At 29.3% G+C, this 57,671-nt stretch carries 60 protein-coding genes (2 of these 60 only partly in view); 25 read left to right on the top strand and 35 right to left on the bottom strand.

Features of this window, described 5'->3' with window-relative positions; genetic code table 11:
• Nucleotides 1-116, bottom strand: partial view of a CoB--CoM heterodisulfide reductase subunit C gene (gene hdrC / locus MBBWO_RS04230; protein WP_116669633.1) — the 5' portion only. The gene continues 850 nt to the left of window position 1, outside the view; the window shows 116 of its 966 coding nt (coding positions 1-116); the start codon lies at nt 114-116; its stop codon lies off the left edge, out of view.
• 196 nt (nt 117-312) lie between these two features.
• Between hdrC and MBBWO_RS04225 the strand changes: the two genes are divergently transcribed.
• Nucleotides 313-1,056: a tRNA guanosine transglycosylase family protein gene (locus MBBWO_RS04225; RefSeq protein WP_116669632.1), complete on the top strand. Its 744-nt coding sequence runs from the start codon at nt 313-315 to the stop codon at nt 1,054-1,056.
• 27 nt (nt 1,057-1,083) lie between these two features.
• Here the strand turns inward: MBBWO_RS04225 and MBBWO_RS08120 are convergent, their stop codons facing one another.
• The 5 genes from MBBWO_RS08120 to dph5 all read right to left on the bottom strand — a co-directional run bounded on the left by MBBWO_RS08120 (nt 1,084) and on the right by dph5 (nt 4,268).
• Nucleotides 1,084-1,227, bottom strand: coding sequence for a hypothetical protein (locus tag MBBWO_RS08120; protein WP_165807926.1), 144 nt, complete (start codon nt 1,225-1,227; stop codon nt 1,084-1,086).
• Nucleotides 1,228-1,544: 317 nt separating this feature from the next.
• Nucleotides 1,545-1,979, bottom strand: coding sequence for a PsbP-related protein (locus MBBWO_RS04220; RefSeq protein ID WP_243408464.1), 435 nt, complete (start codon nt 1,977-1,979; stop codon nt 1,545-1,547).
• The gene (locus MBBWO_RS04215) at nt 1,972-2,874 is read right to left on the bottom strand and encodes a hypothetical protein (RefSeq protein WP_116669631.1); all 903 of its coding nucleotides are present in this window, start codon (nt 2,872-2,874) and stop codon (nt 1,972-1,974) included. The genes MBBWO_RS04220 and MBBWO_RS04215 overlap by 8 nt, the downstream gene beginning before the upstream one ends.
• A gap of 119 nt (nt 2,875-2,993) precedes the next feature.
• Nucleotides 2,994-3,152: a hypothetical protein gene (locus tag MBBWO_RS08115; protein WP_165807925.1), complete on the bottom strand. Its 159-nt coding sequence runs from the start codon at nt 3,150-3,152 to the stop codon at nt 2,994-2,996.
• A 324-nt stretch (nt 3,153-3,476) separates the two neighbouring features.
• On the bottom strand, nt 3,477-4,268 hold the full coding sequence (gene dph5, locus MBBWO_RS04210; protein ID WP_116669630.1) for a diphthine synthase: 792 nt from the start codon (nt 4,266-4,268) through the stop codon (nt 3,477-3,479).
• 106 nt (nt 4,269-4,374) lie between these two features.
• Between dph5 and MBBWO_RS04205 the strand changes: the two genes are divergently transcribed.
• Nucleotides 4,375-5,397 (top strand): class I SAM-dependent methyltransferase, encoded by a 1,023-nt coding sequence (locus tag MBBWO_RS04205; protein WP_116669629.1) that lies wholly within the window; start codon nt 4,375-4,377, stop codon nt 5,395-5,397.
• Between the two features lie 26 nt (nt 5,398-5,423).
• Here MBBWO_RS04205 and mtnA read toward each other — a convergent pair whose 3' ends face one another.
• From mtnA to MBBWO_RS04150, 11 genes are all read right to left on the bottom strand, one after another.
• Complete coding sequence (gene mtnA, locus MBBWO_RS04200; RefSeq protein WP_116669628.1) at nt 5,424-6,353, bottom strand: S-methyl-5-thioribose-1-phosphate isomerase; 930 nt, start codon at nt 6,351-6,353, stop codon at nt 5,424-5,426.
• A gap of 338 nt (nt 6,354-6,691) precedes the next feature.
• Nucleotides 6,692-7,969 (bottom strand): serine--tRNA ligase, encoded by a 1,278-nt coding sequence (gene serS / locus MBBWO_RS04195; RefSeq protein WP_116669627.1) that lies wholly within the window; start codon nt 7,967-7,969, stop codon nt 6,692-6,694.
• A gap of 304 nt (nt 7,970-8,273) precedes the next feature.
• Nucleotides 8,274-9,140: a radical SAM protein gene (locus MBBWO_RS04190; protein ID WP_116669626.1), complete on the bottom strand. Its 867-nt coding sequence runs from the start codon at nt 9,138-9,140 to the stop codon at nt 8,274-8,276.
• 55 nt (nt 9,141-9,195) lie between these two features.
• Nucleotides 9,196-9,744: a methanogenesis marker 17 protein gene (locus MBBWO_RS04185; protein ID WP_116669625.1), complete on the bottom strand. Its 549-nt coding sequence runs from the start codon at nt 9,742-9,744 to the stop codon at nt 9,196-9,198.
• Nucleotides 9,745-9,759: 15 nt separating this feature from the next.
• Entirely contained in the window at nt 9,760-11,001 is a 1,242-nt protein-coding gene (locus tag MBBWO_RS04180) for a methanogenesis marker 15 protein (RefSeq protein ID WP_116669624.1), read from the bottom strand.
• A 2-nt stretch (nt 11,002-11,003) separates the two neighbouring features.
• Nucleotides 11,004-11,456: a methanogenesis marker 5 protein gene (locus MBBWO_RS04175; protein ID WP_116669623.1), complete on the bottom strand. Its 453-nt coding sequence runs from the start codon at nt 11,454-11,456 to the stop codon at nt 11,004-11,006.
• Nucleotides 11,457-11,471: 15 nt separating this feature from the next.
• A complete protein-coding gene (locus tag MBBWO_RS04170) occupies nt 11,472-11,930 on the bottom strand; it encodes a methanogenesis marker 6 protein (RefSeq protein WP_116669622.1) in 459 nt (152 codons plus the stop codon).
• A complete protein-coding gene (gene mmp3 / locus MBBWO_RS04165) occupies nt 11,908-13,449 on the bottom strand; it encodes a methyl-coenzyme M reductase-associated protein Mmp3 (protein WP_116669621.1) in 1,542 nt (513 codons plus the stop codon). The genes MBBWO_RS04170 and mmp3 overlap by 23 nt, the downstream gene beginning before the upstream one ends.
• Before the next feature lie 50 nt (nt 13,450-13,499).
• Nucleotides 13,500-14,489, bottom strand: coding sequence for a methanogenesis marker 2 protein (locus MBBWO_RS04160; RefSeq protein ID WP_394340361.1), 990 nt, complete (start codon nt 14,487-14,489; stop codon nt 13,500-13,502).
• Between the two features lie 13 nt (nt 14,490-14,502).
• On the bottom strand, nt 14,503-15,636 hold the full coding sequence (locus MBBWO_RS04155) for a DUF2117 domain-containing protein (protein ID WP_116669619.1): 1,134 nt from the start codon (nt 15,634-15,636) through the stop codon (nt 14,503-14,505).
• A gap of 9 nt (nt 15,637-15,645) precedes the next feature.
• The gene (locus MBBWO_RS04150; RefSeq protein ID WP_116669618.1) at nt 15,646-16,146 is read right to left on the bottom strand and encodes a type II toxin-antitoxin system VapC family toxin; all 501 of its coding nucleotides are present in this window, start codon (nt 16,144-16,146) and stop codon (nt 15,646-15,648) included.
• A 215-nt stretch (nt 16,147-16,361) separates the two neighbouring features.
• Here MBBWO_RS04150 and MBBWO_RS08230 point away from each other — a divergent pair, with 215 nt between their 5' ends.
• From MBBWO_RS08230 to MBBWO_RS04130, 5 genes are read left to right on the top strand one after another with little or no spacing between them, the layout of a single operon-like run.
• On the top strand, nt 16,362-16,571 hold the full coding sequence (locus MBBWO_RS08230) for an ArsR family transcriptional regulator (protein WP_165807923.1): 210 nt from the start codon (nt 16,362-16,364) through the stop codon (nt 16,569-16,571).
• Nucleotides 16,565-17,176: a helix-turn-helix transcriptional regulator gene (locus MBBWO_RS08285; protein WP_455429687.1), complete on the top strand. Its 612-nt coding sequence runs from the start codon at nt 16,565-16,567 to the stop codon at nt 17,174-17,176. The genes MBBWO_RS08230 and MBBWO_RS08285 overlap by 7 nt, the downstream gene beginning before the upstream one ends.
• Before the next feature lie 4 nt (nt 17,177-17,180).
• Nucleotides 17,181-17,993, top strand: a complete 813-nt coding sequence (locus MBBWO_RS04140; protein WP_116669617.1) for a helix-turn-helix transcriptional regulator — start codon at nt 17,181-17,183, stop codon at nt 17,991-17,993.
• Between the two features lie 4 nt (nt 17,994-17,997).
• The gene (locus MBBWO_RS04135; protein WP_116669616.1) at nt 17,998-18,324 is read left to right on the top strand and encodes a winged helix-turn-helix domain-containing protein; all 327 of its coding nucleotides are present in this window, start codon (nt 17,998-18,000) and stop codon (nt 18,322-18,324) included.
• A gap of 14 nt (nt 18,325-18,338) precedes the next feature.
• Complete coding sequence (locus MBBWO_RS04130) at nt 18,339-18,842, top strand: MogA/MoaB family molybdenum cofactor biosynthesis protein (RefSeq protein WP_116669615.1); 504 nt, start codon at nt 18,339-18,341, stop codon at nt 18,840-18,842.
• A 14-nt stretch (nt 18,843-18,856) separates the two neighbouring features.
• On the opposite strand, the gene pyrE is transcribed toward MBBWO_RS04130, so the two are convergent.
• From pyrE to MBBWO_RS04105, 6 genes are all read right to left on the bottom strand, one after another.
• On the bottom strand, nt 18,857-19,390 hold the full coding sequence (gene pyrE / locus MBBWO_RS04125) for an orotate phosphoribosyltransferase (protein ID WP_116669614.1): 534 nt from the start codon (nt 19,388-19,390) through the stop codon (nt 18,857-18,859).
• An 18-nt stretch (nt 19,391-19,408) separates the two neighbouring features.
• The gene (locus MBBWO_RS04120; protein WP_116669613.1) at nt 19,409-19,642 is read right to left on the bottom strand and encodes a PRC-barrel domain-containing protein; all 234 of its coding nucleotides are present in this window, start codon (nt 19,640-19,642) and stop codon (nt 19,409-19,411) included.
• 93 nt (nt 19,643-19,735) lie between these two features.
• A complete protein-coding gene (locus MBBWO_RS04115; RefSeq protein WP_116669612.1) occupies nt 19,736-22,381 on the bottom strand; it encodes a PEP/pyruvate-binding domain-containing protein in 2,646 nt (881 codons plus the stop codon).
• A gap of 112 nt (nt 22,382-22,493) precedes the next feature.
• On the bottom strand, nt 22,494-23,084 hold the full coding sequence (locus MBBWO_RS04110; RefSeq protein ID WP_116669611.1) for a zinc-ribbon domain-containing protein: 591 nt from the start codon (nt 23,082-23,084) through the stop codon (nt 22,494-22,496).
• Nucleotides 23,085-23,230: 146 nt separating this feature from the next.
• The gene (locus MBBWO_RS08260) at nt 23,231-23,344 is read right to left on the bottom strand and encodes a symporter small accessory protein (protein WP_337956465.1); all 114 of its coding nucleotides are present in this window, start codon (nt 23,342-23,344) and stop codon (nt 23,231-23,233) included.
• A complete protein-coding gene (locus tag MBBWO_RS04105) occupies nt 23,341-24,957 on the bottom strand; it encodes a sodium:solute symporter family protein (RefSeq protein WP_116669610.1) in 1,617 nt (538 codons plus the stop codon). The genes MBBWO_RS08260 and MBBWO_RS04105 overlap by 4 nt, the downstream gene beginning before the upstream one ends.
• Before the next feature lie 124 nt (nt 24,958-25,081).
• Here MBBWO_RS04105 and MBBWO_RS04100 point away from each other — a divergent pair, with 124 nt between their 5' ends.
• A complete protein-coding gene (locus MBBWO_RS04100) occupies nt 25,082-26,383 on the top strand; it encodes a phenylacetate--CoA ligase family protein (protein WP_116669609.1) in 1,302 nt (433 codons plus the stop codon).
• A gap of 9 nt (nt 26,384-26,392) precedes the next feature.
• Complete coding sequence (locus MBBWO_RS04095) at nt 26,393-26,824, top strand: amino acid-binding protein (protein WP_116669608.1); 432 nt, start codon at nt 26,393-26,395, stop codon at nt 26,822-26,824.
• 136 nt (nt 26,825-26,960) lie between these two features.
• On the opposite strand, the gene MBBWO_RS04090 is transcribed toward MBBWO_RS04095, so the two are convergent.
• The 5 genes from MBBWO_RS04090 to iorA form a co-directional block, all read right to left on the bottom strand.
• Nucleotides 26,961-27,701, bottom strand: coding sequence for an SDR family NAD(P)-dependent oxidoreductase (locus MBBWO_RS04090; protein WP_116669607.1), 741 nt, complete (start codon nt 27,699-27,701; stop codon nt 26,961-26,963).
• A 215-nt stretch (nt 27,702-27,916) separates the two neighbouring features.
• The gene (locus MBBWO_RS04085) at nt 27,917-28,246 is read right to left on the bottom strand and encodes a hypothetical protein (protein WP_116669606.1); all 330 of its coding nucleotides are present in this window, start codon (nt 28,244-28,246) and stop codon (nt 27,917-27,919) included.
• A 12-nt stretch (nt 28,247-28,258) separates the two neighbouring features.
• A complete protein-coding gene (locus MBBWO_RS04080) occupies nt 28,259-28,537 on the bottom strand; it encodes a hypothetical protein (RefSeq protein WP_116669605.1) in 279 nt (92 codons plus the stop codon).
• Nucleotides 28,538-28,597: 60 nt separating this feature from the next.
• Nucleotides 28,598-29,188: an indolepyruvate oxidoreductase subunit beta gene (locus MBBWO_RS04075; protein WP_116669604.1), complete on the bottom strand. Its 591-nt coding sequence runs from the start codon at nt 29,186-29,188 to the stop codon at nt 28,598-28,600.
• 4 nt (nt 29,189-29,192) lie between these two features.
• The gene (iorA, locus tag MBBWO_RS04070) at nt 29,193-31,088 is read right to left on the bottom strand and encodes an indolepyruvate ferredoxin oxidoreductase subunit alpha (RefSeq protein ID WP_116669603.1); all 1,896 of its coding nucleotides are present in this window, start codon (nt 31,086-31,088) and stop codon (nt 29,193-29,195) included.
• 161 nt (nt 31,089-31,249) lie between these two features.
• On the opposite strand from iorA, the gene tfrB reads away from it, so the two are divergent.
• From tfrB to glyS, 5 genes are read left to right on the top strand one after another with little or no spacing between them, the layout of a single operon-like run.
• Nucleotides 31,250-32,728 carry a fumarate reductase (CoM/CoB) subunit TfrB gene (tfrB, locus tag MBBWO_RS04065; protein WP_116669602.1) on the top strand — a complete coding sequence of 493 codons (1,479 nt, stop codon included), beginning with the start codon at nt 31,250-31,252 and terminating at the stop codon, nt 32,726-32,728.
• A 12-nt stretch (nt 32,729-32,740) separates the two neighbouring features.
• Nucleotides 32,741-33,499 (top strand): TrmJ/YjtD family RNA methyltransferase, encoded by a 759-nt coding sequence (locus MBBWO_RS04060; protein ID WP_116669601.1) that lies wholly within the window; start codon nt 32,741-32,743, stop codon nt 33,497-33,499.
• A 2-nt stretch (nt 33,500-33,501) separates the two neighbouring features.
• Complete coding sequence (locus tag MBBWO_RS04055) at nt 33,502-34,332, top strand: indolepyruvate ferredoxin oxidoreductase subunit alpha (RefSeq protein ID WP_116669600.1); 831 nt, start codon at nt 33,502-33,504, stop codon at nt 34,330-34,332.
• 49 nt (nt 34,333-34,381) lie between these two features.
• Entirely contained in the window at nt 34,382-34,966 is a 585-nt protein-coding gene (gene dcd / locus MBBWO_RS04050) for a dCTP deaminase (protein ID WP_116669599.1), read from the top strand.
• A gap of 15 nt (nt 34,967-34,981) precedes the next feature.
• Nucleotides 34,982-36,685 carry a glycine--tRNA ligase gene (gene glyS / locus MBBWO_RS04045; RefSeq protein WP_116669598.1) on the top strand — a complete coding sequence of 568 codons (1,704 nt, stop codon included), beginning with the start codon at nt 34,982-34,984 and terminating at the stop codon, nt 36,683-36,685.
• A 6-nt stretch (nt 36,686-36,691) separates the two neighbouring features.
• Here the strand turns inward: glyS and MBBWO_RS04040 are convergent, their stop codons facing one another.
• Nucleotides 36,692-37,483: a helix-turn-helix transcriptional regulator gene (locus tag MBBWO_RS04040; RefSeq protein WP_116669597.1), complete on the bottom strand. Its 792-nt coding sequence runs from the start codon at nt 37,481-37,483 to the stop codon at nt 36,692-36,694.
• A 162-nt stretch (nt 37,484-37,645) separates the two neighbouring features.
• Between MBBWO_RS04040 and MBBWO_RS04035 the strand changes: the two genes are divergently transcribed.
• Nucleotides 37,646-38,401 (top strand): TatD family hydrolase, encoded by a 756-nt coding sequence (locus tag MBBWO_RS04035; protein ID WP_116669596.1) that lies wholly within the window; start codon nt 37,646-37,648, stop codon nt 38,399-38,401.
• Here MBBWO_RS04035 and MBBWO_RS04030 read toward each other — a convergent pair whose 3' ends face one another.
• Together MBBWO_RS04030 and MBBWO_RS04025 are read right to left on the bottom strand one after the other, a co-directional pair.
• Nucleotides 38,402-38,794: a cell division protein SepF gene (locus tag MBBWO_RS04030; RefSeq protein WP_116669595.1), complete on the bottom strand. Its 393-nt coding sequence runs from the start codon at nt 38,792-38,794 to the stop codon at nt 38,402-38,404.
• Complete coding sequence (locus tag MBBWO_RS04025; RefSeq protein WP_116669594.1) at nt 38,791-39,846, bottom strand: DUF1611 domain-containing protein; 1,056 nt, start codon at nt 39,844-39,846, stop codon at nt 38,791-38,793. The genes MBBWO_RS04030 and MBBWO_RS04025 overlap by 4 nt, the downstream gene beginning before the upstream one ends.
• Nucleotides 39,847-40,053: 207 nt before the next feature.
• Here MBBWO_RS04025 and MBBWO_RS04020 point away from each other — a divergent pair, with 207 nt between their 5' ends.
• Entirely contained in the window at nt 40,054-41,001 is a 948-nt protein-coding gene (locus tag MBBWO_RS04020; RefSeq protein WP_116669593.1) for a 3H domain-containing protein, read from the top strand.
• A gap of 1 nt (nt 41,002) precedes the next feature.
• Nucleotides 41,003-41,584, top strand: a complete 582-nt coding sequence (locus MBBWO_RS04015; protein WP_243408462.1) for a ZPR1 zinc finger domain-containing protein — start codon at nt 41,003-41,005, stop codon at nt 41,582-41,584.
• A gap of 1 nt (nt 41,585) precedes the next feature.
• On the opposite strand, the gene MBBWO_RS04010 is transcribed toward MBBWO_RS04015, so the two are convergent.
• Both MBBWO_RS04010 and MBBWO_RS04005 read right to left on the bottom strand, forming a co-directional pair.
• The gene (locus tag MBBWO_RS04010; protein ID WP_116669592.1) at nt 41,586-42,047 is read right to left on the bottom strand and encodes a hypothetical protein; all 462 of its coding nucleotides are present in this window, start codon (nt 42,045-42,047) and stop codon (nt 41,586-41,588) included.
• A 260-nt stretch (nt 42,048-42,307) separates the two neighbouring features.
• On the bottom strand, nt 42,308-46,549 hold the full coding sequence (locus tag MBBWO_RS04005; protein ID WP_116669591.1) for a DUF11 domain-containing protein: 4,242 nt from the start codon (nt 46,547-46,549) through the stop codon (nt 42,308-42,310).
• Between the two features lie 503 nt (nt 46,550-47,052).
• Here MBBWO_RS04005 and MBBWO_RS04000 point away from each other — a divergent pair.
• The 3 genes from MBBWO_RS04000 (at nt 47,053) to MBBWO_RS03990 (ending at nt 50,414) form a co-directional block, all read left to right on the top strand.
• The gene (locus MBBWO_RS04000; RefSeq protein WP_116669590.1) at nt 47,053-48,183 is read left to right on the top strand and encodes an adhesin; all 1,131 of its coding nucleotides are present in this window, start codon (nt 47,053-47,055) and stop codon (nt 48,181-48,183) included.
• Nucleotides 48,184-48,520: 337 nt separating this feature from the next.
• Entirely contained in the window at nt 48,521-49,018 is a 498-nt protein-coding gene (locus MBBWO_RS03995; protein WP_341476362.1) for a MarR family winged helix-turn-helix transcriptional regulator, read from the top strand.
• A complete protein-coding gene (locus tag MBBWO_RS03990) occupies nt 49,008-50,414 on the top strand; it encodes an MATE family efflux transporter (protein ID WP_116669588.1) in 1,407 nt (468 codons plus the stop codon). Before MBBWO_RS03995 ends, MBBWO_RS03990 begins: the two co-directional genes overlap by 11 nt.
• Before the next feature lie 65 nt (nt 50,415-50,479).
• Here MBBWO_RS03990 and speB read toward each other — a convergent pair whose 3' ends face one another.
• Both speB and MBBWO_RS03980 read right to left on the bottom strand, forming a co-directional pair.
• The gene (gene speB / locus MBBWO_RS03985) at nt 50,480-51,355 is read right to left on the bottom strand and encodes an agmatinase (RefSeq protein ID WP_116669587.1); all 876 of its coding nucleotides are present in this window, start codon (nt 51,353-51,355) and stop codon (nt 50,480-50,482) included.
• Between the two features lie 51 nt (nt 51,356-51,406).
• A complete protein-coding gene (locus tag MBBWO_RS03980) occupies nt 51,407-51,796 on the bottom strand; it encodes a translation initiation factor IF-5A (RefSeq protein WP_116669586.1) in 390 nt (129 codons plus the stop codon).
• A gap of 189 nt (nt 51,797-51,985) precedes the next feature.
• Here MBBWO_RS03980 and MBBWO_RS03975 point away from each other — a divergent pair, with 189 nt between their 5' ends.
• From MBBWO_RS03975 to MBBWO_RS03955, 5 genes are all read left to right on the top strand, one after another.
• The gene (locus MBBWO_RS03975; RefSeq protein WP_116669585.1) at nt 51,986-52,444 is read left to right on the top strand and encodes a pyruvoyl-dependent arginine decarboxylase; all 459 of its coding nucleotides are present in this window, start codon (nt 51,986-51,988) and stop codon (nt 52,442-52,444) included.
• An 11-nt stretch (nt 52,445-52,455) separates the two neighbouring features.
• Nucleotides 52,456-54,309: a bifunctional NADP phosphatase/NAD kinase gene (locus MBBWO_RS03970; protein ID WP_116669584.1), complete on the top strand. Its 1,854-nt coding sequence runs from the start codon at nt 52,456-52,458 to the stop codon at nt 54,307-54,309.
• Complete coding sequence (cfbE, locus tag MBBWO_RS03965; protein ID WP_116669583.1) at nt 54,309-55,757, top strand: coenzyme F430 synthase; 1,449 nt, start codon at nt 54,309-54,311, stop codon at nt 55,755-55,757. Before MBBWO_RS03970 ends, cfbE begins: the two co-directional genes overlap by 1 nt.
• Nucleotides 55,758-55,897: 140 nt before the next feature.
• Nucleotides 55,898-56,767 carry a hydroxymethylbilane synthase gene (hemC, locus tag MBBWO_RS03960; RefSeq protein ID WP_116669582.1) on the top strand — a complete coding sequence of 290 codons (870 nt, stop codon included), beginning with the start codon at nt 55,898-55,900 and terminating at the stop codon, nt 56,765-56,767.
• Nucleotides 56,768-56,782: 15 nt separating this feature from the next.
• Nucleotides 56,783-57,671: the 5' portion of a Gfo/Idh/MocA family protein gene (locus tag MBBWO_RS03955; protein ID WP_116669581.1), read on the top strand. 65 nt of this gene lie beyond the right edge of the window; 889 of the gene's 954 nt are visible here — the first part of the coding sequence; the start codon lies at nt 56,783-56,785; the stop codon falls past the right edge of the window.

Raw genomic sequence — 57,671 nt, 5'->3', positions numbered from 1 at the left:
ACATCATCCTCATTTTCTGAAGATTTAACATTAACGCGTACTTTTTCTTCCACGTTTGATTCTTTTTCAGAATTTTTGCCTGTTAATATCTCTTTAAGACGTTTTAAAATAGACATTGAAAACACACCATTTTTGGATAATCATAGGATCGGATTTCCTCAAATCCTAATAATAATTAAGAAAAGAAGCATATATAAAGGTTACTAAAATTTTCACTTGTGTAACCTAAAAGGTTACAGTATTTTGATAAATTTAAAATAAAAAGAATTAACATAATAAGTAATTGATAATAAAATAAATGAGAGTATATAAATGAATAGCAAATTCGAAATTAAATCACATGATGGCCCTGGAAGAATTGGAAAACTTGAAGATATACAAACACCCTGCATATTTCATGAAAAATCACTTAAAGTAGCTCCAAGTGAAGGATCTGCCTATAATGTTGACTATGAGATAGCTAAATGGAATGTTGAGCTTACCCTTAAAAAAGCAGAAGAATACAAAGATTCATGTAATATTGCAACAATACAAGGTTCCAAATATATTGATTTAAGAGTAGAATGTGGAAAAAGATTAGAAGAACTTGGATATAATGGTTTTTTAATTGCAAATTCTGATGACTTGCTCTTACATCCAAGAGATCTTGTTGATTTAATAGTTACTCTTAAAAAAGAATTAAAACCTACTAGCTATTTAATATTTACTTTTGCTGAACCTTCTTTCATGCCACTTCTATCATATATGGGAATTGATGGCTTTTTATCCAATTCAAGTGAATATTATAGCTATTTAAATGTTTTATTAACACCAACAAAAACTTATGAACTTGATACTTACCCTATTTATGAGGACATAAGTAGAGAAGAATTGGAAAAATATAATTTAAACACATTAAAATTTGTTATAAAAGAAATTCAAACACATATGAAAAATAAGTCTCTTAGAAATTTAGTTGAAGAAAGATCAAATACAAATCCTCAAAATATTTCAGCATTAAAAATTTTAGATAAAAAGTATATGGATTATCTATTAGAATATACTCAATTATATTAAATTGAGAAATATTCTAAATCCAATTGATTAAATTAAACTAAAGATATAAGCAAAACCACCTAAAAAGACACAAGTCAATATAAAAATAGATGCTTCAATGAAGTATTTTTTGTGTTCTTTAACATAGTCTCTTAAATTCTCTATATATCCATTAGTTGTATATGATTTCATTATTGTTTACCTCATTTTAAAAAAATAAAATTTTTCTCCATTATTCATTTTTCATTTAAAGTCTTCTTATCATTCATAGAATATTTTTTTTTACTTTTATATATAGTATTATATAATGCGAACTATATAAATATTGTCTTTTATTATTATAGAAATATTCTAAAACAATACAAAATTAAAATAAAAAAGTAAATGTTACAACAAACATGTCAATTTAAAATTGAACAAAAATATAATTTTTATTAAAGTAACTTAAATAAACTAAAAGAATTTTATAACAATTATTAACAAAGCCTGAAAAAAAATAGTGAAAAAAATTAGATAATTTCAAAAGAATTTATAAGATCATCATACTCTTTTAAAACATCATCAGAACTGTCAACAGTCCTAAGTTCAAAAATGTAGATATTGTTTTCTTCAATAAACACATATGTATAGATATCAAAATTAATTTGAGGAGTGTACATTACTGCATGAAGTTCAATAGCTTCTTTATTTGCTTTTAGGGCAAAATCAGAGCTGATAATAACCCCACCATCATCAGTGATTAAATCTTCCATCAAAGGTTTAAATTCTTCAATATCAGCCCTTGTTGGAAATTCAACAACATTTAAAAGATTTTCTTCACCTTTAGAAATAGTAGCTATACAATCAGGATTATTAGAAATATTAGCTTTTTCAACTTCCCAAGTAACTGGATATTTAAAAGAAACTTTACTGCTTTTAAAAGTTCTGAATTCTATTTTAATCACCTTTTTTATTTACATCAATAACCTCTTCAGCATCGGCTTCTTCAAGAGTGTCAATATATTTTGAAAATGGTTCTGGAAGTTTAGGCATTACTTCTTTTAAAATTTCAGCAGCATCAAGTTCTAAAGCTTGTCCTGATAATAATTGATTAGTATCAATATCAAACTCAAAAGGTTTCAATAAATCATTAGTAGGTACTCTTAAATTGATTTTATTTTTATTAAGAAGCATTTTAATCATACTAGTAGCACGAATTTCTTCATTGATTTCATCAACAGTACTGTTTATTTCAAATGCTATAGCTTTATTCTTTTCATTTACATCATGTTTGGCTTGTTCAATGGATTTATCAAGATGTTCAACAAGTTTTTTATTTCTTTGATTAATATTATCTCTTGCCTCATCAATAACAACATTAATAGCTTTTAAAATTGATTTATTTAACTCAACATTGTAAGCTAAAATCATTTTATTTTTATAATCAAGCTCTTTAAAAATAGCTATTCTTTCATCGTTAACCTTAACAAGTTTTTTATTTAATTTATCAATTTCATCCTTAGCTTTTAATAATTCTTCTTTTTCATCTAATTGATCTTTAAATGAAGCAATATCATCAAAAAATGAAGATTTTAAAGCAGATAATTGATTGTTTAAATGTGCAATTTCATTATCTTTTTCATTGATAATATCTTCAAAGTCTTTACGATTATTAGCAAGCAAATCTTTATATTCCTCTTCTTTTAAGACAACAACTAATTCATTGTCTTCAAAAGGGTCATCTTTTTTCAAACTAACCTGTTTCTGCTTAGATTCCTTTTCAATAACATTTCCATCTTTATCTTTACTAGAATACTTTTTAGTATAGACTCTGACAGTTCGTAAATTACTTTCTTCCATTTGAACACCATTTAAAAAAAATTTAGGTTTATAATTTATAATAAACCTATTTATAATATAAAAATTTAATGTTTTAAGTGGTATTTTTATAAAAAAAGAGCAATCTTTTAAAAAACAAGTTATGAAGATTCTTCTTTTTCAATCCATAATAACATAGCTTCTTCCATAGCTTTTGAATACCAACCTGTTTCAAATAACATCTTTGAAGAGGCTAACCGTCGAAAATTCAAATCCACTTCACTATTGACATTAATGGTAACACGCTTTACTTTTTTCATATACCATAGTAAGATTTTCTCTTACATATAGTGAGCAGTGTTTTTTTAACTAAATTTTATAAAAATCCTCATTAAAAAATACATAAAATAATTTTTTTGACAGAGTGGTAAAAAACCAAAAAATTAAGAAGCAAGATTTAAATAGTATAAAGTCTAAGTAAATATTGATATGAATAAATATTCATATCCTGGAGAATTAACACGACAATATTAATCGACCATTTTATAATCTCCAAATATAAAATAATTCATTGATTGATAGTAAAAAACTTAAAAGAGGTAGAAAATATTTTTTTTACCTCTTCCCCCATTAACTCTCTTTTTTTAAATTTCATTTAAAATATCAGGATTTGCACCAGCTATTTCAACTAAATATTCTGCTTCTACAATATGTAGCTTTGAAGGAATTATTATACAATGTAGAGGTTCACCAAAATCAAAATCAATTAAATCACCAATTGAACCTGCTTTAACAACAACATCTTTTGAACCAACACGGGCAATTCCAATAGCTAAGGTATCCTCTGTAATCAAACCCTCATGATCCAAATCATTTTTAATATTCATTAAATATTCTAAACCTTCATTAACAGACATGTACCTTTCTTTATGTGCCTGAATATCCAATAAAACTAAAGTGTGCATATCCATATGTAAATTCTCTTCAATAGCTTCATAAGGAGACTTTGGATAAAAATTGTAATCTGGAAATGGAATTGTGGTTACTTTACCAAATTTATAAGCTTGAAGACCAGAAATAGCTGGAGCAGAAGACAATATTGATGAACCATGAATAACTTCATATTTAATTCCTTTTTTAGCACATTGAACCAAAAATTCACTATGAGTAGTTGCAATTAAAGGATCACCACCTGTAATCAAAGCAACATCATTATCCTTAGCTTCTTCAATGAATTTACTTTCTTCTTCAACCTCACCCCTAACAAGAACCTCAATCTCTTTTCCAATAAGATTTTCAATAGCTCCGAAAGAAGATCCAAATAATCTTGAAGTAAAAAATTCAGCATAAATTTTATCAACATTTTTTAAACATTCCAAACCTTTCAAACTAATATCTTTCTCATCAAATAATCCTAATCCAACTAAATAAAACATGATAAAACACACTTACTATTTAATAAAATAAAAACCATATAATAATATAAAAACTGAAATATAAAAAGTTTAGGAAAAAATTACAATATCAGATAAAGAGGATACTATGAAAGCCGTGAAAGTTCCATTAAAGTCATTAAATGATACACGTAAAGCATTAATGGAAAAAAAATTAATGAATTTAGATTATAAAATTAAAACTAAAGATAATTATGGTTTTATTCCAATAAATGAAGAGGAAAAAATACCTGAAGAATATGAAATAGTTGATATTGACTTAGAAACTCTAAAAAGATATCCTAAAAATTTTACAGAGCTATTAAAAGATGTGTTAACAATAGAAGAAATTGAAGAATTAAAAACGTCCTTTGATATAATAGGAGATATTGTAATTGTTGAAATTCCAGAAGAGCTAAAATCAAAGAAAAAAGAAATCGGCAAAGCTACTTTAGAATTTACAAAAAGAAAATCAGTCTTTATGAAAAAAAGTGCAATACATGGCACTATAAGGATTAGAGACCTTGAATTAATAGCGGGAGAAGATAATGCTGTTACAATTCATAAAGAACATGGAACTAGGCTTAAATTAAATGTTAAAGAAGTTTATTTCTCACCACGTCTTGCAACAGAACGTAAAAGAATCGCAGATAATGTGAACAATGGTGAAAAAATCCTTGATATGTTCTGTGGTATTGGGCCATTTCCTATAGTAATAGCTAAAAATAAAAATGCAAATATAACTGCTGTTGATATTAACAGTGATGCTATTGAATATTTAGATGAAAATATAAGATTAAATAAATTAAAAGGAAAAATAAGACCCTTCTGCGGAGATATTAGAGAAGTAGCTAAAGAAAACTTTGAAAATGAAAAATTTGACAGAATTATTATGAATCTCCCGGGTCTTGCATTTGAATTTTTAGATTTGGCTGTTGATTTAATTGCAGATAATGGAGTAATAAATTATTATGAATTTTCAGACTCTTTTAGTCAAGGTATAGAACGTCTACAAAAAGCAGCCCATAAAAAGAATAAAAAAGTAGAGATTTTAAACACTAGAAAAGTAAAATCATCAAGCCCCGGAATGTGGCATGTTTCAATAGATGGAAAAATAATTGATTCTAATTAAAATAGAATCAATAATAAAAACTTTTTTTAAATAGGATCAATAATACCTTTTTCAGTTATAATTCCAGTGACTAATTCTTTAGGAACAATATCAAAAGCAGGATTAATAACTTCAGTTCCTTCAGGACATATCCTTGCCCCACCATAATAAATCACTTCATCAGCACTTCTTTCTTCAATTTCAGTATCAAATACAGATGCTTCAAAATCAAAGGTGGACAATGGTGCTGCAACATAAAAAGGCACATTAAAATGATTAGCAGCCAATGCAACCATTAAAGAACCAATTTTATTAACAACTCCTCCTTTTGCAATCCTATCTGCACCAATAACAACTTTATCAATTTTATTTTGAGACATTAAAAAACCAGAAGCTACATCAGGAATAAGTTTTACAGGAATATTTTCTTGTTGCATTTCCCAAACACTTAAACTAGCCCCTTGTCCACGAGGACGTGTTTCATCACAGATTACATTAATGTCTTTTCCTTCATTAAATGCTGCACGAATAACCCCTAATGCTGTTCCATAATCAACACAAGCTAAAGCTCCAGCATTACAGTGAGTTAAAATAGTATCTCCATCTTCAATAACTTCAGAACCATATTTTCCAATAGCTAAATTAGTTTCAATATCTTCATCAAACATTTTTAAAGCTTCATCTAGAGGATTTTCACTTTTAGCAACCCTATCAACAGCCCAAAATAGATTAATAGCAGTAGGTCTTGCTGCCTTAATTTCAGATGCAACCTTTTCCATATCTTCCCCTGCAAGATAACCTAAGGCCATTCCAAAAGCAGCAGCCACACCAATAGCAGGAGCGCCTCTAACAACCATATCTTTAATAGCTATAATCACATCTTTATAATTTTCACAATAAACATAAGTTAATTCATCTGGAAGTTTAGTTTGATCAATAAGTTTTAATTTGTTGTTTTCCCATTCAAGAGTTCTCATAATTTTACAACCTAAAAAAAAGATTAAAAAAAAAGAAAAGAGTAGAAGAGCATAAATAGTTAGTTTCTAATTTATAATTCTACAATAATGTAGATTTTTTTTATTTATTATGCCTTCTCTTCCTAATGATAAATAATCAAATGATTATCTATTATCAAAGATGTAAAAATACATCTGTTATTATATATTCTATTTAAAGTTATATAAATTTAATTATTCATTATTATACAGGGTTTAATAAAAAAGATTTATAATTGAACCAAAATATTACCCAGATTAAATTAAGATATAAAATAAAAGTGCTTTATTAAGCACTTAAAAGACACATTTAATAGAAATTATTTAACTGCATTAATCACAGTTTTACCATTCATATATGGAACTAATACTTCTGGAACTTTAATACTACCATCTTCTTGCTGATAGTTCTCAAGTAAACAGCAGATAGTTCTTTCAGTAGCTATTGCAGTACTGTTTAAAGTATGTAATATTTGTGCATCTCCAGAACCAGCTTTACCATAACGGGTGTTGGTTTTTCTTGCCTGATAATCTTTACAGTTAGTACATGAAACTAATTCTCTATAAGTGTTTGAACCTGGGAACCATGCTTCAAGGTCATATTTAATAGCTGCATTATCATTAAGAGCAGATGACACAATAGCTACTATTCTATAGGTTAATCCTAATTTTTGATACAACTCTTCAGTAACTTCCAATAACTGTTTATGAGCTTCTTTTGATTGTTCAGGAGTGGTATAAACAAATTGTTCAATCTTTTCAAATTGATGAACCCTAAATATTCCTAATGTATCTTTACCATGAGATCCTGCCTCTTTTCTGAAACAAGTTGATAAAGCACAGTATTTAATTGGTAATTCTTCAGGAGCAATGATTTCATTTCTGTGAATTGCAGCTAATGTTTGTTCTGCAGTAGCAATTAAATATAAATCTTCATTTTCCACCTTGTATAAAGTTTCTTCAAATTCACCTAATTCAGAGGTTTCTGCAGCAACTTCACCTTTAACAAAGAAAGGAGTTTGAAGTGGAATATAATCTTTAGCTTCTAATTCACTTAAAGCAAACCTAATTAAAGCTAAGTTAAGATGTAAGATATCTCTTTTTAAATAATAGAATCTAGCTCCAGATACTGATGCTGCTGTTTGTAAATCTGCCCCATCAATTTTTTCAATTAAATCAACATGATTTAATGGTTCAAAATCAAATTCAGGAATTTCACCATAGGTTTTTACAATAACATTATCATCTTCAGTATCAGATATAGGTACATCCTCATCAATAATATTACCTACTTTATACCTATTATCTTCACGTAATTTCATATATTCTTCAATTTTCGGACTTAATTCCTTAATTTCATTTGCAACACTTTTAGATTGAGCTATTACTTCATCAATAGTCCCATCAGCTTTAGCCTGTTTAAATGATTTAGATAATCTATTTTTTTCAGAACGTAAAAAGTTTAATCTTTTTTCACCTTCTCTCCATAAATTATCATATTCAATAACTTTTTCAGCTGTTTCAGTATCCTTAAATCTTTTTTTCTCTGAATCAAAAATTACTTCTGGGTTTTTCCTGAACAATTGTATATCTAACATAATGGTACCCTCAATTTAATAGAGTTCATCTAATAACATTTTATAAATTAAATTAGCAGTAAAATGATTTATTTTAATTTTTAATAAATGATAGCTAATTAAATAAAAATAAATTCACTATTATACACTCAAATAACAATTTATTATGAATTCCTTACAGATAAATTAGCTTTTAAATTAAAAATTAGTTAAATCTCATAAGTTTTATTATAATTATTAAAGTATTTATAAGTATATGAAATAGCTGCAATAAACTGCAATAATTGTTAAAGTAAGTGAAAATAAAATAAGAAAAAAAGAAAAATTAGTAATGACTTTGAGGAGCCATTCCTAAGTGATGGTCATGTCCTTTTTTACCAGGAATACCATATGCATCTGCTCTACATTGAGTACATGCTCTAAATACAGGAATTATTTCTTCAACTTCATCTCTAACTTTTTCCATCATAGCACAGTCTGGACGTGATAAATCTTTCATTTTACCTAATGGAATCAATGGTAAAACATTCATAAGAGCTGCTCCACGACTCTTAACTTCTTTAGCTATTTCTACAATGTGTTCATCATTAACACCTGGAATTAAAACAGTGTTGACTTTAACTACAATTCCATTTTCAGCAGCTTTTTGAACACCTTCAAGTTGATTTTTAATTAATATTTTAACTGCTTCAATTCCTTTTATAACTTTTCCATCATATTTAATGAAAGAATAAATATCTTTAGCTATCTCTGGATCAACTGCATTAATAGTAACAGTTACAGAATTTACTCCAAGTTCTGCCAATTCATCAGCATATTTTGGAAGTAAAAGACCATTAGTACTCATACATTTAATTAAATCTGGATGAGCTTTAGCTAATTTCTTAAAGAATTCAAAAGTTTCTTCATTAGCAAGAGAATCACCAGGTCCAGCTACTCCAACAACTGAAATAGGACCTTCAGAGGTAATATCATCAATATGAGCAATAGCATCATCAGGTTTCATTACGCATGAAGCCACTCCAGGCCTAATTTCCTCATTGTTTAAATCACGAGTACAGAAATTGCAGAAAATATTACATTTTGGTGCAATTGGTACATGAGCTCTTCCTACCTTATCATGCATTTTTTCATTGAAACATGGATGAGCTTTTGTAATGTGTGCAAATTTAGAACCATTATGTTCATTCATATTAATCACCACTCTCAATTATGTTTGTATATGTTCGAACAATATATAAAGTTTTCTATAATTCATCCATGTATTCATGAGCTTTCTCAATCCACTGGTCTTGAATTAATTCATCAGTAGCAACAACAGAAATGATATCTCCTTTAGATAAATCTTTAATTATTTTAAAGCCCTCAGGCAATATTCTAAAGATTGCATCATAAATTCTTCTTTGTAAATTAGATTGAGGATTATCTACCACCATATCATGAAGATCTAATTGATTTCCCTGAAGTTCAATATTATATCTTGTTGGCTGATAGATATCTTCCCTTGAATACATAAACCAAAGCTTTTTCAATATATTTGGAAGGAAATTCTCATTTTCAACAAATATATCAGTTACATCTTCTTCTTTTTTGTAAGAAAGCTTTGCAACATCTTCAAGTTTTGTAACACTAGAAGTTTTTTTCATTTTAATTACTAAAACGAAAACAGGGCCATCAGGATTAATAAATGCTCTTAAATCTTGAACAGAAGGTCCTAAAACTAAATCCTGAAATATTTGTTTAATAATCATTTCATATACTTCAGCACCTTTTTCATCATAGCATTCAACTAACATAAAAATCATCCCAGTTTATCTATTATCTTGTCTATGACCCATTCCAGAAACTAATAAAGCTGCTCCAACAGCACCAATATGTTGAGAATATTCTGGAACAATAACATCAATTCCACCTAACATTTCACTTACAGCTTCAACAAGTCCAGAGATTAAAGAAGTACCACCTACTTGTATAAGAGGTTCTCTTAAATCAATTTCTTGAAGTTGTTGTTCATAAACCTGTTCAGCTACAGAGTGACATGCAGCAGCTGCAGCATCAGCTTTAGAACCACCAGCTGCAAGAGTAGTAACTAAATCCTGAATACCAAATACAATACAGTAACTGTTTAATAAAGCATTACGGTAATTACCTTGTAAAGCTAAAGGACCGAGCTCTTCAATACTTACATCTAAACGACGGGAAGTCATATCTAAAAATCTTCCTGAAGCACCTGCACAGATACCACCCATAGTAAAGTTATCAGGAATACCATTGTTAACAGTAATGACCTTGTTATCCATACCACCAATATCTAAAACAGTAGCTTCCCCTTTTTGATGACCTGCTAAGTAAACTGCACCTTTTGCATTAACAGACAATTCTTCCTGTATAAGTTCTGCATTTAACTGTTTACCAATGTTTATACGACCATAACCAGTAGTACCAATACCATCAACATCATCAATAGTATATTCAGTTTCAGAAAATGCTTCATCAGCAGCTTTAAATACAGATTCCATAATATCCTTAGTATCAGTCCATCCAGTACCAATAACTTTATTATTTTCCATAGCTACCACCTTAGTAGTTGTAGAACCAGAATCAATACCTAAAGTTAAACCTTCTTGTTTTTCACGAGCAAGAATATTTCTACGTGTTACAGTAGTAGCTAATGCTTCCATACGAATAAATAATTCATCAGCTTTTGTTCTTTCAGTGAATGAATAAGTAACAACAGGAATACGAGTGTTGTCTTGGATAAATTTACGAACAGCATTTCTTACAAGTGCACCTTCTGCACATCTAAAACAAGTAGCAATAAAAACAGCATCTGCTTTACTTTTACCTTCAACAATAGACATTGCCCTTGCAATCATTAATCTTAAACTTGAACTTTGAGCAGAAAAACCAAATTTAGCACAAGCTTCCTCAATATAATCTAAATCAATTTCAGGAAGAATAATTTCAGCTCCAAAAGTAAGAGCAGCCTTTTCAATCTCTTTTTGAATACCACTATATTCTGTTCCACATGAAACTAAAGCAATTTTTACCATTTTTATTCCTCCTCACTTTCATCAAGATTATCTAAGAAATCATTAATTTGATTAACCATTAAGAATGTTTCATCCCTATCTGTAGGATATTTTACCTCTAATTTAGGTATTTTTCTTTCTCTAAGTAAAAATGTTGATAATTCATTAGTCCTAGCACAACCAACACAACCAAATCCAAAAGGAGCATCTTTAACAATAATAGCTGCTTCTGCTTCATCTATAAGCGGTCCTATTATTGACATTCTTCCACGAACTCCAGAAGGAACTTCAATAGCTGCATATTTAAGTCCTTTAATTGGATCTTCTTCAGTAATATTCATTGGGGGAGAATCTATTTCAGGGTCTTTAATTTTTTGTCTAATTTGTTTTTGAAGTGCTAAAGGAGTATGACCTTTTCTTTCAATTAAATCTGCTAAAATTAATGAATTTGGAGGATAAATAGCTACTTTAACCATATAATCACCTATTATTTAATCAATCTCATCTAAAATACTTTTAAATTCTTCAACTTTAATTGGTTTTTTCTCTTCAACTTCTACATCCCTACGTTGGCTCAATGCATCAGCAACATCACCAAGAATCCTATACTCATCTTCCATTTGATGGTAACCTTCTCTAGGTCCAAATCTTTGACCTCTACATCTTCTTGGGTCACCTGGAGCAAAGCCCCTATCTTTAGTGAATATATGATATTCATCTAATTTTCTAATCTCTTTAAGAGCTTTAAATACATCTTCTTTTTTACCACTAACCATAGCACCATAACAAGTATTTTTAATTGTAAGCGGTAAATCGAGCATATGCATTTCACTTACAATCTCTTGTTCACTTACATGGGCTCCAGGTGCTAAAATAATCATACGAGTTACAACATCAGGATCCCAATCTTCCTTACCTAATGTAGGGCTAGGACATAGATTCTGTGACATATAAAATCTCTCCTTCTTTAAGTTTTTCAATAATTTCAAAGTTGCTACAAACTAATCCAACAATATTAGTTGCACTAAATGACTCTGCAGTAGGTCCAAATTCATGATTATCCTCAGATCTGATACCAATTAAACCCATATTTTTAGCAGACATATTAGTAATACCAATTTCTCCTGCTTTAACAACAGTTTCAGGAGTTTTTTCAGGCACTAAACCTTTAGCATTCTTTTTATCTCCTTCAAATATTGTGAGTTTCATTCCAGGAACTGCAAAATGGACTTTAAGTTCACCAATTGGATTTTCGAGAAGACCAGTTAATTTTCTGAAGTACCAAGTAGATCTGTAAGCTTCAGGATACAATTGAATAGAACATAATTTATCCTTAGAAATACCTTTAGTAACAAGTTTTCCCTCTTTAAGAACATCTACAGTGAATTTAGGAGTCTGTTCAACAATAATTGCATCATCATCCACTACTCCTTCCCTAACATGTTCTATTCCCATAGATTCTAATAATTTAGAAGTTTCAGCTTGAGTAGTGTTTAAAGTCATTATTCTTTGTTGTTCAGATACAATGGTAATAAAATCATTTTCTTTAGCTATATCAATTATCTCCATACCATCTCTAATTTTACCAACAGTTGTATGATTTGGAGTTAAAACCCGATTTTCTCTATAGATATATAATTTACCAACACCTTTTCCAGAGTTTCTAACAGTGATTGTACCTCTTGTTCTAGGAGTTGTATCTTCTTTAGGTTTTTCTAATCCTTCTAACTCATAAAATCCTAAAAAAGAATCAGAATCATAAGAAACTTTAATTCTGCCATCTTTTATTATACTAAACAAATGTTCATCACAAATAGGTGACTTCTCATTAATATCTAATGAAACATAAGTGTATAATTCATTACCTTCTTTAAGTTCTATGGATAAATCACTGACAGAAGCAGTATCTGTTGTAGTACTTCTCTCAACAATCGGTTCAATGGATGTAACTTTATCATCATCATTTAATTTATCTAAAGTTTTCTTACCACCAATGATTTTTGCAAAAACCCCTTTATTATATGGTGGAACACTGTAAACATTAGTTACATTTTCTTTAATAAAAATTAAGTGTGTAGATTCATTACTAAAACTAGACAAACTTAGAACCACATCATTTTCGTAATAATCATATTCATCAGCAGTAGGTTCTAAGTCAGTAACAACAGGACCAATAGCTACTTCATTAGATGTAGACCAACGAATATTTAAACCATCAAACTTTTCATAAGAATCTTTCCAAAAGTCAATTAATTCTTTTGCATCAGAATCTTCAACTAATTGTAAAATAATGGATCCTTTAGTGGTTTTAATCTTATATTTATTAATATTCTTCTCTAATTCTTTTTTACCCTTAATTAAACAGAGTATACTTCCAGGAGTATATGGAGCACTGGTTTTATCAATTACTTCTTGAATTGTAGAACCTTCAGCAACCTCAATTTCCTCCCCATTAACTTTTATTAACATAGAATCTCCTAACTATTTTAACTAATAATATATAATTAAGTAAATATTAATTAATCATTCGCTTTTTTAAAAACAGGATTAACATTTTGGTTAAAAACTTCTAGTTTTTCATTATCCTTAACCAGATAAAGAGATTTATCTGAAGTAACTTCCCCTACAACATTAGATTCAATAGAGAAATCTTTTAAATAGTTAATAATATCATCACATTTATCTTCACTAGCTGTAAAAACAAAACCAGAACCAGGATAAGATTTTAGCCAGTTTTCCCAAGACACATCCTCATTTCTAGGAATATCTTCCAAATTAACAATAGCTCCTTTTTCAGATGCTTCTAAAAGCATTTCCAAAGTTCCAATGATTCCAGGGTTACTAATATCTTTACCTGATTTAACATAATCATTTTCAGCCAGATATTGAATTGCAGTGATTTGAGCACGGACTAACTCTGGATCCTTATCATAGGTAGTGTCCCAATTCAGTGCAAACTCTTCATGAGGTTTTCCATCTAAATCAATAGCTACAATAATTTTATCGCCAACTTCAGCACCAAAACTTGTAATAATCTTATCTTTCTGAGCAATACCAGCAATAGCCACCCCAATAGAGTCAACTTCACCATCAGGATGTAAGTGACCTCCAACCATTGGAACACCAAATTTTAAACAGCCATCTTTAATTCCAGCAAGTAACTGTTCATAAATCTCATCATTAGAAATAGACATTATGTTAACCATAGCAAGTGGTTTTCCACCCATTGCTGCAATATCATTAACATTAACTAAAACAGAGCAATATCCTGCCCAATAAGGATTAATATTCATTAATTGACCCCAGATACCATCTGCAGCCATTAAAATTACTTGATTATTGCCAATGTCAATAGCTGAAGCATCATCACCAATATCAATAACTACATCTCCAGAGACATTGTATGCCTCGTTTAATAAAGATATAACATTATCAATTGAATTTTTACGTGTTACACCTTCAAACTCTTGTATAGCTTTAACAAGTTCTTTAAAATCCAAAAAATACACCGTCACAATTTTATTATATATCTTTTATATTATATTTACAATTAATATTATTTAATATTTCAATTATGCTATTTTTAATATCTGATATATTACCTTTAGACTTTGGAAGTTCTAAAATAAAATTTCCTTTAAAAATTTCATTAAAAATTTCACCACCAACAATATCATCATGACCAGATTCAAGTTCAAATATCACTGATTTATCAGCTTTGAATCCATCTTCAACAACTTTATCCAAATCCCCATCAGTAATACCAATAATTGGAATATTAAACCTATATAATATATCTGATGAAATTAAAGTAGTGTCATCGCCTATTGTGACAACTGCATCCACATCCTTATATTTATACACATCTTCACCAGCATGATCTAGAAAAGCTATTTTAAATAAATCAGAAGAATGTTCTGCATTAATTATCCTTGGTGTAACCTTAGCTTTTCTAAGAAGCCCTGTTTTAATAATGGCTTTATCTAAGTCAATTTTACCAAGTTTTTCAAGCCCATGCTCTTTTAAAACTCCTCCTTTAATATCAACAATATAACCATTTTCAGCTATTAATGTAAGTTTATCAGAGTTGGATTTACCTATGACTACACTATTAACCATAATATTTTCATCAGGACTTACTCCATGAACTATTCTCTCTTTTTTAGCATTATCCACATCATCCTCTTTAAAGTGTTCATTATAGATTTCTTCAGGAGTGACTATTTTTAAGTTAAGTCTGCTTGCAATTTCTGAAGTTAAATCAACACAATCCCCCGTCCATAAAATAACACTTCCATCCTCTTCTCCAGGCCTTTCAATTTGAATTATTGGTGTTGGTGAATCTTCAATCTTATCTAAAAAATGATTAACTACCTTATATCCAAATACCTGACCAGTAACATGAGATTTACCATAATTTAAAAGAAATATTACATCAACATTATCATCATGGAATAATCTAATAGAATCACTTGGGACTAATTTACGGGAAATATCAATAGTATCCTCTAAAAAATTATCAATAACTGCAGTTCTCCCCATAGTTCCTCCTAAACGGCAGAAAACTTCCCCAAACTCTTTTAACAAATCAATAATTTTAACAACATAGCCAGAATCAATTATATTAGGTCCATGTACTACCACACCAATTCTCATTAAAACACCTTATAATTTAATCCTTTTTTTAAATAAGTTAGATCCACAAATTTCACAGTCATCAAAAGGGTAATCATCAGGATATTCTTTTTTACAACCTTCACATACTTTTTTCCAGTTATAAACCCCTTTTATCCCATCAGTTATAACACCAGAATAAGGAATACCAATTATTTTTAAAACATTTTGTATAGAATAATCATCAGAAATTACTTTAATATTTTTATTTTCATCTTTAATCATTAAAGCCAAAGCTATTAATTTTTTATCAGGGCCAGATAATCTTAAACTATCACCAGACTTAGAAATAATTTGATTGAGCTCTTTAATATATTTAGATTCAACATCCTGAATAACTAACTTACCATCCTCAATAGCAGCATCAAATTTTAATCTTGATTCGAAATCTTTAATTTCTGCTGTTATTTCTGGAACTGTGAGGTTGTTTTTTGTTTCTAACTGAAATCCATTAATGAAAGCAGAAGCATCCAAAATATAATAAGTTTCCATAAAATTACTATGTCCTATAAAATTTATAAATTTAGCCATTTAGTGTTTAAAATGGTAGAATTTCAATAGAAATTCCATGGAAATTCGATGGAATTTCGAATAAAGTATTTAAATAGACATAAATAATATTCTAATTAGTCAAGAGTTATATTATAAATAAAAAACTCTGTTTAAAAGCATAATCCAAATATAAAGAATAAATCGAGGTTCTTAAAATGATAAATCAAACTAAAGAGAACTACTCCACATTACTTAAGATAGAAGAAGATATGAAATTTTTGACCAAATCTGAAATAAGGCTTAAAATATTAAGATGTCTAAATTTTTCACCTAATTCCATCAAAGAAATTGTTAAAAAAACAGGATTAACCTATAGCTCTGTTTCAAGCAACATCAACAAGCTACAAAAAAGAAGAAAATTATAAAAAAGGACAATAAATTCCAATTAAGCCATATTACCCAAATCAACCTTGAAAATATACTTGATTTCCATAAAACTCTTGAATTAATAGAAAACTATGAAAAATTTTGGAATAAACATAACATCGACTTTATAAATCATAATGCACAGCAAAACCTAACAGATTTATATTCAGCCCAATTAATTGAGTCTACATCAATTGACATCTACAAAACACATAACACAATTAAAAAATATTTACTTAACTCTAAAAAGATAAAAGCTATTTTTCCTTATCTCCATCCAGATTATCCGAAGATAATTGAAACTCTTTTAGAAAATAATGGTGAAATTGAGTTAATAATCAATGATACAATCTATAATAATTTAATTTTAAAAATTAAAGAAGAAACAAGACAGGAAGCAATAAAAAATAATAAATTAATAGTACATTCCATTAAAAAACCAGTTAACATTTATTTAACTAGCTGTGAAACACATATGAGCTTAGGACTGTTTAAAAACGATGGTAGTTTTGATCAAAACAGAATTTTATTCTCATCTAATGAACGCTCAATAAAATGGGGAGACCAACTTTTCCAGGACATAAAAAATAAATTAGTAAGGTGAAAAAATGTCAAAAAATGAAAATCATGAATTTAAAAACATAAAATATATTTTAACTTCCACAATGAGGACAAAATTAATAATAAGCATTTATGAAAAAGAAAAAAATCTTGAAGAACTACGTAATGAACTTAAAAAACCTTCAGCAACAATATTGCATGGCCTGAAAGAACTTGAAAATTTAAATTTTGTTAAAAAAATAAATAAAAATTACTCCCTTACATCAAATGGGTATTTATTAGCTGTGAACATGTTAAAATTAATTGAAAATTGGTATTCAATAAATAAAAATGAAATATTTTGGAACAGACATGACTTAAAATGTATTCCTAAAGATTTATTGAAAAAATTATACCAGCTTAAAAATTCTTACTGTATAAACTCAACAAATGATGATTTATCCAAAGCACTAACAACATATATTGAACTTCTGGGAGAGTCTAAAAATTTAAAAATAATTTTACCAATATTTTCAGAGATACATATTGAAAATTTACTTAATTTAGTTGAAAAAGGAATTATAAATAATTTAAGCTTAATAACACGCGAAGAAATCATTGAATCAATAAATGAACACCCAAAATTTAAAGAAATCCTAAATTTAAACAATGTTAAAGTCACTACACTTAATCTGCCAATTAATATATTCTTAACCTGTAGCGATGAATTCATTAGTTTAACACTGTTCTTTAAAGATGGTCATTATGATGATTCGCAGTTATTAATAGATCGAAGCGAAGAAGGTGCAACATGGGGCAAATCATTATTTGAATACTATTTGGGGAAAGAAGATGATAAAGAAAAAATGATTGTAGAATAGGACAATGACAATATCAAAAACAATAATAGAAAAAAATAGTGTGAAAAAGAACCATGAAACATTAAATACAATTATACTTGGTAAAAAAGGTGCTGAAACTACTGTAAGAATAATTGATTTGTTATTTAAAAGACCACTTAATATCAATCAAATAGCTGAACAATTAGGAATGCATTACAATACAGCGAGTTACCATGTGAATTTGCTTTTAGAAAGTAAATTAATTAAGAAAGAAGGAGGAAATTATGGGGCAATCTATCTACCGGCAAAACTTTTAAAAGAGAATATACATACTTACAATAAATTAAAAGCAGAACTGCTTAAAAAGTAAGGTATGTGAAAATAATGAAAAGTGAAACTACAAAAGCTCATGAAAAATTATCAACAGATAAAATTATGGGGGGTGTCATAACATTAAGTGACTCAATTACTGATGTTAATGATGATATCTCTGGAAAAATACTAGCTGATGCAATTGAAACAAAATATACACTTGCATCTAGAAAACTAATCCCTGACGATGAAAATGACTTAACACAAGCTATTGAAGAAATGTTAGAAGATGTAGATTTCATTATTACAACAGGCGGAACAGGTTTGAATGAAAGAGATATTACTGTAGAAACTGTTGAAAAACTTTTTGATAAAAAAATGGAAGGTTTTGGAGAACTTTACAGACAAGAATCATATAAAGAAATAGGATTATCTTCAATATTATCAAGAGCTACAGCTGGAGTCTATAAAAAAACATTAATCTTTTCACTTCCAGGATCTCCAAATGCTGTAAAAACTGGATTGAGGATAATAATAGATGAACTTCCCCATATAGTATTTCATGCAAAAGGATAAAGAAATGAAGAAATTTATTCTTCATCAAAAAATTCATTAACTGAAATTAAAGGTTCTAAAGTAATTCCTTCTTTTTCAAATGCTTCTTTAGCACCTTCTTCCCTATCAACAACAACAAAAGCCCTCTTTACTTTACCGCCATTATCTTCAATAGCTTTAATAGCTTTAAGTAAAGATCCACCAGTAGTTGTAACATCTTCAACAACAATTACTTCATCATCAGGATTTAATTCTCCTTCAATAAGCTTTGAAGTTCCATAGCCTTTTTTCTCTTTTCTTATCATTAGTAAAGGAAGTTTTGATTCCAAAGATACAGCTGTAGCAATAGGAACTGCACCTAAAGCGGGTCCTGCAACTTTATCAATTGAATCATTAGAAATAGCTTCAGTAATTAATTTAGCTATTTCAGACAATATTAGTGGAAATGTAATAGCTTTTTTCATGTTAACGTAATAATTACTTTTTTTACCAGAAGCTAAAACAAAATCCCCTTCTAAAAAAACTTCATTTTCTTTTAATAAATCAATTAAGTAACCATTATCAACCATTTAATCAACCAAACCTTTTTAAATATCATCAACAGATTTAAGAATAATTTTATCTCCAATAACTCTAACAAAATCCATAGGAACAACATTTTCCCCATTAAATTTCATAGATTCTGAAATACCAGTTTTCTTAATAACTAAATCAGTAACTTCAAAGGTGTCTTTATCAATTTTTACATCCATAACTTTACCAATAATCTTCATATCAGAATCAATTACTTCTTTTTTTATAATATCAGCTAATATCCTCAATTAAAAAACCTCCACTAAACTGTCTATTAAAAAATATATATCTTAATACCTATTTATTAAAACTTTCTAAAAAAAAATAAAAAATAATCTAAATTATTTATTTAAAAAGCAAATACTTTCATCCTTTGCCATATCATGGAAAAATTCAAGAGAATCATTAGAAAAGTCAATAACTCTTATCATATCAAAAACATCCTCATTATAATCAGGATTAATTTCCCTTAATTTATTTTCATAATTATCAAATAAAGACTTATTAAATTCTAATCTGTTTTCATCCTCAAATATTGCACCATAGTAAATATCTGCTTCAACTAAATCCTGAAACATGTGACTTCCAAAGGATAACTCCGGCATATAACCTACTTCACTGTAAGATTCCTCCAAAATAGCTGAAAACTGACTAATATCTGCAAATACTACAGGCACCCCCAATTCTGGTGAAGAAGTACCAATTCTTCCAGGAACAATTAACATAGATTTTTTATCATGAATTTTACAATAACTGTTAATTTCACCAATTACTTTAGCTATTGAACTTTTTTTAGCATATGGATATTCATAATATTTATGAGGGTCTACATAAACAAGAATATCAATTTTTTCTTTACGTGATCTTCCCATTGAAGACTGTTTAATATGGAAATATACATTATTTTCAACATTAGGAATTTCAACATCCTCTTTATTTATTGAAACTTGAAGTGGCCTGCATTGTAATAAATTAACAACAAATGAATTATCATGACCCACATTAACAGTATACTCAATATCAACTGGATAATCATAGGCATCCTCTAAACTTTTAAGCAATTCTTTCATTATATAAATAAATTTATCATTGTTTACTAACCCATTACAGTTGACAAAAACAACTTCTCTTTTTTGGCCACGCTCCCTAAACCGCGCCTCAGTTTCCCTATCATGCTCAACAACAACTCTTTTTGCATATCTTGGCAGCACCTCAAGACCTTCATAAATAGAAATCTCATTAACTTTTATTTCATTTAAATCAATGACATCAAGAGAATGCTGAGAATATTTGTGTCTTTCAGCAATATTTGGCATTGTAATAGCTCTAGGTCTATCCAAATTAACAATACGTGGATAATCATTTTTAGTACGATCAACAGCTTTAGTTCCAAGACCCATTACAAGTCTTAACATTCCTGCATGATTATCCATTCCCGGAATAGGACAATAAGGACTATATGAAAATCCTACACCTGCAGCGGTTGGGAAAAAATAATCCTCATAATAAGAACCAGATACTCTTTGAACAAGCAAACCCATCTGTTCATCAGTATCATCTAAATCATTTAAAGAACGATATTCTAAAGCAGAAATATTCATAGTACTTGCATAAACTGTTTTAACTGCATCTTCAAAGGATTCTAATCTTTCTTCAATAGAACCTCTATTTACACAAAATACAGATTCATATTTACCTGCAAATGCATTACCAAAACCATCTTCAAGAAAACTACTTGACCTTACAATAATCGGGTTTTGGCCAAAATACTCTAAAACTCTCCTGAATTTCTCTTTAATATCATCTGGAAAAGTTCCTTCAAGTAAAGCATTTTCAAGTTTTTTACCTGCTTTATAGTAACCTTCTTTAGTTCTCTGCTCAACACGCATATCCCATAAATCATTAGCAACAATATATGTATAAAATAAATCAGAACCAATGTAAAATGAGTCATCAGGTTCAAAATAAGCATATAAATCTGGCCTATCTTTTTCTATAATCTTACGGGCAAGAAGCATACCACAAGCTTTACCTCCAATCATTCCACTACCAACCATACGATTATATATTGTGAAATAGTCTTCAGGAGTAAAATAATCTTTAACTTTGCAGGCAAGATTAGCATCTTTGGTCATCATAACATCACACATAAAATCACATTTATCAGAGATATCAAGACCATTTGAATGCTCTAATTTAGCTAGTGAAACAAATCTTTCCCAGCTATCAATATTTTGCTCATTATGATAATTTTTAGAAACATTAATCACTTTATAAAAATTACTTACATCAAGCCCATCAGTCAAGGTCTTAAGCTCACCTGTCTCTAAATCATATTTATGGCCTAGAAACATATTCTGAGAATATCTATTCCATACTTTTAATGGGTGAACATAAACATCTTCTCCATTAGAATATAAATCTAAAAATAGCTGTGTTGTTTCTCTAATTTTAGCTATTGCACTGAAAGAATGTTTACCCCTAATAAGTGGAAAATAAGCAACAGTATCAAGAGAAAATAGATAAGGACAAGTAACTCTAAAGAAATTACCCATCATCAAATCAGTAGACCAAACAGTTTGAAGATCAGATAAACAATCAAAAACATAAAAAGCATCAAAGCCCTCATGAGTAATGATATTATGAACTTCCAATGTAAAAGACTCAAACTGGTCATTAGGGTCTACCTGATAAATCTTAATTCCATTACGTTCAATCATTGCAAATTCAGAAGTTGAATCATTCCTTTTATATTCTAATTCTTTAAAATCATCTTCAGTCATATTAATTAAAGGATCATGCAATCCAAAATTAATATAAATTAAATTTCGACCATCTTTTAATGCTTGTTTAACAAAAGGTTCAACAAAATAAGAAAATTCTTTTAAATTAGACACATGCCATACAACATTGTCACCTAAACGAATATTATCTAAAGTTTCATCTAGTTGATGAATACCAGATTTTATTCTTTCAAAAGCAGCCATTTAAACATCCCCTAAAAATATTCAATTTTTAAGCGATACTCTCTCATATTTTGTAAATATGTTCAATCAACTATTAAAAGTTAATGAAAAAAAAATAATGAAAAATAAAAAATTAAGCTAAAAATTTAAAACTTTTAGCTATTAAAACAGTGTCTTCTGGAGTTGGAGTTGATATTTGGGCCTGCATATTTTTACCAGAATCTTCAATAAATGTAATAAACCTAGCATCACCAACATGCTCTCCAACATTAGCAGTGGAGTTGTAAATAAGAATACCATCAACATAATAAGATGGACAATCTTGAACAGCTTCATTAGCTAGTGATAAACCCTCTTCATAACTGAAACTTGTCTGTGAGAAATCCCATACTTTAACTAAATAAGAATCAGACTGATCCTGATATCTTACATAACCTTCACCAATTTCACCCATAGTGAAATTCAAATCATCACTGCAGTTAAAACTAGCTACTCCAATATTCACTGTTTTTAAATGTTCAGCAAAAAATGATTCATAACAAATAAATCCTGCTACAGCTACAATAAGAATTAATGCTACTACAATAACCCTTTTTCTTTTATTGGTTGACTTACCTCTAGAAGTATTAACCTTTTTAACTCTTAAAGATTTACCGCATTTATCACAAAATTGAGCATCTTCCCTTTTTATTTCGGCTCCACATTTTGGACAATATTTTACCATAAATTTCACCTAAAAGCAATAACTAAAAAAAATGCTATTTAATATTACTTTTTTAAAACAAGATGTAAAAATTTAACTATAATCTAAAAATCAGAGAAAAATAACACATTCCATTTTATAAAAATAAAAAAAAAGAGAATAAAAGATTATTCATCTTTATTCCAATAGACAATACCATATACAATGCATAAAAGAGTTGAAAGTATAATTAATACATAAACTCCCCAAATCCAAGGGTCTTCAATACCTAAAACCATCATTGTGTACCACTACCTTTATTATTGTCAATATCTTCAAAGGATTTATCAATAACCTCTTGTGCAGGAGGTTTTGTAAGTAATGAAACAACAATAGTGAAAATAGCTGAAATTGGAACTGCTATTAACATAACATCAATATATGGCCATGGTGCTGCTGGAAGTAATGTTGAGATTCCAAATAAGTATTGGCAAAGACCTAAACCTGCAGCAGTTTTTTCAAATACAAAGAGTAACCAGAATAAACTAACAAAGGTTCCAGATAAAATTCCTGCAATTGCTCCTGCTTTTGTAGTTCTTTTCCAATACAGAGCACCTAAAAATACTGGTAAAAATGCAGCTGCACAAATTTCAAAGAATAAACTTGTTCCAAGTGCAATTACACTTCCTGGAAGTGAATAAGCCAAGATAAGAGCAAGAATAATAGCTATAAGAATACCAATTCTTGTAATTGTAATTTCATCAATGATTTTTTTACTTTTTTTAACAATGGAATCACAAATATCAATACCAAATGCAGTACCTTGTGTATGAAGTTGTGAACTTATTGTAGACATAGCTGCAGCAACTAAAGACAATAAGAATAGATATACAAACCATTCTGGTAATGCCATATTAATAAATACAGGAATAATTCTATCAATATTGTTTCCAACAACATCAACTGCTATTTTACCTAATTCATCAAAGAAATAGACATTAGATAATGCTCCAGTAATGTAAGCAGTTGTAGGCATTATAGCAATAAATATTCCACCAATTAATACAGATCTGTTTAACTCTTTATCAGATTTAACAGTCATGAATCTTACAACTAATTGTGGTTGAGCTAATACACCAATACCAACACCAATAAGAGTAGATGAAACTAAATTCCACCAGAATGGAGAACCTGCAGTTGGGAATGTTGTCCAACCTGTACCACCACCAGCTATTGCACTGGCTGGATATAAATCAACCATATTGGTTAGTGCTGAATTTGCAGGAGTTATACCTCCAAACATCCAATAGACAAATGCTAAAAGGAACAGCATTGCAGCAACCATAATTACAGCTTGTAATGCATCAGTATACATTACACCTTTAATACCACCAAAGAATACGTATAATGTGATAATTACTGCTAAAATAAATAGTGAAATACCGAAATCCAACATTAATGAAGATTCTAAAAATCTTGCTGCTCCAATAAGAACTACTGCAGCATAAAGTGGCATAGCACAGAAAATAATTAATCCAGAAGCATGTTGAATAAACTTACTGTTAAAACGTTTTCCTAAAAAGTCAGGAAATGTTAAAGAGCCTAAACTGTGCCCCATTCTACGTGTTCTCTTACCTAAAAATACAAATGCTATGAATATTCCAACAATAATGTTTAAAAACGCTAACCATAGAACACTCATCCCATATTCACCAGCAACTCCTCCAAAACCCACAATAGCTGCCGTGGATATAAATGTAGCACCATAACTTAATGCCATAATAGCAGGATGTGTATCCTTACCAGCTATCATGAAGTCTTCTGAGGAATTAGTCTTTTTCCATGCGTAATAACCTACAGCAACTAACATGAAGATGTAGATTATAAACACAATAGTTAAAATCATAATATCCATATAAAAACCTCAAATAATATACAAAAATATAGATAATATTTATAATAAAGAAATTATATAAAGTTTTATATTAATAAATGAACAAAATTATATGTGTTATAAATAAAAAGAAATAAGGGATATTATGGTGTGGAACAAAGAAGCCGAATGTATGAACAAAGAAGCAAAAAAAGAACTACAATTAAAAAGATTGCAAGAAACTGTAAAATTAGCTTATGAAAATGTACCATTTTACACAAAAAAATTAGACGATGCTGGAGTTAAGCCTGAAGACATCAAAACATTAGAAGATATTGAAAAAATACCATTTACAACTAAAGATGACTTAAGAGCAGCGTACCCATTTGGATTATTTGCAGTTCCTGACGACGAAATTGTAGAAATACATTCATCATCTGGAACAACAGGAAAACCAACAGTATCTGGATACACCAAACATGATTTAGATGTATGGGCCGAAATAACTGCACGTGGATTAGACATGGCAGGTGCTAAAAAGAATTACATAATTCAAAATGCTTACGGATATGGTTTATTTACTGGTGGATTTGGTATACACCATGGAGGATATAAATTTGGAGCAACTGTAGTGCCAATTTCTGCAGGAAATACTGCTAGACAACTTCAAATTATGAAAGATTTCCAATGTGATATTTTAACATGTACCCCTTCTTATGCAATGTATCTTGGTGAAAGCTTAGAAAAAGCAGGTATCGGCATAGATGAAATTAATTTAAAAGCTGGTATCTTTGGAGCTGAGATGTGGACTGAAGAAATGAGACAAAAAATTGAAGCTAGTTTAGGTATTAAAGCATTAAATATCTATGGATTAACTGAGATTATGGGTCCTGGAGTAGCTCAAGAATGTATGGAACAAGATGGTATCCACATATCTGATGATCATTTCTATCCTGAAATTATTAATCCGAAAACTGGTGAAACCTTAGGATTTGATGAAAAAGGAGAACTTGTTTTAACTACTTTAACTAGAGAAGGAATGCCAATCTTAAGATTTAGAACTAAAGATATTACTTCTTTAATGTCTGGCGATTGTGCATGTGGAAGAACAACTGTTAGAATGAGAAGAATCACTGGTAGAAGTGATGATATGCTTAAAATCAGAGGAGTTATGGTTTTCCCATCTCAAATTGAAAAAGCATTACTTACAGTTGAAGGTATAAGTCCAAACTATCTCATTATTGTAACAAGACCTGAAATTTTAGATGAAGTTGAAGTTAAAGTAGAAGCTTCAAGAGAATTATTCTCTGATGAAATGAAAGAAATGGAAAAAGTAGAAAAAAGAATTGTAGATGCAATTAGAGGTGAAACTGGTTTAAGAGTTGATGTAACATTATGTGAACCAGAATCATTACCAAGAAGTGAAGGTAAAGCTGTTAGAGTTATAGATGAAAGGAATTTTGATTAGGGTGTAAAAATGGCTATTAAACAAATATCAATCTTTATTGAAAACAAAGAAGGAAGAATTAAAAAAGCAATAAGCATATTAGGTGAAAAGGACATCAATATTCGTGCTCTTTCAATAGCTGATACAACAAAATATGGAATTTTAAGATTAATTGTATCTGATAATGTAAAAGCAATGATTGCTCTTGAAGAAAAAGGATTTGTTGTTCGTGAAAACGATGTTGTCATTGTTTCCGTACCAGATAAACCAAATGGATTAAATTCTGTTTTAGAAGTTTTAGATGAAAAAGATATTAATCTTGAATACATGTATGCATTCATCAGTAATAAAACAGATGAAGCTATTGTAGTAATGAGATTTGAAAACATGGAGGAAGCTGTTGAACTTCTTAAAGACAGTGATGTAAATATCTTAGAAAAAGAAGATATTGAAAAATTATAAATAGCTAAAAAACAAGAGTGTGTACTTATTTCACATTCTTTATCTTTTTTTAAAAAAAAAAAGAGTAACTCTGAATCTTTTTTATTAACTAATTTTTAAATTTGAAAAAAAATAATAAAAATAAGGTTTTTAAACCTTATTGTAATACAAATCCACCGTTAGGAGAAATAACTTGTCCAGTTAAGTAGTCTGCGGTTAAGATGTATTCTAAAGCACCAGCAATTTCTTTAGTTTCCCCGATTTTTCCAAGAGGGATAGTTGCAGCAAGTGCATTTAATTCATCTTGGTTTACTCCTCTAAGCATGTCAGTCATAATCATACCTGGAGCAATAGCATTTACTCTTACTTTTCTTGGTGCAAATTCTAAAGCTAATGCACGGCATAAACCGATTACACCAGTTTTTGCTGCACAGTAATCAGCTTGGTTAATTACACCAGTCATTCCACCTACTGAAGCAGTACATACAATTGAAGTATCACGGTCAACCATGTATGGAAGTGCTAAGTGACACATGTGCATCATACTTACAAGGTTTGTATTAATTACTCTTTCATAGTCTTCAGGTTGAAGGTCAATGAAATTTGAATTGTTTGTAATACCTGCATTGTTTACTAATGCATCTATTTCTTCACCAAATTCTTCAACAGCAGCATTTACTAATTTTTCACAGTCTTCAAATTTACTTACATCAGCTTGTACAGCAATAGCTTCAACACCATATTCTGATTTGATTTCTTCAATTAAGTCTTCAGTTAACTTTTTGGAAGATTCGCTTCTGTAGTTGATAACCACATTATATCCAAGTTCTCCAAGTTTTAAAGCCATTGCTTTACCAATTCCTCTAGATCCACCAGTAATGATTGCATTTTTTGCCATTTTTATCACATCTCTTATTGATAATAAAATGTATATTTACAGATGTTATTTAAATTTTTCTTAATTAATTTGAGATTAACCGAATATTATTCAGATAAATTACATTTTAGATGAAAAAAAATATGAAAATATTCATCAAAGCATCACTTAAAAACAATAACATTCAAAAAAAAAAAGACAGATGTAAAAAAAAAAAATAGAAAAAAATAGAAAAATCAGATAAGATCTTCCTCAATAACAACAACATCAATAGATTCTTCATTGAAATAGTAAGAATCATCAACTTCTTTTAGAGTTTTTAAAACATTGAACAATTCCCCAGTTTCAAATAAATGCATAAAATCATTTATAAAAACAATCCAATCATCCTGATCATCACTATCACAATATTCACTATTGAATTTAATATCAGCAGGATTATCAATCCAGTCTACACCATCATAGAATTCTTGCGATTCGATATTGCCATCTTCATCATAATCAACAGCCATTAAAAGTTCAAATTTCTTTGTTCCTAGCTCTTTTGTTAATTTGAATTCTGGCATTTTACGAACCCCCTAGAATTCTTTTAATAATGTAGCAACATCCTCTTTGGAGTAACCTAAATGGACGAAAAGTGTTTTTAATGATTCATCATTAGAGTAAGATTTAATTTCTCTCCATTTTTTAAAATCATTGTTTAAAATCCCATTAATTAAAAGTTGAATGGTAATTAAATCATCACTTTTTATTGCTACAAATGCATCTTCATTGTCAAAAACATTACTTGGATCAATTAAAGTAATTTTTCCCTTTTTATCTTTTTTTATTATAGCATTATCAATTTTATATGCCATTGTGAACAACACCATCTTACATTATAATTAATAATTTTTACTTAAATTTTATATAAATGTTTAACCTTTAATCCATTGATAACCACTTTCAATAGCTTTAACATTTAATTCATGAAATTGTGGTTTTAAATTATTTTTCATTGCATCAATAACAGATTCTTTTGAAATTGGGAAATTATCATCAGCAGTAACTGCCCCTAAGAGAACCATATTTAATGAAACAATGTTTCCAGCATCAATAGCTAGTTGATTACCATCAATAGGTAAAACATGATTATAATTTTCCTCCAAAATAGAGATTAAATTATTTGTGTTTGGATAAGGTTTATCTCCAGATGAAGGAATAATAGGATGAGTATTGAAAACTAACTTAGTGTCTTTATTAGCTTTGTTTAATGCCCTTACAATTTCAATAGGTTCAAAAGAAAGTAACATGTCAGCACTATGATCAGGAAGTATAGAACCTTCAAAATCACCAATTCTTAATTCAGTAGATACAGAACCTTCTCTTTGAGACATACCGTGAATTTCACTTAAAACCACATTAAATCCTTGATTCATTGCAGCTTCACCAATAATCACAGAAGTTTTAATAATTCCTTGACCACCAACACCACAAATACACATATTATAACTATTTTTTCCTGCCATGTTATCACCTCATACCTGCGTTAAGTGCTCCATACTTACAAACTTGAACACAAACATTACATCCAACACACATTGACTGATCCAATATAATTTTACCATTATTAAGAGAAATAGCTGGACAAGCTAATTCATTTGTACATTTTAAACAATTATTACAATTAGATTCTACATATTCAACAGGAGGTTTTTTAGCATAACCTTTAATTAAAGTACATGGAGATTTAGATATAATAACTGCTACACCATCATATTCTAAAGCTTCTTTATAAGTGTTAATTACTTGCTCTAAATTAAGAGGATTAATAACACGAACAAAGGAACAACCACAGGCTAAAGCTAATTTACGGATAGAAATTTCAGGAGCTTTATCACCCATTGCATCAATAGGTATTCCTGGATTTGGTTGACCACCAGTCATAGCTGTAATCCTGTTATCTAATACAGTTAAAACAAAATTAGCCTTATTATGAATAGCATTGATTAAAGGAGAAACACCACTATGGAAGAAAGTTGAATCTCCAATAAAGCTTACAACTTTTTGATTAGTAGCTATTGAAAATCCGCATCCATCTCCAACACTTGAACCCATAGATAAAAGATAATCTGCAGCATAATAAGGAGGGTTAATTCCTAAAGTATAACAACCAATATCAGATGCAAAGACAACATCACTGGCAGGTATATTTAATTCTTCCATTGCTTTATTAACTCCATAGTACATGGAACGATGAGGACATCCAGAACATAAAACTGGAGCTCTGTTTGGAATTGCATCAACTAATTCCTGTAAAGAGGAACTTAATTCATATTCTTCTTTAGTACAGCAATCAAGAACTTTGTTAAATCCATCAAGAACTACATCAGGAGTGTATTCATGATATTTAGGGAATGTGTCATCTAATTTACCATGAACTACAACATCTAATTTGTTTTGAGCAACAATAGCTAAAACTTCTTTTTCCATAATAGGATCTACTTCTTCAACTACAAAGACTTCATCCAATCCTTCTAAAAAGTCAGCTATTAATCTTGAAGGTGTTGGATTTGAAAAACCAAGTTTTAATATGTTTATATCAAGGCCTTTAACATCCACAACATCTTTAGCATAGTTAAATGCACTACCAGATGCAATTAAACCATATTTTTTATTTTCAGTGAAAGTAATTTCACGGTTAAATTCTGATTTATTTGAAATCTTCTCAGCATTTTCCATTTTTTCAACTAAATCAACGTGCATCCTTAATGCATTAGCTGGAACTGGAACATATTGGGATGGATCTTTTTTGAAGTTTCCTTTCTTCCAATGAGTTTCATCTTCAGAAGAATTATCAGAAATTTCACCAAATTCAACAATTCCACGCATATGGGACACACGAGTAGTGGTTCTTACAATTACTGGCAATTCAAATTGTTCAGAAAGTTCAAAAGCATATTTAACCATATCTTTAACTTCTTGACAACTGGATGGCTCTAAAACTGGCAAACTAGCTAAATGACCATAATGACGACTATCCTGTTCATTTTGTGATGAAAAAATTGAAGGATCATCAGCAGTTAAAATAACCATTCCACCTTTTACTCCAGAGTAAGCAGTGGTCATAAAAGAGTCACTAGCTACATTTAAACCAACATGTTTCATAAAAGTAAAAGAACGTAATCCAGAAGCAGCAGCAGTGGCAGCAACTTCCATAGCTACTTTTTCATTAGTTGAAAATTCAAAGTATATATTTGCATCTTTTGCAAGCATGGATAAAACATTCCCAATTTCTGATGAAGGTGTACCTGGATAAGTAGCTGCAACAGAGATTCCTGCCTCTATAACCCCCCTAACAGCAGCTTCATTACCTAGTAAAAATTGTTTATCACCAGATTTGCCTGTTATTAATTCATTTAAATTCATTGTATTTCCTCAAAAAATAATAAATATCATTAATCTATTATCAAACTTAAATTTATTAATAATGATTAAGAATAATATAATATAATAATATAATTATATATGTAAATAATATATACTTTTTTGTCTTATTTTTAATAGATAATAACTGAGGAGTGAAAATAATGATAACTGTTAATGTGTCTAGGTTTAACAAGGAAACAGACTCTGAACCTTATTTTGAGTCTTATGAAATAGAAAAGACACAAGGAATGAAACTTTTAGATGCACTTCAAGCTATTAATGAAAAATATGATGCAGATATTAGCTTTAGAAGTTCTTGTAGAGCAGGACAATGTGGTTCATGTAGTGTTAAATATAACGGCGATGGAGTGCTAGCCTGCCAGCAAGAAGTTGAAGATAACTGTAAAATAGAAGCAGCTAATTTTCCAATTATCAAAGATTTAATAGTGGATAGAAGTAGTGTTGATGAGAAAGTTCAAAATCTTCATTTATCATGCCAACAGGAAAATTCAGATGATGCATTAAATGAAACAATGCCTAATTCTCAGCTAAAAGATACTAAAAAGGTTAGAAGCTGTATTGAATGTTATTCCTGTTTATCTTCATGCCCAGTTGTTAAATATTTTGAAGATGAATTCGGAGGACCTTTCTATTTAAGATACCTCTCCAAATTCGATTTTGATCCAAGAGATATTAAAGACAGATTATCTGAAAGTCTTGAAGAAGGATTGTATAAATGTACTAGCTGCGGAAAATGTAGAGAAGTTTGTCCTAAAAATATTAATACCTTTGGAGATGCTATAGAAAAGCTTAGAGCAATAGCATGTCAAGAAGGCAAAGGACCTCTTCCAAAACATGTTGCATTTAAAGAAAACATTATAGAAACTGGCCGTTCAGTTAAAGGTGAAGGTAAAAGCTTTATTGAAGAAGCAGGAGTGGAAGGCAAATCAAAAATTGCATTATTCACAGGCTGTATGGTAGATAAAAAATTAAAACATGTTGGACATGCTTTAGTTAATGTCTTAAAAAAACATGGCATTGAAATTGACATTCCTAAAGAACAAGTTTGTTGTGGCTCTCCTCTTTTAAGAACAGGTCAGACAGACATTATCCAATCATTAGTTGATAAAAATAAAGAAGTGTTTAAAGATTATGACATTGTACTTACCATATGTGCAGGTTGTGGATCTACTTTAAAAAATAATCACCCAGAATATGGATCCGAGTTAAATGTAATGGACATTAGCGAATTCCTTGATGATAAACTTAACCTTGAAGATATGAAGGAATTAGATATGACTGTCACCTGGCATGACCCATGTCACTTATATAGAGGTCAAGGTATTGAAACAGAACCAAGAGACATCCTTAAAAAGATTAAAGGAATCAATTTTGTTGAAATGGAAAAACCTAATCAATGTTGTGGTGCTGGTGGAGGAATAAAAGCAGGCCATCCAGAAATAGCTTTAAAATTATCAACTGAAAAAGCTAAAATGATTAAAGATACTGGTGCTGAAGCTGTGATAACAATCTGTCCATTCTGCCAACATAACATCCAAGATGGTCTTAATCATGAAGGATTATCAGATGTTAAGGCTATGAATATTTTAGAGTTACTTGAAAAATCATATTCAGATTAAGGAGATGTAAAAATAGCTAAACATCCACATATTGAAGATTCACAAAAAATAGAGGAAAAAGAACATCTTAAAAATAACACTTATGTTGTTTTTATTGAATGTGAAACACCAGGAAATATCGGTTTTCTTGCAAGAACAATGGCAAACTTCGGTCTTAAGAATTTAGTTCTTATTAATCCTCCAGAACTTAAAGAGGAAGCATTTTATCAGGCCATGCATGGAAAACATTTAGTTGAAAATGCTAAAATCTACAGGACTTTAGATGAATTTTACAATGATATTTCTATTGATTTTAAAGTAGCTTCAACAGGTGTTGCTGGAGGCAGTTATAATTTATCAAGAATAGCTATTACACCAGAACAATTAGGCAAATCATTAAATCCTAAAGATAAAACAGCTATTTTATTTGGAAGAGAAGGTAATGGATTGACTAATGAAGAAATTGATAGCTGTGACATGGTTGTTAGTATTCCAACTGATGAAGAATATCCTATAATGAATATTTCACATGCTGCGGCAATCATTCTCTATGAGGTCTTCAAAAATAGAAATGAATTTGCAGCTGAAGGCCTTGAAGAAAGTACAGCTATTGAGAAAGAACTCCTTATAGAAGATATGGAAAAAATGATTGATACTCTTTCTATTCCAGAACATAAAAAGAAAAATGGTCTAAAAGCATTTAAAAATATCATCAATAGAGCATTTATTACTGGAAGAGAAGCACATACTTTAAAAGGAATCTTAAGAAGATTAAAAAATAACTTGGATTAAATATGAGAAAAATAAGCTTTGCTGACATTAGCATATTTATTGTAAATCGTATTTTCAACTGGAGATTCTGGATAGCTAGTTTAACCAAGAAATCCAAAGTTGCAAAAAAGATTATTGAAAAAATTCTTTTTGAAGATGATGACACTATAATCATACCAAATACAATAAGCATCAATCAGAAAATAGAAGGTGAAAAATCAGAATTTTTACCTACCGACATTTTAAAAGAAGTAATAAAAAAATGTGATGATATTGTAATCATGAATGACTGCTTATGCAGGACTTCCAGTGATTGTAAAGATTATCCTCAAGATATCGGATGCATATTCCTTGGTCCAACATCAAAAAAGATTCCTAGAAATATTTGCCATGAAGCAACAGTTGAAGAAGCTTTAGAACATGTTGATAAAGCCGATAAAGCTGGTTTAAGTCATTTAATTGGAAGAAATAAAATAGATTCTGTATGGATGAATGTAAGACCAAGAGAAGGACTTCTCACAATTTGTCACTGCTGTCCATGTTGCTGTCTCTGGAAGGTTTTACCAAATTTAGATAGTGAAATTAGTGATAAAGTAAGTAAATTAGAAGGAGTTAAAGTTACTGTTAATGCTGACAGATGTAATTTATGTAGAAAATGTTTAAAAGAAGTCTGTATGAGCGATGCAATATCATTAAAAGACAATAAAATAGCTATTGATGAAGATAAATGTAGGGGATGTGGACTATGTGCAAATGTCTGCAAACCAAAAGCTATTAACATTGAATACCAAGATGATACAATTGATTCAATAATAAATAGAATGAATAATTTAATTGAGTATGATAAAAAATAATACTAATTATTTACATAATATATAAAGTAACAAAAAAGGGAGAAAAAATATGGCCATATTAAGTGATAAAACTATAAAAGAATATCTTGAAAGCGGCAAGATTGCAATTGATCCTTTGGAAGATGAAAAACAAATACAGCCATCTTCTGTTGATATGAGATTAGGCGATGAATTTAAAGTCTTTAAAGTGATTAGAAAACCATTCATTGACCCTAAAGATGAAGAGGATGTTTCTTCTTATATGGAGTCAACTGTAGTTAAAGAAGGTGAAGCATTCATTATACACCCTAATGAATTTGCACTAGCTACAACACATGAATATGTGAAACTCCCTGATGATTTAGTAGCTAGAGTAGAAGGCCGTTCATCTATGGGAAGATTAGGAGTAACAATGCATGTGACAGCAGGATTCATTGACCCTGGTTTTGAAGGTAAAATCACCTTGGAAATCTCAAATATTGGAGCAATGCCTGTAGCATTATATCCTGGTCAAAGGGTTTGTCAAATAGTATTTGAGACAATGACAACCCCTGCAGAAAAACCATATGGCCACCCTGATAGAAATAGTAAATATATGAATCAAACAAGACCTGAAAGCAGTAGAATTAAGCAAGATTATGAATTAAAAAAATAATGGAAGTTAATACTTATGAATCATGACAAAATGACAAATATTAGTGCAAAAAGAGGATTTTTATGGCCTTCTTTTGAAATATATTCTGGAGTATCTGGATTTACCGATTATGGACCTTTAGGAGCTAGTTTAAAAAATAATATCATGCAAAAATGGAGAAAACAATATGTCTCCGGAGAAGGATTTTATGAAATTGAAGGTCCTACTGTAATGCCTAAAGAAGTTTTAAAAGCTTCAGGACATGTTGATAACTTTACAGATCCAATGACCAAATGTGAAGAATGTGGAGAAGTATTTAGAGCAGACCACATCATTGAAGAAGTTATTGGAGAAGATGTTGAAAGTTTAGAAAATGAAGAATTAGATCAGATTGTAATTGACAATAATATTAGATGCCTAGAATGTGGTGGAAAATTAGCTAATATCTGGAATTACAATTTAATGTTTAAGACCATGATTGGAGCTAAAGGCGATAAAGTAGGATATATGAGGCCTGAAACTGCACAAGGAATATTTATATTATTTAAACGTCTTGAAAGATTCTTTAGAGGAAAACTTCCATTTGGAGCTGTTCAATTAGGAAAAGCTTACAGGAACGAAATTTCACCAAGACAGGGAGTAATTCGTCTTAGAGAGTTTACACAAGCAGAAGCTGAAATATTTTTAAATCCTAAAGATAAAACTACTCCAAAATTTGCACAGATAGCAGATGAAATATTATACTTAAATTCACAGGAAGTTCAAGAAAACAATGGAGAACCTTTAAAAATAACTGCTAAAGAAGCTTTAGATAAAGGAATAGTAGCTAATGAAATGTTAATTTACCAATTATACTTAGCTAAAAAATTCTTAAATGAAATTGGAATTCCTGATGATGTTTTAAGATTCAGACAACATTTACCTGGAGAAATGGCTCACTATGCTCTTGACTGCTGGGATGTTGAAGTTTTAACTGACAAATATGGATGGGTTGAAATCATTGGAATAGCTGATAGGGGAGATTACGACTTAAGTTCACACAGCAAATACAGTAATGATGAGTTAAATGTATTTATTGAATATGATGAACCTAAAAAAGTTAAAAAAACTGTTGTAAAACCAAACTTATCTAAATTTGGACCAATATTTAAAGGAGATTCCCCTAAAATTAAACAGGCCATTGAAGAAGCAGACCCAACTGAAGTTATGAAAGCTATTGAAGAAGACGGAAAATTTGTTGTTGAATTAGATAAAACCTACGAAGTTCCAGAAGAATTATTAATCTTTGAAGATGTTGAAGAAGAAATAAATGGAGAAAAAATAATTCCTCATGTAATTGAACCATCATTTGGTATTGACAGAATTGTATACTCAGTACTTCTCCATTCATTCCACACAGCAGAAAATGAAGATGATAAAGACTACTTTAAATTTGCAAAATCAATAGCTCCTGTTCAATTAGGAATATTCCCTCTTGTAAACAAAGAAGGACCACGTGAAATAGCTATTGAGTTAACTGAAAAATTAAGAAGCCATGGATTCACTGTAGAATATGATGCCTCTGGAACTATTGGTAAAAGATATGCAAGAGCTGATGAAATTGGAATCCCATTGGCAATAACTGTTGATTTTGAAAGTCTCGAAGACAACCAAGTTACTGTAAGGGATAGAGACACAGAACAACAGGAAAGAATAGCTATTGACAGTTTAGAAGATTATTTAAAAAATTATTATAAATAATCTTTTTTATTTTATTTTATTTTTAAATTCCTCAAATAATACATTGGCCCACTTTTTACCACCTTCTGTTTTTGAAATTAATAATCTATTCTGGTCAAAAATCCCATCTAACCTAAATAAAGATAACATTATAACTTCATCTGTTATTAATAATGAAAAATTAGACTTGTTTTTAAAGGAGTTTACCTTTAAATTAGGTTTAAAATCCATATTTTTACAGAAATTATCATAGATTTCATCAGATATTAAAAGTTCAACATTTTTATTTTTGGATACTAACTCATTTAATTTTTCATCCATTGTTGAAAAAGTGTTTGGTAAAATCCCCTTTACATAAGCGGCATTATTTAAAGAATCCAATATGAAATTTCTAGTTTTATAAATATTAATTTCATCAGACTCTAACAAATAAGAATTTTTTAGTAGAAATAGATTTAAAATAGCATTTTTAGGCAATTCATTAACACAATGATTATTAAAAAACAATCTTAAATTATCTAAAGTAGTTATTGTCATTTGAAGGTCCAAAATATTTTCAAAATATATATTCATTATATTGGAAAGATGATATCTATTAAATTCCCTAAAAACATAGCCTTCAAGTTCCAAATTATGAATATTACTAGATATGGAACTGTAACTTAATCCTGTATCTGAATTAATTTCTTTCATAGTTTTTGATTCTGAAAATAATGTTTCAACTATATCTAAGCGTATAAAGGAATTAGAAACATATTTAATCTCCTCAGAAACATTTTCATATATCTCCAAACTACTTTTTTCTTTTATTTCAAACATAAGCAACCACCAGAATTAGTAATACTTTAATTATAATTTTTAATAACAAAAAATATAAAATTTTTTGAAATGTAGAAAATCACAAAAACACCACAGCAAGATAATTATTAAAAAAAAAATATTTTTAAAGATTAAAAAAGATATAACAAGTTAAGGGATAAAATGATTGACACACATACACATGTAGATGCACGAAGTAGTGAAGATTTTGAGATGATGTATTTATCTGGAATAGATACCATAGTAACCTGCGGTTTTTACCCATATAAGCTTACAAATGAAACCGTTCTTTTAAATCATTTAGAGAGAATACTACACTATGATACAAAAAGAGTTGGAGAATATGGAATTGATTTGAAAGTTGCTCTTGGAATCCATCCAGCAAATACTGAAATAAAACCAGATTTAATCTATGAAAATCTCTACAAATGGATAGAAAATAAAGACATCATAGCTATTGGAGAAATTGGACTTGAAGATTTAACAGAAGAAGAATACCAAATATTTAAAGGCCAATTGGATATTGCAGAAGAGACAAAAACACCCGTTATTGTCCATACTCCACGTAAAAATAAAAAGAAAGTACTTAAGGAAATATTGACTATTCTTCCAGACCATATAAGCCCAGAACTAGTTGTAATAGACCATGTAAATCAGAATATTGTTGGTGAATTAATAGATACCGATTACACATTAGGTTTAACAGTTCAACCTCAAAAAATGGACAAAGAAGAAGCAATAGCTATTTTAAAAGAATATGGATTTGACAGATTTCTATTAAATAGTGATATGAGCAATAAACCATCAGATCCTCTTTCAGTAGCAAAAACAGTGCGTGAACTTCAAAGATTAGATTTTGAAAAAAAAGAAATAGAAAAAGTTGCATCAAAAAATGCAAAAAAATTTTATAAAATTTAATTATCCTACTTTAACTAAATCAATGTTACTTGGAGCAATAATAATTAAATTTTTATCTTCACATTGAGAGAGAAGTAATGCTGCAGCACCATAATTTTCTCTTAATTCTTTAATTTTATCGCCAGCAAGTTTAAAATTAGCAGGACTTTCTTTTTCTAAAAATGATAAATCCAAAATAATTGGATTATTTTCATTTAAAAGCTGATCAACAATATAATTAACATCATCAAGAGTTTTAGGACGCATTAACATTATTTTATACAAGGAATGTTCTGGGGAGATAATTATATCATCATCATAATAACCTTGCCTATAATCACTAGCTAAACTTCCTTCATCATACCCTCTTTCTTCAAAGCCTAAACTTCTTTTAACATCATCTAAAAAACTCATTCCTTTTCCTCCAAGAAATCAAATATAGCATCTAATAACTTTGAGGCCCCATTATTATAAACATCTTGAACTGGTAAACCATAGGTATGCTCAAAGTAGCATTCATCCATATCTAAACCTGCATTTTTAAGATTTATAGAAATACCAACAACTTTAGTAGGTTCTACAGCTTCAATAGCTCTAATTTCTTCTACAATACCTCTTGGTTCCCTATATGGATGATTAGGTCTGTGACCAATAATAACTGCATCAGGAGCAGCACCAATCAAAATAGCTGCAGATAATCCTCTTGGATGAGGATTTCCTTTTTCAGTTAAACTAGATTGACCTTCAATAAAAATAATATCTGGATTTTTAACTTCTTCAACATATTTAATTGCACTTAAAACAGCAGCAGGAACATCCATAGCAGATAAACTTCCTGCTCTAAAATTAAAATCAGTAGGTTCTTCTAAACCCATTTCATCAGTGGATATGATAGCTGGAGTTAAACCCCTTTTAGCTGATTCAATACCTAATGCTTTAGTAGTAGTCCTTTTTCCACATTCTTGAGAAGTTCCACCTACAAAAATTACAGGTGCTTTAGGAGTATAAGATATTTTTGGTAATACTTCACAAGATCTTTCAGGAGCAATACCTGCAATTTTTTCAACAACATCTAATCTAGGACCAATTTCTTTAATTTGCACATTTTTTGCACTAGCAAATTTAGATAAAGAAGGATTTTCAGACACCGGTAATGACCTAAAAGAACATACAACATTTAAACCTGAGTCAATAGCTTTTACTGCATATTTAAGTGCTGCCCCTTCAGCACCAATAGGTAACATGATAACAATAGATTTTGCAGAAACTTCCTCTAAACATTCTTCTAAACTTGAAGAAACTTTTAATCCGCAAAATAAAGTTCCTTGTTTTCTTGGATCATCATCAATAAATCCTACTGTTTCAATACCTTCAAGGTTGGAGAATTTTTCTCCTCCACCACCACAACCCACAACAATATATGGATTTAAATCTTGAAGTTCTTTTACTGAATCAACTGAATACAAAACTATCACCCCTAATCCTTAACAATAAACGAAATATAATATTAAATTAAAATAAATATTGATTCAAAATTAACTTTTTATAAATTAATATTCTGTAAATTATTTATTAATTTCATTATTATTAAATATAAGTATAATAATGAAAAAAATATTAAAAAACATGAAATATAATATAAAAAGTAAGAATACAAAAATGGAGCTAGCATCATGAGAAGACCTTATGTTATTTTAATAGGTAGTGCTTCAGGGATTGGAAAATCAACAATAGCTGCTGAATTAGCTAAAAAATTAAATATAAAACACTTAGTTGAAAGTGATTTCATTAGAGAAGTTGTAAGAGGAATTATCGGGAGCGAATATGCTCCTGCACTCCATAGTTCATCCTATAATGCATATAAAACATTAAGAGACAAAAACAGATACCAAAGTTATGATGAATTAATATCCGCAGGTTTTGAGGAACATGCTTCTTTTGTGATTCCTGCTATTGAAAAAGTGATTTATAGGGCTATTAATGATTATGATGACATAATTCTTGAAGGAGTTCATTTAGTACCTGGATTAATCGATTTAGAGCAGTTTAAAGAAATTGCAAATATTTACTTCTTTGTTTTAGCATCTGATGAAGAATCACACAAAGAAAGATTCGTAAAAAGAGCAGTGCAAATACATAGAGGTGGAAAACAACTTGACTACTTTACTGAAAATAGAATAATTCACGACCACCTACTTAAAAAGGCAGAAGATAACGAGGTTCCAATAATTTATACAGAAAGCATTGACAGTAGCTTAAAAAAAATGCTTAGAACTATCAATAAAAGCTGTAGAACAATTAAACTAAAAAATAGTCTTGATGAACTCGAAGATATTATTGATATCCTTATAAGAAAACATAATGGCAGTTTTGAAAAAATATCCTACATAATGGATGGTTTTACTGATCCTCTTGTTAGAAATGTGAATATAAATGAAACTAAAGAAGCCGAAAGCTTCCTAAATTATTTAAATACACATCCTAACAAAAAAGAAGAAATGGAAAAATTATATAATCTTTCAAAATACAGAGAATTCTTAATATGTGCTTCAGATATTGAAGAATTAAATTTAATTGAAAAAGAATTAGATGACAAAGGATATCTATACAAGGAGATATAAAATGACTGAACTTAATGAAATGGTTATTAAATGTCCAGCATGTGGAGTTGAAAAGGTTGCAAAATCAATTATGAGAGAAATTGAAATTCCTCATTTTGGAAATGTTTTAGAAACTACAATACAATGCGACAATTGTGGATTTAAACATAATGACATAATCTCTTTAGACCAAAATGAACCTGCAGAATATACATTAGATATTAAAAAAGAAACTTTATCTGTTAGAATTGTCAGAGCACAATCTGCAACAGTATCTATACCTGAGGTAGGAATAAAAGTAGAACCTGGCCCAAAATCTGAAGGATATGTAACCAATGTTGAAGGAATATTAGTTAGATTCAAAGATGCAACATTAAAAGCATTAAACTTATTTACAGATGAAAAATCCACAAAAAACGCAAAAATAACTTTAGAAAAAATAGAGAATCTCATAAATGGAGAAGAAACAGCTACTTTAATTATTGAAGATCCATTTGGTCAAAGTAACATAGTTAGCGATGATGCTAAAGTTTCACCAATCCCTGAAGAGAAATTAAGAGAATTAAAAACAGGTTTTACAATAATAGAAGAAAATGGAGAATAAATTATTCTTCCATATCTTCATTAGATGCAATTAAGTCAGTAGTAAAATCTTCTTCTTCAACTACATCTTTTAATTTTAAAGTCTTTTTAACATCCATAGCTAAAGCATTACAGTCAGCTTTAATAGCTTCTAAATGTAATAAAATCCTTTCTTTTTCTTGATTAATTCTTTCAATATTAGTATAAGGATAAGTAGACTCTTTTAACATTTCATATTCAATAGTGGTATAAGGATATTCATTTAATTGTTTACATACATTTTTAAGAACATCTCCTAAAAATTTGTTCATTTCAACTTTTACTCTTTCCCTGATCATTTTATCATCATCAAGGTTTTCTTTCATTAAACGAACAACTTCTGCTTTAGCAAAAGGTAATTTTTCTTCATCCTCATCAATGTATTCAGTTTCTTCTAAAACTTCTTCAGTTTCTTCAATGTTTTCATTTTCTTGATAATCTTCCATAATATCACATATGAATTTTTTCAAATAAATCAAATTGAACGAAAAAATAAAAAACTTTGCCATTTTTCATTTATTCTATCAATATCTAAATGCATATTTGTCTTAAGTTCTATTTAAAGGTATGTAAAATTTTTAAAATAATACCTAAAAAAAATATATGTTATCCACATTACTATCAAAATAATTCATTAAAATTTTAAGTATATTAAAAGCAAAAAATAATGAAAAAATAAAAAAAGTAGCAAAAATGCTACAAAAAATTATTTTCTTTTTAAATTAGATATTCCTAAAAATGAAATAAAAACCAAAGTTAAAACATATAAACTACCAATAGGAGAGCCAGTAACTTTCATTAAAACATCCCCATTACTATTTGATTGTGATGCAAATGCTGTTTTAACAATATTTGAATCAACAGAATTATTATTTATAAGTTTATTAAGATTAACAGCATTTTCAATCAAATTAATAATAATATAATCATCATTATTATTTAAATTAGGATCAAAAACATCTGAAATAATATTAACTTTATTACCAGCACTCCCTGCACTTTTTCCAATAGCTTTATACTTCAAAGTAGCAACATCACCATTATCTAAAAAGTTAATGAACCAAGTTTTTCCATCATCTGAAAAAGAACCCTTATCAGAACTATATGAAACAATATCCAATAATGAATCAGCAATATCTTTAACAACAATATTATTGGCAGCATCAGGACCGTTATTTTTAATTGTTACAATAAAATCAACCATATCTCCAACATTATAATTAAGTTTAGATGATTCCTTTGTAATTGATAAATCTGCAGCAGGTTTTACATTGATTTCTTGTGAATCTTGATTATTAGTTTCATTTGAGTCATCCTCATTTCCACTAGCTATTACAACATTAACAAAATGGCCAGTTTTATTAACATAACATATTATATCTAAAGATTTGACATCTCCACTAATTAAATTACCAACATCCCATGTATTTCCACTAAATCTACCTTCCCCATTATCAGAAATATAAATAATTCCCTCAGGAAGAATATCATTAACAGTTACACCTGTTGCATCATTAGGCCCCTTGTTTGAGACTGTTATAGTCCATTTAATATATTCATGATAATTTGGATTAATATTGTTAACTTCTTTATTAACAACCAAATCAACAAGTTTATCAGATATCACTGACTCTGAATCATTGTTATTAGATAAATCATAATCATATTCCCTACCAACAATTTGAACCTTATTTAAAAGCTCACCTAAACCATTAACTTTACATATAATTTCAATACTTCTAGATTCACCAGGAATTAAAGTTCCAACATTCCAACAGCCATTATGCGGATTATAGTCCTCTGATGATGCTGAAAGAAAAGTCAGACTACTCGGTAACTTATCATAGACAAGAACACCAGTTGCTATGTTTGGACCATTATTAAATGCAGTTATTTCCCATTTAACAATATCTCCAAGTAATGGATTCTTATTATCAACTTTTTTATCAATTTGCAAGTCGGCAGCATTAGACACATTAATTGACTCATTATTTTTATTATTGGTTAAATTACAGTCATATTCATTACCTGAAACCTCTGCAATATTTATAATATATCCAGTACCATTAACTAATGTCCTAATTAATAAAGATACAGATTCACCAACAGCTAACTCACCGATATTCCAAATATTATCATTATAGCTACCTTCACCATCATCAGATATCCATAGGATTTCATCAGGCAAAACATCTATTACTTTAACATTTGATGCACTATCAGGACCATTATTAATAACAGTCAAAGTCCATAAAATCTCATCCCCGTAATTAGGATTAGTGGTGTTAACTGTTTTAATAACCTCTAAATCAGCAGAAGGATTGACATTAATTGTTTTATTATCTTCATTATTAGATTCATTATTATCAGACTCATTACCTGAAACTACTGCAACATTCACAATAGATCCTGTTTTATTAACTAAAATTAAAATCTTTAAAGTAACAGTCTGACCCACATTAAGTTTTCCAATGTTCCATAGACCAGTTAAAGGATCATAATCCCCAAAACCATCAGCAGAAACAAAAATTAATCCTTTTGGAAGCACATCCTTAACTTTAACATTATTGGCAGCATCAGGACCATTATTAATAACAGTCAAAGTCCAGATTATTTTATCTCCAAAGTTTGGATTAGCATTACTTACTTCTTTAATTATCTCTAAATCAGCAGAAGGATTAACAAAAACGCTTTCGTTATCCTCATTATTAGATTCATTAAAATCGTACTCATCTCCAGAAACATTAGCTACATTAGTAAAATTTCCAGTTTTATTAGCTACTGAAATAATTGTTAAAGTAATGGATTCACCAACACCCAACTCACCAATTGTCCAGACACCAGTTTCAGGATTATAAGCTCCATTACTATTATCACTTATCCAAATAAGACCTTCTGGAAGTACATCAGTTACCATAACATTAGTAGCAACATCAGGACCTGAATTATTAACAGTCAATGTCCATTTAATTACATCCTTATACTCATATTGAGGCAAATCAGAATTTTTACTAACATTTAAATCATTTTGAGGAAGTACTGTAAAAGTAGTACTATTCATAATTTCTTTGTAAAAATTATCTTCATTATGAATTGTATACACAGTGTATTTTCCTGCTTTCAAACCAGACAAATCAACTGAAATTTCACCATGGATATCAGAATAATCTACAAAATCTGTTATAACAGCCCCATCTTCATAAACAACTTTTATTCCTATTTCAATAAGGTGTTCCCTTGAATCCTGATATAAAAAATCCATATTTGCTCCATTAACTGGATTTACACCATTAATAAAAATTGTTGAAGAATCAGCATTATTGTAAATAGCATTTGAAACATTGAAATTAAAAGCTTCAGCTATATTATTTCCCCCATAAATTACTGAAGAAATTCTTATAGATTCACCAGTAAAAATTACATCTCTTGAAAGATAAACTGGCAATAAATAAACCCAAGCTTGATTATTAGACATATTATTACCAGTAATTTTGATTTCATTAGCTAATTTACCAATGTAAATTGCACTACCATTTCTTGCTATATTATAATTAAATATATTGTTTCTAATATCTGCATTTGTTCCATTGATAAAAATAGCACCACCTAAACCATCATTTAATTTAGAAGCGCTTGGAATAGCCTCATTTCCAATGAATTTATTATCTGAAACTGTTGTACTATCAGAATCTATATAAACTCCACCACCATTAACATTTGCAAGGTTATTTTCAATTAAAGAATTTTTAATAAAAGTACTTCTTGCCTCAATAAAAATTGCACCACCATTTGAAGCAGCAACATTTTCATAAAATTCACAACTATCTAAAGTAACTTCCTCACCAATTAAATGAACAGCACCACCAATTGGAGCAGTGTTTCCACGGAATTCGCAATTGTTAATATTTAAAATCATATTATCAATATTGAAACCAGTACTTAAAGCACCACCATATAAAGAACTTGCAGTATTGTTTTCAAAATAACAGTTTAATACATTTCCCGCAGAATGATAAGTCAAAGCACCACCTTGATCAGCAAGATTACCTACAAAATAACATCCATCAAAAGTTATTCCATCCCTAACACAACAAGCTCCACCATGAGAATAATATTCCTTAAATGGAGAGGTTGCCTTATTATTAATAAATGTACAATTTACACAGGAGGAAACAATATAATATTCATCCATACCTATCTGAATAGCTCCTCCATAAACACCTGCTCTTTCTTTGTATTTATTATCAACGAAATTTTCTTCAAAAACACAATTTTTAATCTCTGTATTATTACCGTAAATACCCACAGCACCAGCAGCTATATGGGCATTATTTCTATAGAAATAAGAATTATAAACTTTCAAATAGTCCCCATGACCCAAATATACAGATCCCGGATATTCAGTGTAAATAGCTCCACCACCCCTGGCTTCATTGGCTTCAAAATAACAGTTATCAATTGTAACATTAGTACCTTGAATTAAAATAGCTCCACCAACCAATGTATTGTTACCATTTATAAATTTACAGTTATCAATTTTTAAATTTGAACCTCCCTCCTGTATAAATAACACCCCATTTAAATTAAGAGCGTTTAAAACGGGCATCTGACCATTATAATCACCATGAATATTCACTTGCTTATTTAAATAAATTTGTTCACCGGAACCAAAATACTCTTTCTGGTTCAAAATTACTGTATCACCATCATTAGCACGATTAATTGCATCTTGAATATCTTTAAATGAATTTCCATTTGGAACAATAGAATTCATTAGAGAATTTACTTCATTATCTTCAACTGATAAATCAATATTATCTGTCACATTATTTTCTAATTCTTCAGCATTAACATGAGGCATGAATCCACTAGCTAGCAGAACTAAAAATGTGAAAAATAAAATATTGATAAAATATCTATTTCTAACTTTTTTAGAAAATTTAAACATTTTAATAACTCCTTAGGAGGATTATTTCCTAAATTAATTAACAAAAGCTATTAAAATACCAAATTAAACTTTTTATTTTAAATTTTTGCAAATAAAAATACAAAAATCATGTAAAGAATTTAAAAATAATCAATAACTTAAAATAAAATTATTCCTATAATTTCACAACACCCAGTAATTTTAATAAAAATTAAGCAATAACCTATTAATTACCTTAAAACCATACATTTATCCCATATTTTTTTATTTTAACAACAATTTTAAATTAAAATAAAAGATAATCATTTTAAATCCTCAAGAATCATTTTATAAAGATGATATATAAATTTTTTCTGTTAAAACGGTCTAAAAATCCAGTAAAATAAAAATTAACTAAAATAAATTAAAAAATTTAAAAAACAGATAAATTATTATAAATAAAATAAAAATATTTTTATTAAAAAAAAGTGAAACATAAGTTAAAAAAAGAGTTTAAAACTTCTATAAAATAAAAGGGTAAAAATATGAAGCAATTAATTATATTTTTGTTAGCTATTTTAATAATAGTTCCAACAATCCAAGATGTTTCAGCAGAAACCTTATTTTTAACTTCGGATAATTTAATTGACCCTGAAACTGATTATAATATATTAAGCTCAATTGCAAATTTTATTGAAGAAATAAGCAATGGAGATATAAATGTAATTGTAGATAGTCAAGCTCCAGGACCTGGAGAAGGAACAAGAGCTATTACCAGTAGTAGTGATATCAGTGTCACATTGGCAGCGGCTTGTGCTGGAAACTTTTTAGAGGAAGCCGAATACTCTGCAAATTCAAATAAACAAATAATCTTTGTAAATAGTGGAAATTTTAATCTTGACCATGAAGATTCTCTAAGAAGAGCATGGGATGATAATTATTCCAACATCACATTTGCAGGATTAAATGAACCTGGAAAATTCTTAAATGATGCAGGAATAGATTATATACAACCTTTACAAGAATATCCTGATGCAGAATCAAATGGATATCTTGATAGAAATGATGATGAAGTAAATAGATATATTGCAGAGCAAATTGTTGAAAGTGTAAATAGTTATTCAAATAGTACAGAAAAAAACTTAAATACTGATTTGATTGTTAGAAACACATTAGCGCCAAGTGTAATGGCAGCTGCAAGTCAAGCATTTCTTAATTCAGACAATAATGAAATGACAGGTACATACAATTCTTATACCGCACCCCAACTATTATATTTAACAAGCTCTTACTTAGGTAGTAATGGTCTTTCTGAACCTAAGGATTATGAAGAACCAAGTTCTCCACTTAAATACTCTTTATTTGTCAAGGACAGCTATTCTATATATGATTACATGACAATGGGCGATATAGTTAGTGAATATATGGATATAAATGGCAAAGCTCCAGATTATATTTCATATAATGGTGCTTATATTAGTTATTATGATTTACAACACAATTTTGCAAAGTTAACTGAAAACCATACTGATCCAAGTAGCATGGATTTTGAAAGAGAATATCCATTTGAAAAAGTTAATGATTCAATTTTAGTTAATCTATTACCAATTTTACTTATCATTATAGCAATATTATTCATAATACTTATAATAAAAAGAGTAAAAATCAGAAAATAATTTTTTCTATATAAGAATAAATATATTTACAATTAACTATCATTGTTTTACCCCATTCAGATGTGAAAAAATAGAACATTAATTTAGAAATAATCATATACTAACGAAATATTAACTGAGTTAATATTTTCAACTTTTTCTTTTTTTTTATAATTAATTAATGGTTTAAACTTTTAAAAAAAAAACTACATCAACTAAGTTTTTATTAATTACAGAGACAACAGTTGTTAACCCAATAGTTGTTTATTCAATAGTTGCAAAGACAACATTTATATATGGAGAATAATATATACAGAAACATAAAGTTTACCTGAAACTTTATACATCATAAAAAAGGATACAATGGAGAGGATTAAAAATTCAAAAAGAAAAGATACCACTTGAAAAAATTCCTCTTACACTATTTATTTCAATAATTTATAGACAGTATCTTTTATTCCTTAATAAATGTCTTGAAGATGAAGGCATACATGCAGGACAAACTCCTTTTATTTTATATTTAAATTATAAAAAAGAAGCAAATCAAGAAGAAATGGCCGACTGCTACAAAATTGACAAGGGGAGCGTGGCCAGGTCTATAAGAAAGTTAGAGGAATTAAACTTAATAAATAAAAAAACTGACGAAAATAATAGAAGAAAATGTGTATTATCATTAACTGATTCTGGAGAAGAATTAGCCCAGAAGATAAAAGAAATAAATAAAATATGGGATTCTCATATCTTTGAAAAAATTGATATTGATGAAATGAGAGTTAGAGAAGTCTTTAATTTAATATCCGACGTATCCATTGAAACTTACAGAGAACTAAAAGAAGGAGGTAACAATGACAACTGAAGTGAAAAAGAAACATTCCAACATTGAATTAATTAGAGGAGACCCAAAAAAAGCAATTAATAAATTATCCGTACCAATGATGGCTTCAATGTTACTTATTATGGCATATAACATTGCAGACAGTGTATGGGTAGCGGGACTTGGAGCTGAAGCTTTAGCAGCTATTGGATTCATTACTCCTTTATTTTTAATTGTTATCGGGTTAGGAAACGGTATTGGATCTGGTGCAAACTCATTAATGGCTAGGGCGATTGGTGCTAAAAATAAAGCATTAGTTAACAATGCAGCATTACATGCAATAGTTATTACACTTATTATAAGTATTGTCGCACCGTTAATATTAGTCCCACTCCTTCCACAAATTATTACATTAATGGGAGGGGGAGAAACCCTTGAATATGCATTAGCATATGGTAATATTACTTTTGGATTAATGATTGTATTTCTTTTCTCCTCAGTTGCATCTGCAATTTTAAGAGCTGAAGGAGATGTAAACAGAGCTACAATTGCAATGGCAATTACAGCTATTTTAAACATTGTTCTTGACCCAATTTTCATATACTATTTAGGTATGGGAATAGCAGGAGCTGGATGGGCAACAATCATCTCAGCAACAATTTCATGCGTAGTTATGATTTACTGGATGTGGGTTAAAAAAGATACTTATGTAGATTTACATTTCTCACAATTTAAACCAAGTAAAGCAGTATTATTTGATATTTTAAAAGTTTCAATACCATCTACTGCAGAACAATTCATTATGTCACTTCTTGCAATGGTTATAAATGCAATGCTTGTAATGGTTGCAACAACAGATGCAGTTGCAGTATATACTGCAGGTATGAGATTAATACAAATAGCTATGATTCCTTTAATGGGTCTCGGTACTGCTCTTTTAACAGTAGGGGGAGCCGCTTACGGTGCACGTAACTATAAAAAGCTAAATATCAGTCTTAATTACACTGTTAAAACAGGGTTCATAATATCAATAGTTATGGCAATCATATTTGCAATATTTGCACCGCAAATTGCATTGTTATTCTCCTATTCTGCATCAACAGCATATTTAACACCGCAAATTGCAACATTAATTAGGTTATTCACATTGTTCTTAATTTTCATGCCATTTGGTATGTCTGCAGCTTGTTTATTCCAAGGTGCAGGAAGAGGTGTGAACTCCTTAGTCATTACATTATTAAGATCATTAATTTGTGAATCAATATTCGCTTATCTCTTTGGTTTCGTATTTGGAATGGGTGAAGTCGGTATTTACTGTGGTGTTATTGTTGGAGGATTCTGTGGTTCAATGTTCGGTTATGCTTGGTCTAGAATATTCCTTAATAAAACCAAAAAACTATTTGAACACCACAATAGCGAAAAAACTGTGGAAAGTTAAATCTTTCCACTATTTTTTTATAAGAAATATATAACAGTGTTATAAAAGATTAGTTAAAAAAATAATTAAATTAAAGACAAAAAGTCATAAATTAGTTTAGATGCAGTAACTGCTGTTAATTCACCTAACTTTTTAGTAGCTGTTTCAACAACATCCATTCCCACAACATTTTTTTGTGAAATAACCTTTAAAATAATTTCAACATCACGAATAGATAAACCAAAAGGTGTAGGATTACCAACACTTGGTGCAACAGAAGGATCTAAAACATCCATATCAATAGAAAGATAAACAGGTGTTTTAATATTATCTAAATAATATTCAATACCATCTAAATGGTGAAATACATTAATATTATTGAAAGTGGTAATATTTTCTTTTTCATTGGCAAAATCTTCTTCTTCTTTAGAAGCAGAACGAATACCTATTTGGATTAATTCATTCAAGCCAAAATCATATGCTCTTCTCATAACTGTAGCATGAGAATATTTCTCACCAATGAAATCATCAGCCAAATCTCTATGGGCATCAAGATGAACAATAGTTAAATCATCATATTGTTCAGTTAATGATTCTAAAGCACCAATACTTGCACTATGTTCTCCACCAATTAAAATAGGCTTTATCTTAAATTCAGATATTTCATTAACAGTATCTTCAATAATATCACAAGTTTTTTTACAATTTCCAGGAATTACATTAACATCCCCAAAATCATAAAATGTAGTGTCTATGAATGTATCAAAAACAGAATTATATTTTTCAAAACCAAAAGAAGCTTCTCTAACAACAGTTGGTCCAAAACGAGCCCCAGAATGGTAAGAAGTAGTACTATCAAATGGAACTCCAATTATTCCCCAAGAACCTTCTTCAACTTGATCTAAATCAGAACTTTCTTGAGAAAATGCAAATTTCCATGGTTCATAAGTATTAAAAAGCATAATAACCCAAGAATTAAAAAAAAAGAAGAAAAGAACAAATAATTAAAACAATTATTTAGTTCTCATGATTTTCATGTTACCTAAAGCAACGATGTAATCTACTTCAATTCCTTCAGTAATTTCATCTTTTAAATCTTCAGGCATTTCTAAATCTAAAGTTTCGTAACTTTCCATATCCATTAATTGAACATTGTTACCTTGGATAGATAATACTTGACCTACTCTTTTATCGATAATAGGAATATCTACTTTAGTATCTACAGGTTTTACAATACTTCTTTTTTGATTATCAAAAATACCTACAGCTTCTAATCTTGCTTTAGCTGCCCCGTGTTTACCAGGGGAAGATGTAGTTAAACTAGTAATTTTAGAAGCTTCTCCACCCAATACGATGTATTTTCCGACTTTTAAAGTTTTAATTTCTACAACTTTTGTTGACATTAACAATTCCTCCATAATATAAAAATAAGAATTATATTTTTTTAAAAAAGATTAATCTATAATACATTAGATTAATATTATATTATCAAGCCTTTTATTTAAATCATTCGATTTAAGCAGTATAACATAAAAAAACAAATATCCATTTTTTATATAAAATGAGAAACATATGATAAATAAAGTGATAAAATGAAAATAGCTATTGTATCAGGAAATGATGAAGGACCTACAGAATTAAATGCTTTTGATAATGCCTTAACAAAAGCTGGAATTGGTGATGTAAACTTAATTAAAGTATCAAGCATGCTTGCAGGAAATGCCAAAGTAGAAAAATTACCTGAATTAAAAGCAGGTTCAATGGTTAATTGTGTACTATCTACTGTTACTTCTAAAAATAAAGGAGATGAAATTACAGCAGTAGTTGCAGTAGCTATTGGAAAAGAATTAGGATGTGTTGTTGAAACAACTGGAATAAACCAATCAAAAGAAGATATTAAAAATGAAGCTATTTTCATGGTAAAATATATGATGGAAAAACGTAATGTTGAAATAGAAGATTTAATTGTTGAAGAAGCTAGCCATACTGTAGAGAAAGTCGGTTCAGTTGTAGCTTCAGTAGTGTATCTAAATGATGATATAATAAAATGAGGAGATTCAAAATGAATGAAAAAGAAAAAACAATAGCTACAAATCTTGCATATGAAATAATTAAAGATGTTGGAAGGGCTATTAGACCTTATGTTGGAAATCCAGAATCTGGAGAACAAGTTAAAATTGGTGCAGACGGGACACCAACCTCATTTATTGATATAATTGCAGAAAATGAAGTTATTAACGTTCTTAAAAAGTCACCTTATCTCTCATATCTCATCAGTGAAGAAATAGGGGAATTAAAATTAGGAAGAGGCAAATCCGAAGAAATTACACTTACACAAGAATTAAGAAGAACTGATTTAAGTGAAGATGAAACACCTCATTTTATTTTCTTAGTAGATCCATTAGATGGAACTAGCAATGCAATTAAAGAAATTCCAGCATATGGTATTTCAGTAGCTGTAGCAAATGTACCTAAAGGAAGAGTAGCTACTTTAGATGATGTTGAATTAGGTTTCATAAGTAATTTTGGAAATGGCAATTTCTTTGAAGCAGAAAAAGGAAAAGGCTGCTGGTTAAATAATGAAACTGTAAAACCATCTGAGAACACCAGTATTCGCAATATGTCCCTTGGCGGATTTACAAAAAGCAGTACAATTACAGCTTCCAAATTAGTTGATAATGCAAGGCGTATGCGTGTTTTAGGTTCTGTAGTTCTTGAATTATCCTATGTAGCTAGTGGAAAATATGATGCTTTTCTTGATTTAAGAGGAAGTAGAATAATTGATATAGCTGCTTCTAAATTAATCGTTGAGGAAGTTGGAGGTATAATCACAAATAAATACGGTGAAAAACTTAACAACAAGCTCAGTATTTATGAAAAAACAATTGTTGTTGCAGCTAATAATAAAATACTCCACAATCAAATTATTGATATCTTAAATGATAATGAATCCGATGTTATTGGCAATGTTGGAATTGTCAGTCGTTTAGATGAATATAAATCTGTCTTATACTCTGCAAAAATTATTGATTTCCTATTAATGAATGGTATTGAAGTAGAAATTGAAAAAGGATTAAGTAAAAAACTTGAATCCCTTAAAGATAATCCAGATATTAAAGAAATCATTAAGAAAACACAAGAAGAAGCTCCTGAAATAGCTGATCAAATTGAAGACTTGACTTTTAAAACAAATTATAAAAAATTGTCTAAAAAATTGTCTGATTTTGACTGCGATATGGCAATAATACTTGGAGGAGATGGAACATTACTTAGAACTCAAAGTAAAATGACCAAAGAAATTCCTATTTTTGGAATTAACATGGGTACTGTAGGATTCTTAACAGAAATTGAAGTCAAAGACACATTTAAAGTTTTAACAAAAATTTTAAAAGGTGAATACTATGTTGAAGAAAGAACAAAACTCATTGTCTCACATGAAAATCACCAATATTCTGCATTAAATGAAGTAGTGATAATGACTAAAAGTCCTGCTAAAATGTTACACTTTGAAGTCCAGGTAGATGGTGAAATAGTTGAAGAATTCAGAGCCGATGGATTAATTATTTCAACACCAAGTGGTTCTACAGCATATTCCATGTCAGCAGGAGGCCCTATTTTAGATCCAAAAGTTGGAGGATTCATTATAATTCCAATTTGTCCTTATAAATTAGGAGTAAGACCATTTGTTATATCTGACAATAGTGAAATAATAGTAAAATTGCTTAAAAAAGGTAAAAAAGCAGTATTTGTAATGGATGGTCAAATTAATGAAGAAGCAGAATATCAGGAAGAAATTAAATTCAAAAAATCCGATAGAAATGTTTACTTCATAAGGACAAGTAAAAAATACTTCTATGAAAAAGTTAAAGAGAAATTGATAGAAGGCGGAATTCATAATGTCCCACGGTGCTTATAATGGATTGTTTAATTATTGATTTAACTCATGGTGGAGTTAAAATAGCTATTAGCCTTGTAAAGACTAAAAAATATGATACTGTTTATGCATATGACATCTATAAAACTTTAAAACCAATTGATAAAAAAATGCTTGAAGTATATGGAGTTAAAGTTATAAATTTAGAGACTATTGACAAAAATATTAAAAATTTAACAGTAGTTTCTCCTATTCACCTCCCATTAAGTGAAGAAGATATTAAAAAGGAAATTAACAATCCAAATATCAACTACACTTTTTTAAACCATCATGAAGCAGTGTCATTAATACTTGATGAATGGTGTGAAAAATATCCTGAAATATTAAAAATAGAAGTTACTGGAGTCAAAGGGAAAACTAGCTCTGTTTTCATGTTAAAAGAAATTTTTAACTTTAAAAACCCGCTAATTTTAAGTAGTTTAGGTGCTTTACTTTATAGAAATGGAGAAAAAACAACTCTTAAGAAAAATATCAGCATAACACCAGCTAACATTAAAGAAACTATCGATTTAGCTTACAAAACTTCAAATCCAATATGTAAAATAGCTAGTGGCGAGGTTGAAAGTGAAAATATTGTAGAATATGGAGTTGCTATTTTTGAGTCATCATTAGGAGTTACTGGAATTGGAGATATTGGACTTTTAACAAATATTGCTGAAAATTATCCTATTGCAAAAAATAGATTAAATGCACATAAAGCAAAAGCCCAAGTATTTAGATGTAACTTAATAGCTATTGAAAAGGAAACACTTGATGACTATTATCCATTAGAAAAAGAAAAATTTGAAAATAAAATTAACACATTTTCATTAGAAAATTCTGAAGCTAATGTCTATGCAAGTAACATAAAATACAGTCTAAATAAAACCACATTTGATGTAACATATACCAATTTAAAAACAGTCACTGGTGATAAAATAAATGGTAGGTTTAAAATAGCTACTTTTGCACCAGGACATCACCATGTACAGAATGTCTTAGGAGCTATTACTGTAAGTTTAGCATCAAATATTAGTGAAGATAAAATTATTAACGGTCTTGAAAATTATAAGGGAATCCTTGGAAGAAGTTCCAAAAAAACAGTGAAAAATAGCTTAATCATTGAAGAAATTAACCCTGGAATTAATACAAAAGCTATTGAAAACTCCATTGACATGATAAAAGACCTTGAAAATTATTCTATCATTATTGGTGGAGATTATGGAATAACCTGTGAAGAAATTGATGAAGAGAAAGTCAGCAATCTTTTAGATAGCTATGATTTGGATTTAACTTTAACAGGAGATGTTGGATTAAATATCTTCAATAAAATGGATAAAAAACACAGCTATGTTAAAAATTATCAGGATGCAATTAATAAAAACATCAAAAAAGGCAAAAATATTTTGTTTATCTACAGATCCAATTATAAAGAATTGAACAAAAGATAAAGCAAATATGAAAATACTTATAAATTATCATGAATAAAAAAATATAGTGATAGAAAATAATCATAGCATTAAATTCTACAATAAGAATTGGAATATAAGAAAAATAATTAATATTTCTTATAGAAATTGGAGATGATGAGTTGATTGTTGGAACTAGAGGGAGTCAATTAGCACTTAAACAAACCAAAGATGTTTGTGCAGATTTATCCAAAATTACTGGACAAGATATTGAAATCAATATTATTAAAACAAAAGGAGATAAAATTACCGACTCTCAATTATATAATATGGATTCAAAAGGCTTATTCACTAAAGAATTAGATAAAGCAGTGCTTGAAGAAGAAGTTGATTTCTCAGTTCACAGCTTTAAAGATTTACCAACTGAATTAGATGAAGATCTTGAAATAGTAGCTGTTCCTAAAAGAGAAGCACCTAATGAGGTGTTAATCTCAGATAAAAGTTGGGATGAATTAACTGAAGGTTCTACATTAGGTACAAGTAGTTTAAGAAGAGAAGCTTTCTGTAATCTTTATAAAAAAGATTTGCAGTTAAAACCTATTAGAGGTAATATTGAAACCAGAATAAACAAAGTTAAAGATACAAGCTTAGATGCTACAATCATGGCTCAAGCAGGACTTAAAAGACTAAATTTAGATAATAATATTAAAACTATTTTTCCACTAGATTACTTTACTCCTGCAGCAGGCCAAGGTGCTTTAGCTGTGATTACTAGGAAAGATTCTGATAAAAAAGAGGTTATCTCAAAATTAAACCATTATCAATCCATGCAAGAAGTATTCGGAGAAAAAAGTATTCTTAAAGAACTAGGTGTTGGATGCCAATGGCCTATTGGAGCAATAGCTAGATTTAATAATAATAAATTTAATTTATATTCAATTCTTTTAACCCAAGAAGGTGAAATTCTTAAAGAATGTAATGAAACTGGATCTATTAAAGATGCTGAGGATTTAGGTAGAAAAATTGGTATGATTTTTAAAGATTATGTATAATATGGAGGACTAAAATTGAGGAAAATCAATGTAGGTGTTATCGGCGTTGGAGCAATGGGATATAACCATGCTCGTGTATATTACAGATTAGAAGAAGCGAATTTAGTTGCAGTTTCTGATGTTAGTGAAAGAACATTAAACAAAGTATGTGAAAAATACGATGCTAAAGGTTATTCTGACTATGAAGACTTACTTAAAGATCCAGAAATCGAAGTTGTAAGTGTTTGTGTACCTACAACCCACCACCACGATGTTGTAATGAAAGCTATTGAATATGGTAAACATGTTTTAGTAGAAAAACCAATTGCATTTAGCTTAGAAGAAGCTGAAGAAATGATAGCTGCTGCAAAAGAAAAAGGAGTTATTCTTGGAACTGGACATGTTGAAAGATTCAACCCAGCTGTTCAAAAAGCAAAAGAGCTTATTGAAAATGATGTAATTGGTGATGTGGTTTCAGCTTCTGCAAAAAGAGTAGGTCCATTCCCTCCAAGGATTAAAGATGTTGGAGTATGTATTGATTTAGCTATTCACGATTTAGATGTAATGTACTACTTATTCAACGAAGATGTAGAACAAGTTTATGGAACAATGAGTAGTATTTTAGATAAAACTGACTTTGAAGACCATGCTGAAATTATGGTTAGCTTTACTAATGCTACTGGTATTCTTGAAGTAAACTGGTTAACTCCATATAAAAGAAGAGAAATTGAAATTACTGGAACAGATGGAATCATATCTGTTGACTACATAGAACAAAGTATTGAAGTCTTTGGAAAATTTGCACAAGACATTAATATAAAACATGAAGAACCATTAAAAGAAGAGTTAAAATCTTTCTTAGAAGCAGTTGATGAAGGAAAAGACCCTGTAATCACTGGGGAAGATGGGCTTAATGCTCTTAAAA

Source organism: Methanobrevibacter woesei, from assembly GCF_003111605.1.
Classification (GTDB): Archaea; Methanobacteriota; Methanobacteria; order Methanobacteriales; family Methanobacteriaceae; genus Methanocatella; species Methanocatella woesei.
Note: the sequence above shows the minus strand (reverse complement) of the source record. Positions and strands in the feature narration are given on the sequence as shown.

Coding starts and splice junctions, on each gene's coding strand:
- MBBWO_RS04225 (WP_116669632.1), top strand. CDS start 313: ATGAATAGCAAATTCGAAATTAAATCACATGATGGCCCTGGAAGAATT.
- MBBWO_RS08120 (WP_165807926.1), bottom strand. CDS start 1,227: ATGAAATCATATACAACTAATGGATATATAGAGAATTTAAGAGACTAT.
- MBBWO_RS04215 (WP_116669631.1), bottom strand. CDS start 2,874: ATGGAAGAAAGTAATTTACGAACTGTCAGAGTCTATACTAAAAAGTAT.
- MBBWO_RS08115 (WP_165807925.1), bottom strand. CDS start 3,152: ATGAAAAAAGTAAAGCGTGTTACCATTAATGTCAATAGTGAAGTGGAT.
- dph5 (WP_116669630.1), bottom strand. CDS start 4,268: ATGTTTTATTTAGTTGGATTAGGATTATTTGATGAGAAAGATATTAGT.
- MBBWO_RS04205 (WP_116669629.1), top strand. CDS start 4,375: ATGAAAGCCGTGAAAGTTCCATTAAAGTCATTAAATGATACACGTAAA.
- mtnA (WP_116669628.1), bottom strand. CDS start 6,353: ATGAGAACTCTTGAATGGGAAAACAACAAATTAAAACTTATTGATCAA.
- serS (WP_116669627.1), bottom strand. CDS start 7,969: ATGTTAGATATACAATTGTTCAGGAAAAACCCAGAAGTAATTTTTGAT.
- MBBWO_RS04190 (WP_116669626.1), bottom strand. CDS start 9,140: ATGAATGAACATAATGGTTCTAAATTTGCACACATTACAAAAGCTCAT.
- MBBWO_RS04185 (WP_116669625.1), bottom strand. CDS start 9,744: ATGTTAGTTGAATGCTATGATGAAAAAGGTGCTGAAGTATATGAAATG.
- MBBWO_RS04180 (WP_116669624.1), bottom strand. CDS start 11,001: ATGGTAAAAATTGCTTTAGTTTCATGTGGAACAGAATATAGTGGTATT.
- MBBWO_RS04175 (WP_116669623.1), bottom strand. CDS start 11,456: ATGGTTAAAGTAGCTATTTATCCTCCAAATTCATTAATTTTAGCAGAT.
- MBBWO_RS04170 (WP_116669622.1), bottom strand. CDS start 11,930: ATGTCACAGAATCTATGTCCTAGCCCTACATTAGGTAAGGAAGATTGG.
- mmp3 (WP_116669621.1), bottom strand. CDS start 13,449: ATGTTAATAAAAGTTAATGGGGAGGAAATTGAGGTTGCTGAAGGTTCT.
- MBBWO_RS04155 (WP_116669619.1), bottom strand. CDS start 15,636: ATGAGAATTGGTGTGGTAGTACATGGACCTAATATAATTGATTCTGGC.
- MBBWO_RS04150 (WP_116669618.1), bottom strand. CDS start 16,146: ATGGAAACTTATTATATTTTGGATGCTTCTGCTTTCATTAATGGATTT.
- MBBWO_RS08230 (WP_165807923.1), top strand. CDS start 16,362: ATGATAAATCAAACTAAAGAGAACTACTCCACATTACTTAAGATAGAA.
- MBBWO_RS04140 (WP_116669617.1), top strand. CDS start 17,181: ATGTCAAAAAATGAAAATCATGAATTTAAAAACATAAAATATATTTTA.
- MBBWO_RS04135 (WP_116669616.1), top strand. CDS start 17,998: ATGACAATATCAAAAACAATAATAGAAAAAAATAGTGTGAAAAAGAAC.
- MBBWO_RS04130 (WP_116669615.1), top strand. CDS start 18,339: ATGAAAAGTGAAACTACAAAAGCTCATGAAAAATTATCAACAGATAAA.
- pyrE (WP_116669614.1), bottom strand. CDS start 19,390: ATGGTTGATAATGGTTACTTAATTGATTTATTAAAAGAAAATGAAGTT.
- MBBWO_RS04115 (WP_116669612.1), bottom strand. CDS start 22,381: ATGGCTGCTTTTGAAAGAATAAAATCTGGTATTCATCAACTAGATGAA.
- MBBWO_RS04110 (WP_116669611.1), bottom strand. CDS start 23,084: ATGGTAAAATATTGTCCAAAATGTGGAGCCGAAATAAAAAGGGAAGAT.
- MBBWO_RS08260 (WP_337956465.1), bottom strand. CDS start 23,344: ATGATGGTTTTAGGTATTGAAGACCCTTGGATTTGGGGAGTTTATGTA.
- MBBWO_RS04105 (WP_116669610.1), bottom strand. CDS start 24,957: ATGGATATTATGATTTTAACTATTGTGTTTATAATCTACATCTTCATG.
- MBBWO_RS04100 (WP_116669609.1), top strand. CDS start 25,082: ATGGTGTGGAACAAAGAAGCCGAATGTATGAACAAAGAAGCAAAAAAA.
- MBBWO_RS04095 (WP_116669608.1), top strand. CDS start 26,393: ATGGCTATTAAACAAATATCAATCTTTATTGAAAACAAAGAAGGAAGA.
- MBBWO_RS04090 (WP_116669607.1), bottom strand. CDS start 27,701: ATGGCAAAAAATGCAATCATTACTGGTGGATCTAGAGGAATTGGTAAA.
- MBBWO_RS04085 (WP_116669606.1), bottom strand. CDS start 28,246: ATGCCAGAATTCAAATTAACAAAAGAGCTAGGAACAAAGAAATTTGAA.
- MBBWO_RS04080 (WP_116669605.1), bottom strand. CDS start 28,537: ATGGCATATAAAATTGATAATGCTATAATAAAAAAAGATAAAAAGGGA.
- MBBWO_RS04075 (WP_116669604.1), bottom strand. CDS start 29,188: ATGGCAGGAAAAAATAGTTATAATATGTGTATTTGTGGTGTTGGTGGT.
- iorA (WP_116669603.1), bottom strand. CDS start 31,088: ATGAATTTAAATGAATTAATAACAGGCAAATCTGGTGATAAACAATTT.
- tfrB (WP_116669602.1), top strand. CDS start 31,250: ATGATAACTGTTAATGTGTCTAGGTTTAACAAGGAAACAGACTCTGAA.
- MBBWO_RS04055 (WP_116669600.1), top strand. CDS start 33,502: ATGAGAAAAATAAGCTTTGCTGACATTAGCATATTTATTGTAAATCGT.
- dcd (WP_116669599.1), top strand. CDS start 34,382: ATGGCCATATTAAGTGATAAAACTATAAAAGAATATCTTGAAAGCGGC.
- glyS (WP_116669598.1), top strand. CDS start 34,982: ATGAATCATGACAAAATGACAAATATTAGTGCAAAAAGAGGATTTTTA.
- MBBWO_RS04040 (WP_116669597.1), bottom strand. CDS start 37,483: ATGTTTGAAATAAAAGAAAAAAGTAGTTTGGAGATATATGAAAATGTT.
- MBBWO_RS04035 (WP_116669596.1), top strand. CDS start 37,646: ATGATTGACACACATACACATGTAGATGCACGAAGTAGTGAAGATTTT.
- MBBWO_RS04030 (WP_116669595.1), bottom strand. CDS start 38,794: ATGAGTTTTTTAGATGATGTTAAAAGAAGTTTAGGCTTTGAAGAAAGA.
- MBBWO_RS04020 (WP_116669593.1), top strand. CDS start 40,054: ATGAGAAGACCTTATGTTATTTTAATAGGTAGTGCTTCAGGGATTGGA.
- MBBWO_RS04015 (WP_243408462.1), top strand. CDS start 41,003: ATGACTGAACTTAATGAAATGGTTATTAAATGTCCAGCATGTGGAGTT.
- MBBWO_RS04010 (WP_116669592.1), bottom strand. CDS start 42,047: ATGGAAGATTATCAAGAAAATGAAAACATTGAAGAAACTGAAGAAGTT.
- MBBWO_RS04005 (WP_116669591.1), bottom strand. CDS start 46,549: ATGTTTAAATTTTCTAAAAAAGTTAGAAATAGATATTTTATCAATATT.
- MBBWO_RS04000 (WP_116669590.1), top strand. CDS start 47,053: ATGAAGCAATTAATTATATTTTTGTTAGCTATTTTAATAATAGTTCCA.
- MBBWO_RS03990 (WP_116669588.1), top strand. CDS start 49,008: ATGACAACTGAAGTGAAAAAGAAACATTCCAACATTGAATTAATTAGA.
- speB (WP_116669587.1), bottom strand. CDS start 51,355: ATGCTTTTTAATACTTATGAACCATGGAAATTTGCATTTTCTCAAGAA.
- MBBWO_RS03980 (WP_116669586.1), bottom strand. CDS start 51,796: ATGTCAACAAAAGTTGTAGAAATTAAAACTTTAAAAGTCGGAAAATAC.
- MBBWO_RS03975 (WP_116669585.1), top strand. CDS start 51,986: ATGAAAATAGCTATTGTATCAGGAAATGATGAAGGACCTACAGAATTA.
- MBBWO_RS03970 (WP_116669584.1), top strand. CDS start 52,456: ATGAATGAAAAAGAAAAAACAATAGCTACAAATCTTGCATATGAAATA.
- cfbE (WP_116669583.1), top strand. CDS start 54,309: ATGGATTGTTTAATTATTGATTTAACTCATGGTGGAGTTAAAATAGCT.